Source organism: Pseudonocardia sp., assembly GCF_050246655.1.
Lineage (GTDB): Bacteria > Actinomycetota > Actinomycetes > Mycobacteriales > Pseudonocardiaceae > Pseudonocardia.
This window is the reverse complement of the sequence record NZ_JBFWVQ010000048.1, coordinates 1-43,304: the sequence shown is the minus strand read 5'-3', so window position 1 is coordinate 43,304 and position 43,304 is coordinate 1. Positions and strand designations below refer to the sequence as shown.

The 43,304-nt window shown below is 74.1% G+C and carries 42 protein-coding genes; 23 read left to right on the top strand and 19 right to left on the bottom strand.

From position 1 onward, the window contains the following. The 6 genes from AB7J25_RS16835 to AB7J25_RS16810 all read left to right on the top strand — a co-directional run. A partial coding sequence (locus AB7J25_RS16835) for an FAD-linked oxidase C-terminal domain-containing protein (protein ID WP_428510054.1) occupies positions 1 to 1,106 on the top strand: 1,106 nt, incomplete at its 5' end. Positions 1,107 to 1,272: 166 nt separating this feature from the next. Beyond that, positions 1,273 to 2,271: an ABC transporter permease gene (locus AB7J25_RS16830; protein ID WP_428510052.1), complete on the top strand. Its 999-nt coding sequence runs from the start codon at positions 1,273 to 1,275 to the stop codon at positions 2,269 to 2,271. Between the two features lie 13 nt (positions 2,272 to 2,284). Continuing rightward, entirely contained in the window at positions 2,285 to 4,039 is a 1,755-nt protein-coding gene (locus tag AB7J25_RS16825; RefSeq protein WP_428510050.1) for an ABC transporter substrate-binding protein, read from the top strand. Positions 4,040 to 4,043: 4 nt separating this feature from the next. Then, a complete protein-coding gene (locus tag AB7J25_RS16820; protein WP_428510048.1) occupies positions 4,044 to 5,057 on the top strand; it encodes an ABC transporter permease in 1,014 nt (337 codons plus the stop codon). A gap of 85 nt (positions 5,058 to 5,142) precedes the next feature. Further along, a complete protein-coding gene (locus AB7J25_RS16815; protein WP_428510046.1) occupies positions 5,143 to 6,177 on the top strand; it encodes an ABC transporter ATP-binding protein in 1,035 nt (344 codons plus the stop codon). Positions 6,178 to 6,245: 68 nt separating this feature from the next. Continuing rightward, on the top strand, positions 6,246 to 7,298 hold the full coding sequence (locus AB7J25_RS16810) for an ABC transporter ATP-binding protein (RefSeq protein ID WP_428510044.1): 1,053 nt from the start codon (positions 6,246 to 6,248) through the stop codon (positions 7,296 to 7,298). A gap of 40 nt (positions 7,299 to 7,338) precedes the next feature. Here the strand turns inward: AB7J25_RS16810 and AB7J25_RS16805 are convergent, their stop codons facing one another. Beyond that, positions 7,339 to 7,803, bottom strand: a complete 465-nt coding sequence (locus AB7J25_RS16805) for a cupin domain-containing protein (protein ID WP_428510042.1) — start codon at positions 7,801 to 7,803, stop codon at positions 7,339 to 7,341. A gap of 84 nt (positions 7,804 to 7,887) precedes the next feature. Between AB7J25_RS16805 and AB7J25_RS16800 the strand changes: the two genes are divergently transcribed. The 3 genes from AB7J25_RS16800 (at position 7,888) to AB7J25_RS16790 (ending at position 11,057) form a co-directional block, all read left to right on the top strand. Continuing rightward, positions 7,888 to 8,343 carry a MarR family winged helix-turn-helix transcriptional regulator gene (locus AB7J25_RS16800; RefSeq protein ID WP_428510040.1) on the top strand — a complete coding sequence of 152 codons (456 nt, stop codon included), beginning with the start codon at positions 7,888 to 7,890 and terminating at the stop codon, positions 8,341 to 8,343. Positions 8,344 to 8,442: 99 nt separating this feature from the next. Continuing rightward, a complete protein-coding gene (locus AB7J25_RS16795; protein ID WP_428510038.1) occupies positions 8,443 to 9,690 on the top strand; it encodes an FAD-binding oxidoreductase in 1,248 nt (415 codons plus the stop codon). A 17-nt stretch (positions 9,691 to 9,707) separates the two neighbouring features. After that, entirely contained in the window at positions 9,708 to 11,057 is a 1,350-nt protein-coding gene (locus AB7J25_RS16790; protein WP_428510036.1) for a (Fe-S)-binding protein, read from the top strand. A gap of 12 nt (positions 11,058 to 11,069) precedes the next feature. Here the strand turns inward: AB7J25_RS16790 and AB7J25_RS16785 are convergent, their stop codons facing one another. The 5 genes from AB7J25_RS16785 to AB7J25_RS16765 form a co-directional block, all read right to left on the bottom strand. Beyond that, positions 11,070 to 11,879 (bottom strand): carbohydrate ABC transporter permease, encoded by an 810-nt coding sequence (locus tag AB7J25_RS16785; protein ID WP_428510034.1) that lies wholly within the window; start codon positions 11,877 to 11,879, stop codon positions 11,070 to 11,072. 72 nt (positions 11,880 to 11,951) lie between these two features. Beyond that, on the bottom strand, positions 11,952 to 12,896 hold the full coding sequence (locus AB7J25_RS16780) for a carbohydrate ABC transporter permease (protein ID WP_428510032.1): 945 nt from the start codon (positions 12,894 to 12,896) through the stop codon (positions 11,952 to 11,954). Beyond that, positions 12,893 to 13,963, bottom strand: a complete 1,071-nt coding sequence (locus AB7J25_RS16775; RefSeq protein ID WP_428510030.1) for an ABC transporter ATP-binding protein — start codon at positions 13,961 to 13,963, stop codon at positions 12,893 to 12,895. The genes AB7J25_RS16780 and AB7J25_RS16775 overlap by 4 nt, the downstream gene beginning before the upstream one ends. Positions 13,964 to 14,060: 97 nt before the next feature. Continuing rightward, positions 14,061 to 15,476, bottom strand: a complete 1,416-nt coding sequence (locus AB7J25_RS16770) for an ABC transporter substrate-binding protein (RefSeq protein WP_428510028.1) — start codon at positions 15,474 to 15,476, stop codon at positions 14,061 to 14,063. Positions 15,477 to 15,566: 90 nt separating this feature from the next. Next, entirely contained in the window at positions 15,567 to 16,007 is a 441-nt protein-coding gene (locus AB7J25_RS16765) for a YybH family protein (protein ID WP_428510026.1), read from the bottom strand. A 53-nt stretch (positions 16,008 to 16,060) separates the two neighbouring features. Here AB7J25_RS16765 and AB7J25_RS16760 point away from each other — a divergent pair, with 53 nt between their 5' ends. Both AB7J25_RS16760 and AB7J25_RS16755 read left to right on the top strand, forming a co-directional pair. Then, positions 16,061 to 16,723: a TetR/AcrR family transcriptional regulator gene (locus AB7J25_RS16760; RefSeq protein WP_428510025.1), complete on the top strand. Its 663-nt coding sequence runs from the start codon at positions 16,061 to 16,063 to the stop codon at positions 16,721 to 16,723. A gap of 10 nt (positions 16,724 to 16,733) precedes the next feature. Then, complete coding sequence (locus AB7J25_RS16755) at positions 16,734 to 17,291, top strand: DinB family protein (protein ID WP_428510023.1); 558 nt, start codon at positions 16,734 to 16,736, stop codon at positions 17,289 to 17,291. Between the two features lie 224 nt (positions 17,292 to 17,515). Here AB7J25_RS16755 and AB7J25_RS16750 read toward each other — a convergent pair whose 3' ends face one another. Then, positions 17,516 to 18,460, bottom strand: coding sequence for a thiamine-phosphate kinase (locus tag AB7J25_RS16750; protein WP_428510058.1), 945 nt, complete (start codon positions 18,458 to 18,460; stop codon positions 17,516 to 17,518). Positions 18,461 to 18,536: 76 nt separating this feature from the next. On the opposite strand from AB7J25_RS16750, the gene AB7J25_RS16745 reads away from it, so the two are divergent. Then, complete coding sequence (locus AB7J25_RS16745) at positions 18,537 to 18,776, top strand: Lrp/AsnC ligand binding domain-containing protein (protein WP_428510022.1); 240 nt, start codon at positions 18,537 to 18,539, stop codon at positions 18,774 to 18,776. Between the two features lie 13 nt (positions 18,777 to 18,789). Beyond that, complete coding sequence (locus tag AB7J25_RS16740) at positions 18,790 to 19,344, top strand: DUF3515 domain-containing protein (protein ID WP_428510020.1); 555 nt, start codon at positions 18,790 to 18,792, stop codon at positions 19,342 to 19,344. Between the two features lie 6 nt (positions 19,345 to 19,350). Here AB7J25_RS16740 and AB7J25_RS16735 read toward each other — a convergent pair whose 3' ends face one another. Continuing rightward, complete coding sequence (locus AB7J25_RS16735; RefSeq protein WP_428510018.1) at positions 19,351 to 20,442, bottom strand: D-alanine--D-alanine ligase family protein; 1,092 nt, start codon at positions 20,440 to 20,442, stop codon at positions 19,351 to 19,353. 87 nt (positions 20,443 to 20,529) lie between these two features. Between AB7J25_RS16735 and AB7J25_RS16730 the strand changes: the two genes are divergently transcribed. Next, entirely contained in the window at positions 20,530 to 20,934 is a 405-nt protein-coding gene (locus AB7J25_RS16730) for a TIGR03618 family F420-dependent PPOX class oxidoreductase (protein ID WP_428510056.1), read from the top strand. A 10-nt stretch (positions 20,935 to 20,944) separates the two neighbouring features. On the opposite strand, the gene AB7J25_RS16725 is transcribed toward AB7J25_RS16730, so the two are convergent. Continuing rightward, complete coding sequence (locus AB7J25_RS16725) at positions 20,945 to 22,024, bottom strand: acyl-CoA dehydrogenase family protein (protein WP_428510016.1); 1,080 nt, start codon at positions 22,022 to 22,024, stop codon at positions 20,945 to 20,947. Between the two features lie 76 nt (positions 22,025 to 22,100). Next, on the bottom strand, positions 22,101 to 23,291 hold the full coding sequence (locus tag AB7J25_RS16720; RefSeq protein WP_428510014.1) for an acyl-CoA dehydrogenase family protein: 1,191 nt from the start codon (positions 23,289 to 23,291) through the stop codon (positions 22,101 to 22,103). A gap of 105 nt (positions 23,292 to 23,396) precedes the next feature. On the opposite strand from AB7J25_RS16720, the gene AB7J25_RS16715 reads away from it, so the two are divergent. Continuing rightward, on the top strand, positions 23,397 to 24,140 hold the full coding sequence (locus AB7J25_RS16715; protein WP_428510012.1) for a hypothetical protein: 744 nt from the start codon (positions 23,397 to 23,399) through the stop codon (positions 24,138 to 24,140). 11 nt (positions 24,141 to 24,151) lie between these two features. On the opposite strand, the gene AB7J25_RS16710 is transcribed toward AB7J25_RS16715, so the two are convergent. From AB7J25_RS16710 to larE, 4 genes are all read right to left on the bottom strand, one after another. Next, positions 24,152 to 25,054 carry an aldose 1-epimerase family protein gene (locus tag AB7J25_RS16710; protein ID WP_428510010.1) on the bottom strand — a complete coding sequence of 301 codons (903 nt, stop codon included), beginning with the start codon at positions 25,052 to 25,054 and terminating at the stop codon, positions 24,152 to 24,154. A gap of 62 nt (positions 25,055 to 25,116) precedes the next feature. Then, complete coding sequence (gene larC, locus AB7J25_RS16705) at positions 25,117 to 26,301, bottom strand: nickel pincer cofactor biosynthesis protein LarC (RefSeq protein ID WP_428510008.1); 1,185 nt, start codon at positions 26,299 to 26,301, stop codon at positions 25,117 to 25,119. Between the two features lie 109 nt (positions 26,302 to 26,410). Beyond that, positions 26,411 to 27,100, bottom strand: a complete 690-nt coding sequence (larB, locus tag AB7J25_RS16700; RefSeq protein WP_428510006.1) for a nickel pincer cofactor biosynthesis protein LarB — start codon at positions 27,098 to 27,100, stop codon at positions 26,411 to 26,413. After that, positions 27,097 to 27,915 (bottom strand): ATP-dependent sacrificial sulfur transferase LarE, encoded by an 819-nt coding sequence (larE, locus tag AB7J25_RS16695; RefSeq protein WP_428510004.1) that lies wholly within the window; start codon positions 27,913 to 27,915, stop codon positions 27,097 to 27,099. Before larE ends, larB begins: the two co-directional genes overlap by 4 nt. A gap of 182 nt (positions 27,916 to 28,097) precedes the next feature. On the opposite strand from larE, the gene AB7J25_RS16690 reads away from it, so the two are divergent. From AB7J25_RS16690 to AB7J25_RS16655, 8 genes are all read left to right on the top strand, one after another. Beyond that, complete coding sequence (locus AB7J25_RS16690) at positions 28,098 to 30,089, top strand: hypothetical protein (protein WP_428510002.1); 1,992 nt, start codon at positions 28,098 to 28,100, stop codon at positions 30,087 to 30,089. Between the two features lie 193 nt (positions 30,090 to 30,282). Further along, complete coding sequence (locus AB7J25_RS16685; protein WP_428510000.1) at positions 30,283 to 31,722, top strand: phytoene desaturase family protein; 1,440 nt, start codon at positions 30,283 to 30,285, stop codon at positions 31,720 to 31,722. A 54-nt stretch (positions 31,723 to 31,776) separates the two neighbouring features. Further along, positions 31,777 to 32,187, top strand: a complete 411-nt coding sequence (locus AB7J25_RS16680; protein WP_428509998.1) for a VOC family protein — start codon at positions 31,777 to 31,779, stop codon at positions 32,185 to 32,187. Further along, positions 32,184 to 33,092: an RNA polymerase subunit sigma-70 gene (locus AB7J25_RS16675; protein WP_428509996.1), complete on the top strand. Its 909-nt coding sequence runs from the start codon at positions 32,184 to 32,186 to the stop codon at positions 33,090 to 33,092. Before AB7J25_RS16680 ends, AB7J25_RS16675 begins: the two co-directional genes overlap by 4 nt. A 59-nt stretch (positions 33,093 to 33,151) precedes the next feature. Next, positions 33,152 to 34,417, top strand: a complete 1,266-nt coding sequence (locus AB7J25_RS16670; RefSeq protein ID WP_428509994.1) for a hypothetical protein — start codon at positions 33,152 to 33,154, stop codon at positions 34,415 to 34,417. 31 nt (positions 34,418 to 34,448) lie between these two features. After that, positions 34,449 to 35,933: a glutamate-cysteine ligase family protein gene (locus AB7J25_RS16665; protein ID WP_428509992.1), complete on the top strand. Its 1,485-nt coding sequence runs from the start codon at positions 34,449 to 34,451 to the stop codon at positions 35,931 to 35,933. 32 nt (positions 35,934 to 35,965) lie between these two features. Continuing rightward, the gene (locus AB7J25_RS16660) at positions 35,966 to 36,862 is read left to right on the top strand and encodes a dienelactone hydrolase family protein (protein ID WP_428509990.1); all 897 of its coding nucleotides are present in this window, start codon (positions 35,966 to 35,968) and stop codon (positions 36,860 to 36,862) included. A gap of 22 nt (positions 36,863 to 36,884) precedes the next feature. Next, positions 36,885 to 37,949: a methyltransferase gene (locus AB7J25_RS16655; protein WP_428509988.1), complete on the top strand. Its 1,065-nt coding sequence runs from the start codon at positions 36,885 to 36,887 to the stop codon at positions 37,947 to 37,949. Here the strand turns inward: AB7J25_RS16655 and AB7J25_RS16650 are convergent. Genes AB7J25_RS16650 through AB7J25_RS16630 form a run of 5 tightly spaced genes read right to left on the bottom strand, consistent with a single transcriptional unit; the run spans position 37,910 to position 43,284 of the window. Then, positions 37,910 to 38,842, bottom strand: coding sequence for a PLP-dependent cysteine synthase family protein (locus AB7J25_RS16650; protein ID WP_428509986.1), 933 nt, complete (start codon positions 38,840 to 38,842; stop codon positions 37,910 to 37,912). The two genes, AB7J25_RS16655 and AB7J25_RS16650, sit on opposite strands and share 40 nt — an antisense overlap. Further along, a complete protein-coding gene (locus AB7J25_RS16645) occupies positions 38,839 to 39,525 on the bottom strand; it encodes a serine O-acetyltransferase (protein ID WP_428509984.1) in 687 nt (228 codons plus the stop codon). The genes AB7J25_RS16650 and AB7J25_RS16645 overlap by 4 nt, the downstream gene beginning before the upstream one ends. A gap of 14 nt (positions 39,526 to 39,539) precedes the next feature. Next, positions 39,540 to 40,826: a peptide ligase PGM1-related protein gene (locus AB7J25_RS16640; RefSeq protein ID WP_428509982.1), complete on the bottom strand. Its 1,287-nt coding sequence runs from the start codon at positions 40,824 to 40,826 to the stop codon at positions 39,540 to 39,542. Next, a complete protein-coding gene (locus tag AB7J25_RS16635; RefSeq protein ID WP_428509980.1) occupies positions 40,823 to 42,112 on the bottom strand; it encodes an ATP-grasp domain-containing protein in 1,290 nt (429 codons plus the stop codon). The genes AB7J25_RS16640 and AB7J25_RS16635 overlap by 4 nt, the downstream gene beginning before the upstream one ends. A gap of 2 nt (positions 42,113 to 42,114) precedes the next feature. Further along, the gene (locus AB7J25_RS16630; RefSeq protein ID WP_428509978.1) at positions 42,115 to 43,284 is read right to left on the bottom strand and encodes a glycine amidinotransferase; all 1,170 of its coding nucleotides are present in this window, start codon (positions 43,282 to 43,284) and stop codon (positions 42,115 to 42,117) included. Positions 43,285 to 43,304: the final 20 nt, after the last annotated feature.

Here is a 43,304-nt window from a genome sequence, read left to right as displayed (position 1 = left end):
TGGAGATCACGGCGGCCGCGGCGCCGCACGGCCTCTACTACGCGCCGGACCCGTCGAGCCAGCAGGTCTGCACGATCGGCGGCAACGTCGCGGAGAACTCCGGCGGCGCCCACTGCCTCAAGTACGGTTTCACCACCAACCACGTGCTGAGCTGCGAGGTCGTGCTCCCCGACGGCTCGCTGGTCACGCTGGGCTCGGACACGGGTGAGCAGGCCGGGCCGGACCTGCGCGGGGTCTTCCTCGGCTCCGAGGGCACGCTCGGCATCGCCACGAAGGTGACGGTGCGGCTGCTGCGGACGCCGGAGTCGGTGCGCACGCTGCTCGCGGACTTCCCGTCCGTCGCCGCGGCGGGCGACGTCGTGAGCGACATCGTCGCGGCCGGGATCGTGCCCGCCGCCGTCGAGATGATGGACACCCTCGCCATCGAGGCCGCGGAGGAGGCGGTGCACGCGGGCTACACCGTGGGCGTCCCGGCCGCGCTGGTCGTGGAGCTCGACGGCCCGGTCGAGGAGTGCGACATCCAGTTCGAGCAGGTCACGAAGATCTGCGACGACCACGGCTGCACACGGCTGCACATCGCGGGCTCGCCGGAGGAACGCGCGGGGATCTGGCGTGGGCGCAAGGCCGCGTTCGCCGCGGTCGGGCGGATCTCGCCGGACTACTTCGTGCAGGACGGCGTCGTCCCGCGCACCCGGCTCGCCGAGGTGCTCGACCGGATCGCCGCGATGGGCCGCGACGCCGGTCTGCGCGTCGCGAACGTCTTCCACGCCGGGGACGGCAACCTGCACCCGCTCGTGCTCTACAGCGCCGCAGCAGGCGAGGAACACCGCGCCGAGAAGCTGACCAGCGAGATCGCCGAGCTGTGCGTGGAGCTGGGTGGGTCGCTGTCCGGCGAGCACGGCATCGGCACGGACAAGGCGTGCAGCATGCCGAAGATGTTCGGCGAGGAGGACCTCGCGACGTTCCAGCGGCTGCGTGACGCGTTCGACCCGGCCGGCATCTGCAACCCCGGCAAGGTGCTGCCGACGCCGCGGCTGTGCGGGGAGCGGCTCGGGAAGTTCCGGCCGCATCCGCTGGAGGAGGCCGGCGTCATCGAGCGGCTGTAGCGACACCCGATCGTCGCAGCACCCCCCCCCGGCAGCGGTACGGATCGTTACCAATTCGGAGGTCTCGTGGAGACGGCGGGATCGCGCGGCGCCGGTTAGTGTCCGGCAGTCTCTGCAGGCCGACGGTCGGGGTGGCACCGATGAACGACACGGGTACGGGGCCGCGATGACCGCCCCGCTCGACGTCACCGGTTCCGCCGCAGCCGCCGCTCCCGAGGCCGCCGCGCAGGGCATGGGCCGCGAGCAGATCCAGGGCCGCTCGCTGGGGCAGATCGCGTGGCTGCGGCTCAAGCGCGACAAGGTCGCCCTCGCGGGCGCCGCGGTGATCGTGCTCCTCGTCCTGGTGGCGATCTTCGCGCCGGTGATCGTGGCCCTGTTCGGGCACCCGCCGCTGGAGTTCCACTACGACCAGATCGACCCGGACCTGCAGATCGCCACCAGACCGTTCGGCGGCATCAGCGCCGAGTACCTGTTCGGGGTGGAGCCGATCAACGGCCGCGACGTGTTCAGCCGGGTCGTCTACGGGGCGCGGATCTCGCTGCTCATCGCCTTCCTAGCCACTCTGCTGTCGGTGCTGATCGGCACCGTGATGGGCGTCGTCGCGGGCTACTTCGGCGGCTGGATCGACGCCGTGATCAGCCGCACGATGGACGTGTTCCTCGCGTTCCCGCTGATCCTGTTCGCGATCGCGCTGGCGGGCGTCGTCCCGGACGAGGCGTTCGGGCTCTCGGGCGACACGCTGCGCATCGGGCTGCTCGTGGTGATCATCGGGTTCTTCTCGTGGCCCTACATCGGCCGGATCATCCGCGGGCAGACGCTGTCGCTGCGCGAGCGCGAGTTCGTCGACGCCGCCCGCAGCCTCGGCGCCGGCACCCCGCGGGTGCTGTTCACCGAGCTCATGCCCAACCTCGTGGCGCCGATCCTCGTCTACGCCACGCTGCTCATCCCCACCAACATCCTCTTCGAGGCGGCGCTCTCCTTCCTCGCCGTCGGCGTGCGTCCGCCGACGCCGACGTGGGGCGGGATGCTCTCGGAGGCGACGAAGTGGTACCAGGTCGCGCCGAACTTCATGCTCCTCCCGGGGCTCGCGATCTTCATCACGGTGCTGGCGTTCAACCTGTTCGGCGACGGTCTGCGGGACGCGCTCGACCCGCGGTCGCGATAGGAAGGAGTTCTCGATGAGGCGGACCAGGAAGGCGGCGCTCGTCGCGCTGGGCGCGGCGGCCGCCACGCTGCTCGCCGCGTGCGGCGGTGGAGGTGGCTCCGCGACCGGCGGCGGCGGCGGTGAGGCCACGCAGAACGCGGGGGTGGGCGCGATCGCCAACCCGTCGGACCAGAAGGGCGGCACCCTGCGGTTCGCCAACTCCGGCGACTGGGACTCCCTGGACCCTGCCGACACCTACTACGCCTACTCCTGGAACTTCGTGCGCTACTACGGGCGCTCGCTCGTGGTGTTCCAGTCCGCGCCCGGCGCGGACGGCGCGAAGCTCGTCCCCGATCTCGCCGAGTCCCTCGGGCAGGCGAGCCCGGACCAGAAGACCTGGACGTACACGCTGCGCCAGGGCGTCAAGTTCGAGGACGGGACGCCGATCACCAGCAAGGACGTGAAGTACGCCGTCGAGCGCTCGCTGGACAAGGAGACCTTCCCCAACGGCCCGACGTACTTCAACGACCTGCTGGACGTGCAGGGCTACACCAGCCCCTACCAGGACGCGAGCCCGGACAAGCTCGGGCTCGCGGCCGTCGAGACCCCCGACGACCGCACGATCGTCTTCAAGCTCGTGAAGCCCTTCGCCGGGTTCGACTACATCGCGCAGCTGCCCGCCACGATCCCCGTGCCGCAGGCCGCGGACACCGGCACGCGCTACAAGGAGAAGGTCGTCTCCAGCGGCCCGTACAAGTTCGAGACCAACGAGCTGGGCAAGAGCTTCACCCTCGTGCGCAACGAGAACTGGGACCCGGCGACGGACCCGAACCGCAAGGCGCTTCCCGACCGCATCGAGGTGGCGCTCAACGTCAATGCCGACGACATCGACAACCGGCTGCAGTCCGGCGACCTCGACGTCGCCGTGGAGGGCAGCGGCGTCGGAGCCGCGGCGCAGGGCAAGATCCTCGCCGACCAGGCGCTGCGGGCCAACACGGACTCCGCACTCACCAGCCGCACCTGGTTCTCGGTGCTGAGCGCGAGCGTCACGCCGCTGGACAACATCGAGTGCCGCAAGGCCGTCCTGTACGCGGTGGACAAGACCGGCTACCAGCGCGCGTACGGCGGCGCCACCGGCGGCGACATCGCGACCAGCCTGTTGCCGCCCGTCATCCCGGGAGCGGAGTCCTACGACCCGTACGCCACGGCGGGCAACGCGGGCGACCTGGACCGGGCCAAGCAGGCGCTCGCGGCCTGCGGGCAGCCGAACGGGTTCACCACCGGGATCTCCTACCGCGCCGAGCGGCCCCGCGAGAAGGCCGTGGCCGAGGCGCTGCAGCAGTCGCTCGCCCGCGTCGGCATCAACCTGGAGATCAAGCCCTACCCGGCCGGTGACTACTTCAAGCTCTACGCCGGCAAGCCGGACTTCGTGAAGTCCAACAACCTCGGCATCCTGGTCTACGGGTGGGCCGCGGACTGGCCGGACGGCTACGGCTTCCTCTCCCAGATCGTGGACAGCCGTGTCATCCGCGACGCCGGCAACACGAACCTCGGGATCGTCGACCCCAAGATCGACGCGATGGTCGACCAGGCGCTCGTCACCGGCGACGCCGCGGGCCGCGAGAAGATCTGGGCCGGCATCGACAAGCAGGTCATGGACGACGCGTTCGTCATCCCGGGCATCTGGGCGAAGGGCCTGCTGTACCGGCCGCCGACCCTGACGAACGTGTTCGTGACCGACGGCTTCTCGATGTACGACTACGCCGCCATGGGTACGACGCGGCAATAGCCGGATGATCGTCTACGCCGCTCGGCGGCTCGTCGCCGCGGTGCTGCTCCTGCTGGTCATCACCGCGGCGACGTTCGCCATCTTCTTCCTGGTGCCCCGGATCGCGGGCGCCACACCGGAGGACCTCGCGTCGCGCTACGTGGGCAAGGCGGCGGGCGCGGAGCAGATCGAGGCGGCGGCCGAGCGGCTGGGGTTCCACGACCCGATCTACGTCCAGTACGGGCGGTTCGTCAGGGGGATCGTCGTCGGCGCGGAGTACGACACCGGCGCGTCGGTCGAGCAGTGCCCGGCGCCGTGCTTCGGCTACTCGTTCATCACGCAGAACCCGGTGCTGCCGGAACTGCTGGACCGGCTGCCGGTGACGATGTCGCTGGCCGCCGGCGCTGCGGTGATCTGGGTGGTGGCGGGGGTGTCGACGGGCGTGCTGTCCGCGATCAAGCGCGGCAGCGTGTTCGACCGGGCCGCGATGGGCGTGGCGCTCGCCGGGGTGTCGCTGCCGATCTTCTTCACCGGCCTGCTGGCGCTCGCGGTGTTCAGCTACGGGCTGGGCATCACCGCGCCCGGCGGGAGCTACACGCCCATCGAGGAGAACCCGCTGCTCTGGGCCTACGACCTGCTGCTGCCGTGGATCACCCTGGCGTTCCTCTACGCTGCGGGCTACGCGCGGCTCACCCGCGCCGGGATGCTCGACACGATGGGCGAGGACTTCATCCGCACAGCGCGCGCGAAGGGGCTGCCCGAGCGCACCGTCGTCGTGCGGCACGGGCTGCGCTCGGCGCTCACCCCGGTGCTGACGATCTTCGGCCTGGACCTGGGGGTGCTGCTCGGCGGGGCGATCCTCACCGAGAGCACCTTCTCGCTGCCCGGGATCGGGAAGTACTCCGTGGACGCGGTGGTCAACAACGACCTGCCGAAGGTGCTCGGCGTCGTGCTGATCGGGAGCATCTTCATCATCATCGCGAACCTGGTGGTCGACCTGCTGTACGCCGTTCTGGACCCGCGGGTGAGGTACACGTGACCGGGTGGTGCCGTCGAGAACGACGTTGTGCTGATCAACTAGGCCTCCAGAGCTGCGCAACGTCGTTCTCGACGGGGGGCCGACGGTGACCGAGCGCCCGTACCTCGACGTGCGCGACCTGCGCGTCCACTTCCCGACCGACGACGGCGTCGTCAAGGCCGTGGACGGGCTGTCCTTCTCCTGCGCACGGGGGCGTCGGCTGGGCATCGTCGGGGAGTCCGGATCCGGCAAGAGCGTCACGAGCCTCGCGATCATGGGCCTGCACCGGGCGGGCTCGGCGCGGATCTCCGGCGAGATCCGGCTCGGCGCGGACCAGCTCGTCGGCGCGGACCCGGAGATGGTCCGCACGCTGCGCGGCAACGCGATGGCGATGATCTTCCAGGACCCGCTGTCGGCGATGCACCCCTTCTACACCGTCGGCCACCAGATCATGGAGGCCTACCGCACCCACCACGACGTCTCGAAGGCGAAGGCCCGTGAGCGCGCCATCGACCTGCTGGACCGCGTCGGCATCCCGCAGGCGAAGAGCCGCGTGGACGACTACCCGCATCACTTCTCCGGCGGCATGCGCCAGCGCGCGATGATCGCGATGGCACTGTCGTGCAACCCGGCGCTGCTCATCGCGGACGAGCCCACGACGGCACTCGACGTCACGGTGCAGGCCCAGATCCTCGATCTCATCCTGGACCTGCAGCAGGAGTTCGACTCCGCCGTCGTGATCATCACCCACGATCTCGGAGTGGTCGCCGAGGTCGCCGACGACATCCTCGTCATGTACGCAGGCCGCGCCGTCGAGACCGGCTCGGCGGAGGACGTCTTCGCCGCCCCGCAGCACCCGTACACGTGGGGCCTGCTCGGCTCGGTGCCGCGGTTCGACCGCGAGCGCACGGAGCGGCTGCTGCCGATCCCCGGCAGCCCGCCGAGCCTCATCACCGTGCCGTCCGGGTGCCCGTTCCACCCGCGCTGCGCCTGGGCCGCGCACACCGGCGGGCGGGCCAGCACGGAGCGTCCGGAGCTGCGTCCCGCCGGGACGGGCGTGGACGGCCACACGGTCGCCTGTCATCTCAGCGCCGAGCAGCGCCGGGAGATCTTCACGACCGAGATCGGCCCGAAGCTGTGAGCGAGGACCCGGTGAGCATCGCAGCGAGCTCCGGCGAGCGAGGAGCGGAGGCGGGTCCGGAGCGAACCGTGGGCGCTGTGAGCATCGCGGCGAGCCCTGGCGAGCGAGCAGCGGAGGCCGCCGCGCCCCTGCTCTCCGCCGCCGGGCTGCAGAAGCACTTCCCCGTCCGCCGGGGGCTCCTGCAACGCCAGGTCGGTGCGGTCCGCGCCGTGGACGGGCTGGACTTCACGGTCCACCGCGGCGAGACGCTCTCCCTGGTCGGCGAGTCCGGCTGCGGCAAGACCACCACCGGGCGCCTGCTCACGCGCCTGCTGGAGCCGTCCGCGGGCACGGTGACCTTCGACGGGCGCGACATCTCGCACGTGTCGCAGCGGCAGATGCGCCCGCTGCGCCGCGACATCCAGATGATCTTCCAGGACCCGTACTCGTCGCTGAACCCGCGCCACACCGTCGGCACGATCGTGGGAGCCCCGTTCAGGATCCAGCGGGTGGAGCCGACGGGCGGCGTGCGTGCCGCCGTCCAGGAGCTGCTGGAGCTCGTGGGCCTGTCCCCCGAGCACTACAACCGCTACCCGCACGAGTTCTCGGGTGGCCAGCGCCAGCGCATCGGGATCGCGCGCACCCTCGCGCTGCGCCCGAAGCTGATCGTCGCGGACGAGCCCGTCTCGGCCCTGGACGTGTCCATCCAGGCACAGGTCGTGAACCTGCTGGAGGACCTCCAGGCCGAGCTGGACCTCACGTACGTGATCATCGCCCACGACCTGTCGGTGGTCCGGCACGTCTCGGACCGGGTCGCCGTGATGTACCTGGGCAAGATCGTGGAGCTGGGAGACGCCGCGGCCGTCTACGGGCGGCCGATGCACCCCTACACGGTGGCGCTGCTCTCCGCGGTGCCCGTGCCCGATCCCCGCCGCCGCGGGCGGGGACGGCGAGTGCGGCTCGCGGGCGACGTCCCGAGCCCGCTGAACCCGCCGCCCGCCTGCCGCTTCCACACCCGCTGCTGGAAGGCCCAGGACCGGTGCCGCACCGAGGAACCGCCGGTGCGCGAGCTCGCGCCCGGTCACCGGGTCGCGTGCCACTTCCCGGAGAACGCGGGACCCGCGGACCCGCCCGACCGCTGAGACACGCTCGTCGCCAGGGCGATCCCCGCCCTGCCGGCGATCAGCCGACGTGCTCGACGCCGAGCAGGCGGTCCAGCGCCAGGATGTCGTCGATCGGCGGCTCCTCCGGCAGCGGCGGTAGACCCACGTGCTCCGCAGGGACGCTGAACGGGCGGAACATCCGCTCCAGATGGCCGCCGGGCGTGCAGAGGACCAGCGCCGTGGCCCGCTCGCCGAGCACCTCGAAGCCGTGCGGCACATCGCGGGGCATCCAGACGAACGTGCCGGGCCCCGCCTCGACGACCTCGTCGCCCACGGTGATCCGGATCGTCCCCTCGACGACGTGGAACGCCTCGTCCTCCAGCGTGTGCCGGTGCACGGGTACGGCCAGTCCGCCGGGGACGACCGCCTCGACGGCCGAGAGCCGCCCGCCCGTGTCCTCGGCGGTGACGAGCGGGGTGACGAGGCACCCGAGGTACCACCAGCTGTCGCCGGGCCTGGCGCTGCGGTGAAGCGGGGTGGACATGAGCCGACCTCCAACCGGTCAAGGTTCCTGACTGTCCTTGATACGGTAAGGTGGCCTGACAATATCGTCAAGGAGCCTTACGAGATGGTGCAGCCGGACGACCTCGCGGACTACCCCGTGCCGCTGCTCGTCGATCTCGCGAACCGCGTTCTGCCGGACGTGATCGACCGCGCGCTCGCCGAGGCGGGCTACGACGACGTCACCCGCGCCCACGGGCACGTCTTCGACGCACTCGACCCCGACGGGTCCCGCATCACCGACATGGCCGTGCGCGCGCGCATCACCAAGCAGGCCATGGGCGAGCTGTGCACCTCCCTGGAGCAGCGCGGCTATCTCGCACGCATCCCCGATCCGGCCGACGGGCGGGCCAAGCTCGTCGTGCTCACCGCCCGGGGTGCGGCGATGGTCGCCGTCGCGCGCACCGCGATGGCGGACCTGGACGCGGCCTGGACCGCCCACCTCGGCCGCGACGCCACGCGGGACCTGCGCGCAGCGCTCACGTCCCTGGTCGTCGCGTTCGCAGCCGATCACGTACGGTGACGCCCGCTGTCGAGATCGGGGGACGCGGCGGTCCCGGCCGGGCAGCGCGGGACGCCCCGCCCGCATAGGCTCCTCCCGGGAACGAGGGGAGGCACCGCTGTGACGACGAGTGGCGGGACGGTGCCCGTGCTGCGGCCCGCGGACCTGGCAGAGCTGCGCCGGGCCGTGCTCGACACGACGGGCCCGCTCGCCGTTGCGGGCGCCGGGACGGCGGCGGGATGGGCGGGTCGGCTCGGCCCTGTGGACGCGGTGCTGGACACCACGGCCCTGACCGGCGTGATCACGCACAACCCCGGCGACATGACCGTCGCCGTCCGGGCCGGGACCCCGCTGCGAGAGCTCGCCGCCGAGCTCGCCCCCCACGGCCAGCACGTCGCGCTAGACGCGGCCCGGATCGCGCGGGGCGCCACCGTCGGCGGCCTCGTGGCCACCGGGGACGCCGGGCCGGGGGCGCTCGTGCACGGCACGATGCGCGATCTCGTCATCGGCGTGACCGTCGTGCTCGCGGACGGCACCGTGGCGCGCAGCGGCGGGCACGTCATCAAGAACGTCGCGGGCTACGACCTCGCCAAGCTGCTGCACGGCTCCTACGGCACCCTCGCCGTCCTCGCCGAGGTGGTGCTGCGGCTGCACCCCGAGCCCCGGTGCAGCACGACCGTCGCACTGGCGTGCTCCCTGGCCGAGGCCGCCGACCACGCCGCGGAGGTGCTGGCGAGCCCGCTGGAGGCGACGGCGCTCGAGTGGTGCACCGGCCGCAGCGACACCGCCGGCGGGGAGCTGCTCGTCCGGGTCGAAGGGACGCCGGACGCCCTGCCGGGGCGGGTGGAGCGGCTCCGGACGCTGCTGGGGCCGGCCGCGGACGTCGCAGCGGACGCCTCCCCGAGCGAACGGCACGTACGGGAAGACCTAGTTCCCGAACGGGCCGTTCGCGGGGTGGGGGACGGGGATGGCGCGGGGCCGTGGGGGCGGCACGCGGCGCTGGTCGCGGGCTCGGCAGACGGGGATCCCGGCGGCGCCACCGACCCGAGCCACGCCGTCCTGCGCCTCGGCGTCCGGCCCGCGCGCCTGCCCGACCTGCTCTCCCGACTGCCGGCCGTCGCCGTCGCCGCGGGTCTCGGCACGGGCGTCGCCACCGTCACGCTGCCCGCGGACGCCGTCGCCGCCGCACACGACCTCGTGCACGCCGCGGGCGGCACGTCCGTCCTGCGCGACCGGCCGCCCGGCTCCGACGCGCCGGCGTGGGGCCCGCCGCCGTCCGCGGTCGGGATGCTGCGGGCGGTCAAGAAGGCGTTCGACCCCGAGGGCCGCCTCGGCCCCGGGCGGCTGTCCCCGTGGCTCGACTCGTGACGACCGCTGGAGGCCCCGTGAGCACCCCCGCCGGATCCGCCGGGACGAACCTGCCCGCAGCACGGCCGTCGTCCTTCGACGCCCGGCACCCGCCCGAGCGCGACCTGCTCGACGACTGCGTGCACTGCGGCTTCTGCCTGCCGACCTGCCCTACCTACCAGCTGTGGGGCGAGGAGATGGACTCCCCGCGCGGGCGCATCTACCTCATGGACCTCGCGAAGAACGGCGAGATCCCGCTGGCCGGGCCGTTCACCGAGCACATCGACGCCTGCCTGGGCTGTATGGCCTGCGTGACCGCGTGCCCGTCCGGGGTGCAGTACGACCGCCTGCTGGAGTCGGTGCGCCCGCAGATCGAGCGCAACGTGGCGCGCTCCCGTGGGGACCGGCTCTTCCGCGAGGCGATCTTCGCGCTGTTCCCGTACCGGCGGCGGCTGCGCGTGGCGGCCCTGCCCGGTGCGCTGTACCAGCGGCTGCGGACGATCCCCGCCGTCCGCAGGCTCACGGCGAAGCTGCCCGGGCGGCTGGCGGCGATGGAGTCGCTGCTGCCGCCGGTGACGGTTCGCGAGGCCTTCGCGCGACTGCCCGATCGCACCCCCGCGGTGGGCGAGCGCCGGGCGCGGGTGGCACTGCTGTCGGGCTGCGTGCAGGACGTGTTCTTCCACCGGGTCAACGAGGCCACCGTGCGCGTGCTCGCCGCCGAGGGATGCGAGGTCCTCGTCCCGCGCGACCAGCACTGCTGCGGCGCCCTGGAGGTGCACGCGGGTCGCGAGGACCCGGCCCTGCGCCACGCGAGGGACACGATCAAGCGCTTCTCGGCGCTGCACGTCGACCACGTGGTGACCAACGTCGCGGGCTGCGGCTCCTCGATGAAGGAGTACGGGCACCTGCTCGCCGACGAGCCCGCGTGGGCCGACCGCGCGGCGGCGTTCAGCGCGAAGGTGCGCGACGTCCACGAGGTGCTCGCGGACCTCCTCGCCGACGGTGGTCCGCGGGCGCCGCGCCACCCCGTCCGGGCCCGGGTGGCCTACCACGACGCCTGCCATCTCGGGCACGCCCAGCGGGTCCGCGAGCAGCCGCGGGCGGTGCTGCGCTCGATCCCGGACGTCGAGGTCCTCGACATCCCCGAGGCCGCGCTGTGCTGCGGCTCCGCGGGCATCTACAACCTGCTCAACCCGGAGGCCGCGGGCGAGCTGGGCGCCCGGAAGGCGGCGAACGTGCGCGCGGTCGCACCGGACGTCGTCGTCACCGCCAACCCGGGGTGCCTGCTGCAGCTCGGCAGGCACCTCGACGATCCGGCGCTGCACCTGCTGCACCCCGTGCAGTTGCTGGACGCGTCGATCCGCAACGTGCCGGTGCCGCGGCGGTGAGCGCCGGTCACCTCATCCCTTCACCGCGCCCTGCGTGAAGCCGGCGATGAACCGGTCGAGGAAGAGGTTGAAGACCAGCGCGATCGGCACGGCGACGAGGATCGTGGCGGCCTGCAGCGACTGCCAGAAGAAGACGTCGCCGCGGATCAGCTCGGTGGGCACCCCGGTGCTGATCACCTTCTCCGCGCTGGGGGAGATGAACGCGAGCGCGTAGATGAACTCGCTCGCGGTGAGCGTGAAGGCGAAGACGACGACCGCCACCAGGCCGGGGAACAGCAGCGGTGCGACGACCCGGACCAGCGCGCCCAGCCGGCTGTAGCCGTCGACCATCGCCTGCTCCTCGATGTCCTTCGGGATGGTCTTGAGGAAACCGATCAGCAGCCACACCGACACGGGGACGGTGATCGTCGGGTAGATCACCACCAGCGACCACGTGGAGTCCTGCAGCCCGAGCGCCACCACGACCCGCGACAGCGACAGGAACAACAGCGTCGGCGGGACGAGGTAGACGAAGAAGATCGCGATGCCCATCCGTCCGGCCCACGGCCGGTCCAGCCGCGCCAGGCAGTACGCGGCGGGCACGCTCAGCAGCAGCGTGAGGAGCACGACGAGCGTGCCGACCCACAGCGTGTTCCACGCGAAGGTGGGGAAGCCGGTGCGGTTCAGCAGCAGCTCCACGTGGTCGGTCGTCGGCGGCTCGTTGAAGACGAACGGGTTGTTCCGCCTGCGGTAGAGGTCGCTGTCCTGCTTGAACGTCGTGATCGCCGCCCAGACGAACGGTCCCGCGCAGATCAGGGCGGCGAGCACCGCCAGGACGTACACCCCGACGCGGCCGCCGCGATGGCGCCGCGCGTAGTGCCGCCGCTGCTGCTCGGTGACCTCGAACCCGGCCAGCTAGCTCACCTCCATCCGCCGAACCGCGCGCAGGATCGCGATGGCCGCGGCCAGGAGCAGCGGGAACAGGAAGAGCGCGATCGCGGCGCCCTGGGCGATGTCGCTGCCCTCGATCCCCCGGTAGAACGCCCAGCTCGCCAGGACCTGCGTCTCGTTGGTCGGCCCGCCTCGGGTGAGCACGTACACGACCGCCATGTCGGTGAACGTGAAGATCGCACCGAAGAGCGCGGCGATCGCGATGATCGGCGCCGTCAGCGGGATGGTGACCTCGAACATCCGCCGCCAGAAGCCCGCGCCGTCGACCGCGGCCTGCTCCTGCACGTCCCTCGGCACCGAGAGGAGCCCGGCCATCATGATCACTGCCGCGAGCGGGACCAACCGCCAGACGTGCACGGCGATCACCGACGCCATCGCGAGCCCCGGCCGTCCCAGCCAGTAGAGGTTGTTCTCGATCAGGCCGAGCTGCCGCAGCACCCAGTCGATCGGGGAGAACGCCGAGTCGAGCAGCCACAGCCACGTGACGGCCGAGAGCGCCACCGGCGTGGTCCACGGCAGCAGCACGAGGAAGCGGACGAACCATTTGCCGTGGAAGTCCGCGATCAGGACGTTGGCCAGTACCTTGCCGAAGACCACGATGAGCAGCATCGAGATCGCCGTGAACACCAGGGTGTTGCGCAGCGAGAGCCAGAAGACGTCGTCGGCGAAGATCCGCTCGAAGTTGAGCAGGCCGACGAAGTCGAAGCTGGGATCGCCGCCGGTGACGTCGGAGACGCTGAACGCGATCGCGAGCAGGAACGGCAGGCCGACGAGCGCCGCGATGTAGACCACCGTCGGCAGCAGGAACAGCCACGCCAGCACACCGTCGGAGTCCGCGAGCCGCCGCCGGGGCGGGGCGGACGACGGGCGGGCCGTCCGTTCCCTCGACACGGTGGGGGTCGCCGTCATCGGCCGGCGCCCCCCGAAGGGGCGGGCGTCAGGTCCCCGAGCGGGACCGCGCCGGTCCGCGCGCCGGAGGCGGCGTCGAAGAACCGCAGCCTCCCCGTCGGGATCGCGAAGTCGTGCCGCTCCCCGACCGCGATCGGGGTCTCGACGGTGGCCGGCAGCCGCGCGATCACGCGGGTGGGCTCGTCGCCGATCGCCACCGTGCCGTAGATGTGGCGGTCGCCGGACAGGTACTCCATGCGCTCCACCTCGAGCGTCACGGTCAGCCGCTCCCCCGCCACGTTCTCCACCGGCAGCAGGTGCTCGGGCCGGAACCCGAGCAGCACGTCACCGCGCGGCACGAGGTTCATCGGCGGCGAGCCGATGAACGTCGCCACGAACGTGTCCGCCGGATGATCGTAGATCTCGACCGGCGCACCGATCTGGCGCACCTGCCCGCCGGACATCACCGCGATCCGGTCGCCGAGGCCCATCGCCTCGCTCTGGTCGTGGGTGACGTAGACCGTCGTCACCCCGATCTCCTTCTGGAAGCGCTTCAGCTCGTCACGGGCGCTGGTGCGCAGCTTGGCGTCGAGGTTGGACAGCGGTTCGTCGAGAAGGAACACCGTCGGATCGCGGACGAGCGCCCTGGCCAGCGCGACCCGCTGGCGCTCCCCGCCCGACAGCTGGCGCGGCTTGCGGTCGAGCAGGTGCCCGATCCCCAGGAGCCCGGCCGCCCACTTCGCCCTCTCCTCGCGTGGCCCGCGATCGACTCTCGCCGCCCGCAGCGGGAACACGATGTTGGCCAGCACCGTCTTGTGCGGGTAGAGCGCGTAGCTCTGGAAGACCATCGCGATCTGGCGGGCGCGCGGGGGCAGCCCGGTGACCACGTGCCCGTCGATCAGCACGTCGCCTCCGGTCGGCTCCTCCAGCCCGGCGATCGTGCGCAGGAGCGTCGTCTTCCCACAACCCGACGGGCCCAGCAACACGACGTACTCGCCGTCGCCGGTGACGAGGTCGACGCCGTCGATCGCCCGCACCCGCCCGCCGTCGAAATGCTTGTGCAGGTCGCGGACCTCGACTGTGCTCATGCCGCCTCGCTCATGCCGCCGCCTCCGCGGGACCGAGTACGTCGGCGGTGCTCATGCCGCCTCCGCGGGAACGAGTACGTCGGCGGTGCTCATACCGTCAGGCCCCGCCGGTGCCGATCAGCCCCCGCTGCCGCCACCGGTCGAAGATCGGGCGGATCTGCGCCTCGGCGTCCGCGACCGCCTCCTGGGCCGTGGCCTCGCCCCGCGCCGCCCGGGCGAACATGTTGGGGATGACGAACGTCGCGAAGACCTCGCCCTCGGCGGTGTTGGCCGGGCCGGGATGGCCGACGTTCGTGCTCCAGTCAGTGGCGTTCTTCAGCAGCGCGAGCTTGTTCGCCGGACGTGCCCCGAAAGGGTCGGCGTCCAACCATCCGTCCAGGTCGGGTACGACGTCGGGGAAGGCCGGGAAGTCGTAGAGCTTGGAGTGCCAGGCGACGAGGGCGAGGTTGTCCGTGTAGTGCAGCAGGAACTCCTTGGCCGCCGCCGGGTTGGCCGCGAAGTTCGGGACGATCCAGTTGTACATGACGTGGCTGGCGACGCGGGCGTCCGCGGGGCCGCGCAGCGCCGGGGAGAAGAAGATGTCGTCGGCGACCTCCGGGTCGGTCTCCTGGGAGGTGCGCCACGCGGAGATCGAGTTGAGGATGTAGGAGAGCTGACCCGAGGCGAGGCCCTGGTTGTTGGACGCGGCGTTCCACGAGAACACCTCGGGCGTCATCGCCTCGCTGTAGAGCCTGGTCATGAACTCGACCGCCGCGACCGTCTGCGGCGAGTTGATCACGACTTGCTCGGACGCGTCCTGGATCGAGGCGCCGTAGGACCACAGCAGGGCCCGGCCTGCCATGTTGGAGTCGATCTCCTGGCTCATCCCGATGCCGAGCTGGACGTTCTGCGTCCTCTTGATCTCCGCGCCGCCGCGCAGCACGTCGTCCCAGGTCAACGGCCCGTCGGCGAGGCCTACCGGCGTCCAGAGGCTGCGCCGGTAGTCACCGGGGTCGGGTACCCAGGCCGGGGAGTAGGCGAAGTACCTCTTGGTGGTGGGGTTGAAGCTCGACCTGCGACACAGATCGAGCTGCTCCCCGTGCCGCGTGCCCGCCTCGGTCGCGACGTCGGCAAGGTCGAGGACGCTCTGCTCGTACTGGGGCACCGGGGCGATGTGCAGGATGAGGTCGTGGCCCTGGTTGGCCTGGATCTCGGCCTGCGTGCGCGCCGGTAGCTCGGCGTAGTTGATGTGATCGACGGTGACGTTCACGCCGACCCGCGATCCCCACTGCTTCACCCAGGGGTCGAACCAGAGGTCGTGCGCGGGCACGAAGTGGCTCCACATCAGGATCGAAAGCGCCCCGGACAGCGTCGAAGCCGGTTCGGTGAACACCTCCGCCGGTGCGGGTTGGGTCGGCTCGGGGGGCGCCGCCCCGCCGCCGTCGCCACCGCATCCGGCGAGCGCTCCGCCGAGTGTTGCCAGGCCTGCCGCCTGCAGGAACCGCCGCCTGCCGAGAGTGAGTCGATCGTCCATTGTGACCCCTGACACGTTCCGGTCGGCCAGGGTACCTCCGTCGGCGGACCGACGCAGGGCGAGACCGGCGTGGCCCCACCCGGGCCGCGGTCAGGCCGTACCGGGCACCTCGGGGACCGGGAAGTCCCCGCGGTCCGGCGGGCGGTCGGCGTGGCGGTGGACGACCCGCCACCGGCCGTCCTCGCGGCGGAAGACGTGGGTGGCCCGCAGCGTGTACGTCACCGGCTCGCCACGCGGCGTGTCGACGGTCTTGTGCTCGAACGCGACGGTGTAGGCGAGATCGCCGCACGCGCCCGCCGCCACGATCTCCCGCTCGTCGTCGACCAGGCCGGCGAAGTGGGCCGCCACCCACTTCTGGACGCGCCGCACGTCCTGCGCGCCGCTCGCCGATCCGGCGGCGCCGAACAGGCTGACCGGGTCGTGGGTGGACCAGATGGCTGACCACGGCTCGACGTCACCGCTGCAGAGCGCCCGGTGCGCCGCCTCCCAGCGTGGCTGCATCTCCGCGAGGAACTCGTCGACCTGTGCCATGATGCACACTCCAATACAGTTCGACTATTTCTAATACAGTGAGGATGTACTTAATGTCGGAGCGCGTCAAGAGGCGTTACGACTCGTCGCGGCGCCGGGAGCAGGCGCGGGAGAACCGCAGGCGCATCGTCGCCGCCGCGCACGAGTTGTTCGTCGAGCGCGGCTACGGCCGCACGACGATCGCCGACGTGGCCGCGGCCGCCGGTGTCGCGACCGAGACGGTGTACGGAGCGTTCCGGAACAAGCCGACGCTCCTGCACCGGGCGTGGGACGTCGCGGTCGGTGGCGACGAGCAGGACGTCCACCTCCTGGACCGCCCCGAGATGCGTGCCGTGCTCGCCGAGCCCGACCTCGTCGAGCGGCTGACCCGGTTCGCCGCCGTGAACACCGCGATCATGCGCCGCACCGCGCCGCTGCTGCGCGCGCTGCGCGGAGCAGCGGCGAGCGAGCCGGCCGCGGCCGCGCTCGTGGCGGAGGCCGACGGCGCACGCCTGGCGGCGATGGCCGAGCACGCGGCCTCGGCAGCCCGCACGGGGCAACTGCTCGTCACGGACGAGGAGTGCCGCGACGTGCTGTGGTCGACGACCGACGGGACGCTCTGGCACCGGCTGGTCGTCGAGCGCGGCTGGTCCGACGAGCGCTACGCGCGCTGGCTCGGGCGGCTGTGGGTGGCGGCCCTTGTCGAGGACCCCGGAAGTGTCGGGGGCACGCCGTAGCGTCCGGGACATGGACTGGACGACGTTGCTCGCCGACCAACTCGACGTGCACTGGCGCGGCCAGCTGCGGCCGCGGCTTCAGGGCATCACCGACGACGAGTACCTCTGGGAGCCCGTCGCCGGGGCGTGGAACGTCCGCCCGCGGGGGACGTCGAGCGCACCCGTGCAGGCCGGTTCGGGCGCCTTCACCATCGACTTCGCCTTCCCCCAGCCCGATCCCCCGCCCGTCACGACGATCGCGTGGCGGCTCGCGCACGTGATCGTCGGCGTGTTCGCGATGCGGGTCGCGGGGCATTTCGGCGGCCCGCCCGCGGACTACTCCACCTGGGAGTACGCCGGCAGCGCCCAGGAGGCGCTCGCGCAGCTGGACGCGGCGTACGAGGCCTGGATCGCGGGGGCGCGGACGCTGGACGAGGCGGCGCTCGCCGCCCCGTGCGGGCCGACGGAAGGCCCGTGGGCGGAGCACCCGATGGCGGAGCTCGTGCTGCACATCAACCGGGAGGTCATCCACCACGGGGCGGAGATCGCGCTGCTGCGGGACCTGTACCGCTCCGCGGTGCCGGTGTGACGGTCGGCGACGGCACCCGTGGCACAGGCGGTGGGTCCGGGCGTCTCGGACCGGGGGCGACCCGAGCCACCCGGACCCACCTGGCCGGCGGCGCCCCCTCGGGTCCGTCGCCGGCGTCCCCCTGGACTACCCGCTGCCGGTCGGCCCGACGCCGGCAGCGTCGAGCAGCCGTGTCAGATCCCCCGAACAGAGCACGATGCGCGCCGCGGCACGCTCTCCCCCGGTCATCGCGGCGCGAAGTGGTCCCAGCCGGGACTGCCCTCGTACGGGGCGCCGTCGACGGTCACCCGCGGATCCCCGGCCCGCGCGTCCCCGATCGCGGTCCAGCCGGCCGGCAGCTCGATGTGGGCGGGGAACGTGGCGGCGAGGGCGTGGTCCTCGCCCCCGGTGAGCAGCCAGGACAGCGGGTCGACGCCGAGCGCGGAGGCGGCCTCACCCATCCGCAGCGGCATGTCCAGCGCTCGGGTGCGCACGTCGATCGCCACCCCGGACGCGACGGCGACGTGGCCGAGATCGGCGAGCAGCCCGTCCGAGACGTCGATCATCGCGGTGGCGCCCGCCACGGCCGCCGCGGGCCCGGCGCGGTACGGGGGCTCGGGCACGCGGTGCGCCGCGACCAGCGACCCGGGGGACCGGAAGCCCCGCTGCAGCACCGCGAGCCCGGCGGCGGCCCACCCGACCCGGCCCGCGAGGGCGACGACGTCCCCCGGCCGCGCGCCGGCGCGGGTCACCGGAAGCCGCCCCTCGAGCGAGCCCAGCGCCGACACCGCGAGCGTCAGCGTGGGTGACGAGGCCACGTCGCCCCCGACCAGCCCCGCACCGGCCACCGAGGCCTCGGCCCACAGCCCGTCCGCGAGGGCGGTGAGCAGGGCGACCGGGGTGTCGGGCGGGCAGGTCAGCGCGACGAGCAGGGAGGTGGGCACCGCCCCCATCGCGGCGATGTCGGCCAGGTTCGCCGCGGCGGCCTTCCGGCCCACGTCCTCGGGGCCCGACCAGTCCAGCCGGAAGTGCACCCCCTCGACCAGTACGTCGGTGGTCGCGACGACGCGGCCGTCGGGTGCGGCGACCACCGCCGCGTCGTCGCCCGGGCCGAGCAGCGTCGATGCCGGCTGCCGGCGTCCGCTCGTGACCCGGTCGATCAGACCGAACTCGCCCACGTCGTGCAGCATGGGGTCGCGCTCCACGAAGCCTCCCTCCGGTAGGTTCGGCTGACCCCCGTTCCTACCCCAACCCCGGGAGCACACCGTGGTGCAGGCGTACATCCTGGTCCAGACCGAGGTCGGCAAGGCGGCCGCTGTGGCGGCGGCGATCAGTGGCATCGGCGGGGTGACGTCGGCCGAGGACGTCACCGGACCCTACGACGTCATCGTGCGTGCCCAGGCCGAGAGCGTCGACGAGCTCGGCCAGCTCGTCGTCGCGCAGGTGCAGGGCGTTCCGGGCATCACGCGCACGCTGACGTGCCCGGTCGTGCACCTGTCCGCCTGACCCTGCCCACGTCGTGCCCTCCGAGCTCGGCACCGCCGGGCGGGTCGCGATCGCGCTCCCGCTCCTGCTGGCGGTGGCGGTCGCGGCGCTCGGCATCGCCGGGCGGCTGGGCGGCGGGGACGCCCCGGGCCGGGGGGAGCCCGATACCCGTCCCCTCGCCGTCGCCCCGGTCGAGGCGCCGGACGCCGGGGGCCCCGAGTGCGCGGCCGTGCTCGCCGCGCTGCCCGCCGACCTACCGTCCGACTCCGGGGCGCTGCCGCCCCGGGCTCTGGCCGAACCGGCTCCCGCGGGCGTGCGGGCGTGGGCGGCGGCACCGCGCCCGGTCGTGCTGCGGTGCGGGCTCACCCGGCCCGCCGAGCTGAACCCCACGTCGTCGCTGCTGGAGATCGACGGCGTGAGCTGGCTGCAACTGCCCGCGGACGTTCCCGACGTCTCGCCCTCGTACGTGGCGGTGGACCGGCCGGTGTACCTGGCGCTCACCGTGGCGACCGACCTGGGCAGCGGGCCGCTGCAGGTGGTGTCCGAGGCACTGCGCATCCTGCCGGAGACGCCGGTCGCCGTGCGCTAGCAACAGCTAACGCAGCCCGGTGCCGCGGGCGAGGGCCGTCTCGACGAGCGTGGTGAGCAGCGCCGGGTAGTCCAGGCCCGTCACCGCCCACATGCGCGGGAACATCGAGATCGGCGTGAACCCCGGCATCGTGTTGATCTCGTTGACCGTGAGCTCGCCGCCCGGCCCGACGAAGAAGTCCACGCGCGCGAGCCCCTGGCCGTCCAGGGCGCGGAACGCGGCGACGCTCATCTCGCGCAGCCGCTCGGTGACGTCGTCGTCCAGCTTGGCGGGGATGTCGAACTCGCAGACGTCGTCGAGGTACTTGGCGTCGAAGTCGTAGAACGCCGCGCCACCGACGATGCGGATCTCCGCGGGGACGCTCGCGCGCACCGTCCCGTCCGGGAACTCCAGTACCCCGCACTCCACCTCGCGCCCGACGATCGCCGCCTCGACCAGCACCTTCGGGTCGTGGGCGCGCGCGGCGGCGATCGCGGCGTCCAGGTCGGCCCAGTCCGTCACCCGGCTGATGCCGACCGAGGACCCGGCGCGGGCGGGCTTGACGAACACCGGCAGGCCCAGCCGCTCGCGCTGCGTAGCCGTGAGGGTCGCCGTGCCGCGGCGCAGGACGACGAGGTCGCCCGCGGGCAGGCCCTCCGCGGCCAGCAGCTTCTTCGTGAACTCCTTGTCCATCCCGGCGGCGCTCGCGAGCACCCCCGCGCCGACGTACGGGACACCGGCGAGCTCCAGCAGGCCCTGGATGGTGCCGTCCTCGCCGTACGGGCCGTGGAGCACGGGGAACGCGACGTCCACGCCGCTCATCACCTCCCCCGCCCGGCCGGCGTCGAGGGCGATGAGGCCGCCGCGTGTGGGGTCCCCGGGCAGGACGAGGGCCGCGGCGCTCGCGTCCACGCCGGGGAGGGCGCGGTCGCGGATCGTCAGCTCGGCCGGGTCCTCGGTGCCGAGCACCCAGGCGCCGCCCGGCGTGATCCCGACCGGCACGACGTCGTAGCGCCCCCGGTCCAGGTGTGTGAGGACGCTTCCCGCGGACACGCACGAGATCGCGTGCTCGCTGGAACGTCCGCCGAACACCACCGCCACCCGCGTGCGTGCCGTCATGGCGCCCGAGAGTAGGGCCCCGGCCGCGAGCCCGTGGCCTCGGTCGGTGCCAGACTCGCCGACGTGGACCTCACGGACGTCCGCCGCATGGTGGGCAAGGAGCACGGCCTGGCCTCGGTGAGCGTGGTGCGCGCGGACGGCACGCCGCACTCGTCGCTGGTCAACGCGGGTGCGGTGACGCATCCGGTGACGGGGCGGGAGGTCGTCGGCTACGTGACGTACGGGCGCGTCAAGCTGCGTGCGCTGCGGGCCCGGCCGGCGACGTCGATCCTCTGGCGGGCCGGATGGCGCTGGCTCGGTGTGGACGGGAACTCGGAGCTGATCGGCCCCGACGACCCGGTCGACGGGGTGGACCTGCGGCTCTTGCTGCGTGCCGTGTTCACCGGCGCGGGCGGCACGCACGACGACTGGGACACCTACGACCGCGTCATGCGCGAGGAGGGGCGGGTGGCGGTGCTGGTGGAGCCGACGCGGATCTACGGCAACGCCTGATCATCGGGGTCTACGGCGCCCCCGTGACCAGCGGCCACAGCCCGTCCGGGCCCGCCGCGAGGACCCACGCGCCCAGCTCGGCGTGCCAGAAGGCGTCCGATCCGTCCTCCTCCCGCCACGCCCACAGACGGGTGGTGAGCAGGCGCAGGTCGTGCTCGCGGGTGAAGCCGATGGCGCCGTGCACCTGGTGCGCGATCCGCGCGACGGCGCCGGCGGCCTCGCTCGTGCGGGCCTTCGCCGCCGCCACCGCGAGCGCGGTGGCGGCCGTGCCGAAGCCGTCGCGGTCCGCCGTCGCCGCGGCCGCGTCCGCCGCCGCACCCGCGGCAGCGACCTCCCCGGCGGCCATCGCCAGCTGCTGCTGCACGGCCTGGAACCGGCCGATCGGGCGCCCGAACTGCACACGTTCGCCCGCGTAGCGCACGGACTGCGCGAGCGCACCCCGGGCCGCCCCGGCGAGCAGCAGCGAGCGCCCCAGCGCTGCGCGCTGCGCCAGCTCGTCGGCCGCTCCGGGCGGTGCCGGGGCCACCGCGGTGACGGCCGACGCGTCCCGGACGACGACCGAGTCCCGCGGCTCGTCGGCGAGGTTGCGGCCCCCGGTCAGCTCGGCGGCCGCCGGCTCGAGCAGGACGACCCGGTCGCCCGCCAGCACGGCGATCGCGGCCGCGGCCCGCGCCCACGGCACCCGGGCGAGGGCGCCGCCTGGGAGCGCACCGCCGGCGGCTCCCGGCCCCGCCGCGCGTCCGCCGTCCACACCCGCCGGACCTTCGGCACCGAGGGCCGAGGGGCCCGCCACCGCCGTGAGCACCCCGTCCGGGACCTCCAGGCCCCCGGCGTGCAGCAGCCACCCACCGAGCAGGTCCGTCTCCACCAGCGGGACGCGCGCGGCGTGCGCGCCCGCGGCCGCGAGGACGGCGGCGGCGTCGGTGAACGTCCCCCCGCTGCCCCCGGCGGCCTCGGGCAGGGTGAGCCGTGCGAGGCCGGTCTCGACGAGCGTCCCCCAGAGCGCGACGTCGAGCCCGTCACCGTCGGTCGCGCCGTCGGTCGCCTCGGAGAACACGGACTCCGCAAGGTCGACGAGTTCCGCGTTCATCCCGTCAGCTCCCTCATCGACTCGCCCATCAACGCACCCGTCAACTCCCCGGTCAACTCCCCGGTCAACTCCCCGGTCAACGCAGCCCCAGCCCCCGCGCGACGATGCCGCGCAGCACCTCGTTGGTCCCACCGCGCAGCGTGAAGCCGGGCGCGTGCAGCACGGCGTCGGCGAGCAGGCGCGCGAATCCGTCCTCGGCGTCCGGGTCGGGCGGGATCGCGACCAGGCGGCGCGCCACGTCGATCACCTCGTTCTCGAAGCGGGTGCCGACGTCCTTGACCAGGGCGGCGGCGAGTTCCGGGGCCTGCCCGGACGCGAGCGACCCCGCGACGGCGAGCGACATCCGCCGCAGCGTCCACAGGCGGGAGAACAGCGCACCGAGCTCCGACCGGAACAACATCTCGGCCTGATGAGATGCGGAACTCGCGGACAGGGCGGCGACCAGGGACACGAGCAGCGGGAAGGTCGACAGGAAGCGCTCCGGGCCGGACCGCTCGAACGCCAGCTCGCTCGTGACCTGGTGCCAGCCCTGCCCGATCTCGCCGAGCACGAGGGCGTCCGGCACGAACACGGCGTCGAACACCACCTCGTTGAAGTGGTGCGCCCCGGTGAGCAGCAGGATGGGCCGGATCGTCACCCCCGGCGAGTCCAGCTCGACGATGAACTGGGAGAGCCCCGCGTGGCGCGCCTTCTCGTCGCGCGGCGCGGTGCGGGCCAGCGCGAAGAACGCGTGCGCGTGATGGGCCCCGGACGTCCACACCTTGGTGCCGGTGAGCTCCCAGCCGCCGTCCACCCGGACCGCCCTCGTGCGCACCGACGCGAGGTCCGATCCCGAGTCCGGCTCCGACATCCCGATGCCGAAGTAGCACTCCCCCGCAGCGATCCGCGGCAGGTAGCGGGCGCGCTGCTCCTCGGTGCCGAACCGCAGGAGCGACGGCCCGATCTGGCGGTCCGCGATCCAGTGCGCCGCGACCGGTGCCCCGGCGGCGAGCAGCTCCTCGGTGACGACGTAGCGATCCAGCGGCGAGCCGCCCCGGCCGCCGTACCGCTGCGGGATGGTGATGCCCAGCCAGCCGCGGCGGCCCAGCTCGCGGGTGAAGCGCTCGTCCCAGCCGGAGAGCCACACGTCGGCGCGGGGGCGCCACAGCCCGGCGGCCCGCTCCTCGGCGAGGAAGGCCCGCACGTCCGCGCGCAGCGCGGCCGCCTCGGGTGGCAGCTCGGTCGGTGGCGGCACGAGGGCGGGCAGGCGGGCCGGACCGAGGCTCATTCGGGCCATCCTGCCTCAGTGGTCCGGGTGACGTAACGCCGCGGAGATCACGGGCGACCTGACAGAGCGTGACACGCGTGTCACCGGGACGGCGGAGGGGGAGACGTGGTTCTGGATCTCAGCAGGCCGTTGTCGTGGCGGTCCGCAATCGACACCGTGGAGATGCTCGACAACCTCCAGGCCGGCATCCTCGCGCCGCACGCGCGGTCGCACCTGCGGGTGCTGTTCGTGACGTTCGCGGACGCGCCGTCCGCGCGCACGTTCCTCGCGGCGCTGGCCGAGGAGGAGCTGGTCAAGTCCGAGCGCGTGCATCTCGCGGAGCGCGAGGCCTACGAGGCGGCGCAGGTGCCGGGCAGCCCGCAGGTGACCGTCGGGCTGACGCACGCCGGCTACCGCCTGCTGACGCCCTGGCCCGCGCCCGACGACCCGCTCTTCGCGATGGGCGTGCGCGAGGGGATCGACGCTCACGCGATGGTGGTCGTCGCCGACACGGTGGAGGCGCCGGTGCTGGCCCGGCTCGCCCGGGTGCGGGCGCTGCTGCCGGAGACGGCCACGGTGGGACCGCTGGAGTCCGCGGGCCCCCGCGACGTCCCGGACGGGCTGCGCACGCACCCGGACGGCGGCGGCGCGCTGGCCGAGCTGTTGGTACCGGAGCCGGGCGCGGCGGCGGACGACAACCGGTTCGGCAGCTACGTCGTCTACCGAAGGCTGGGCCGGCCGGGGGGATCGGACGTGCTGGCCCTCGCGGTGGGCGCGACGGTCGAGGACCCGCCGCTCCCGCCGGGCTGGACGGTCCGCGCGGGCGCGTACGTGTTCCTGCCGTCGCTGCCGTTCCTGCGCTCGTTGTAAGGGGTCCGGAGTCAGGCGGCGTGCACGCCCCACCCGGCGACGTGGGTGGCGCCGGGCTCGAGCGTGACGAGGCCGTCGCCGGAGTTGAACGCGTCCGGCGCGGCCGTCATCGGCTCCACCGCGATGCCGCGACGGCGCCGCGACGGCTCGGGGACGTGGTCGCCGGTGAAGACCTGCATGTGGGTGCAGGCGGCGTCCATCGAGATCGTCACGGTCCAGCCGCCGGGGGCGGCGAGACGGACGCGGGCGCGGCCGTCGGCATCGCGGGTGAGGTCGGTGTAGGCGTTGTCGATGCGGCGCTCGCCCAGGCGCTGGGGCGTGCGCAGGTCCAGCGGCGTGCCGTCGACCGGCTCGCGGCCGGTGGGGATGCTGCGCGCGTCGGTGGGGTACCAGGTCGCGGCGGGCACCTCGACGGTCAGGTCGTCGATCAGCTCGGTGCCCGCGGTGAAGTACGGGTGCGCGCCCGCCGCGTAGGGGGCGGGCTGGTCGCCGGTGTTGGTGGCGGCGAGCCGCGTCGCCAGGCCGTCCGGGCCGAGGGTGTAGCTGACCTCGGTGCGCAGAGCGAACGGGTAGCCCGGCCGCGGAGCGACGTCCACGCCGAGGCGGACGCTGTCCGGGCCCTCGTCGAGCACCTCCCAGACCACCTTGCGGACGAGCCCGTGGCTCGCCGACCCCGTGCTCGGCTCGGTGACGGGCAGGTGGTACTCCTGCTCGGCGAAGCGGTACGTGGCGTTCGCGATCCGGTTGGGCCACGGCACGAGCAGCTGGCCGCGGGCGGCGGTGATCTGCTCGCCGGGGGTGGTGCCGTCGAGCACCGCGCGGCCCGCGACGGTGTAGGAGCGCTGGGCGGCACCGAGGGTGGTGACCACGAGCTCCTGGTCGCCGTGCTTCAGGGTCAGATCGCGTGCGTTCACGCCGCGAACCCTGCCCGATCACGCCGCCTCGGGATAGCTCCCCGCGTGATCCACCGGCGACACTAGCCCGGCGGACCGAGCCCACCGTCGCGGTCGAGGGCGGCGACCGCGCGCGCGGCGACCTCCCGTAGCGGCAGGCCCAGCGCGGCGGCCGCGGCCGCGACGTCGTCGTGCTCCGGCTTGGCCCGCCACGGGCCGCGCGTCACCCGGACGGGGTGGCCCAGCACGTCGACGGTGCGTGTGTCGCGGGTCAGCGCGCGCCGCTGCACCGTCGAGCGGCGCACGCCGAGGCTGCCCGTCTCGGCGAGCAGGATCCGCTCGCACGCGCCCGCGAGCCGGGGTGGCGCGAGGACGTGCACGGTGTGGGCGGGCCGGGACTTCTTCATCACGATCGGCGAGATCCATGCGTCGGCCGCGCCCGCGTCGAGCAGCTGCCCGACGAGATGGCCGAGCACCTCGCCGGTGACGTCGTCGACGTTGGTCTCCAGGACCACCATCTCCCCGGTCCCCGCCTCTGGGGTGGCCGCGCCGCCGGCGGGGGCGCCGAGAAGCGCGGCGACGACGTTCGGGCGGTCCGCGACGTCCCGGGCACCCGCGCCGCGGCCCGCCGCCGTCACGGTCATCGCGGGGACCGGCCCGAACCGGGCGTGCGCGGCGAGCAGCAGGGCGATGCCTGTCGGTGTGACGGTCTCCCCCACCGGACCGGGTTCCACCGGCACCCCGCCCCGCGCGAGCAGCGCCGCCACCGCGGGCGCGGGCAGGGGCAGCTCGCCGTGCCGGGTGCGCACCGATCCCGACCCCATCGGGAGCGGCCCGCACGCCACCTCCGTCACGCCGAGCAGGTGCAGGCCCGCCGCGACCCCGACGACGTCCACGACAGTGTCGGCACCGCCCAGCTCGTGCAGGTGCACCTCCGACGCCGCGACCCCGTGCAGCGCCGCCTCGGTCTCGGCGAGCAGCGCCACCGCCCGGCCCGCGAGATCGGCCACCGGCGCCGGCCGGGCCCGCGCCACCAGCTCGGCGAGCACGGCGGCGGGGCGTTCGGCGGTGGTGTCGTCGGTGGTCACGACGGCGCGGGTCGCGGCGAGCCCGGCGCGCAGGACCGGCTCGGGCCGAAGCTCCCAGCCGTCCAGGCCCGTCGACGCGACGATCGCGCGGACGCCCGCGACCGGGGCGCCGAGATCCAGCAGCGCTCCCAGGAGCATGTCGCCGGAGACCCCGCCGAAGGGGTCCAGCCAGACGATCACCGGTATCCCCGTGACCAGTTGGCACACACCCCGGCACGCTCGCACACGCCGCCGGCGGTGTGTGCGACGACGTCACGGTGTGTGCGAGCCTCGGACCGGCCGGGGGCGGTCACTGCGCGGCCCCGTCGCCGGCCCGGCGGGCCCGCGCGATCCGGAACGCCGCCATCGCCGCGCTGAACCCCGAGTCGATGTTCACCACCGTCACCCCGGCCGCGCACGACGACAGCATCGCGAGCAGCGGCGTCACCCCAGCCAGGTGCGCGCCGTGCCCCACCGACGTCGGCACCGCGATCACCGGGCAACCCACCAGCCCGCCGACCACGCTCGGCAGCGCCCCCTCCATCCCCGCGACGCACACCACCGCGTCCGCCGCCGCGAGGGTCTCCCGCGCCGCGAGCAGGCGGTGCACCCCGGCGACGCCGACGTCGGTCACGCGCGTCACCGCCATCCCCACCGCCTCCGCGACCGCCGCGGCCTCGTCGGCCACCGGGCCGTCCGACGTCCCCGCCGCGACGACCGCCAGCGCGAAGCCCAGCGGCCGCGCCGCCCGCCAGACGAGCAGCGACGCCTCCGGGACGTGCCGGGCGCCGGGGACCGCGCGCCGAACCTGCGCCGCCACCTGCGGCTCCAACCGGGTCGCCAGCACCGGACCCGAGTTCGCCGCCAGCAGGCTCGTCACGATCCCCGCCACCTGCGCCGCCGACTTGCCCGGCCCGTACACCACCTCCGGCAGGCCCAGCCGCGCCTCCCGCCCGGTGTCCGGGCGGGCGTAGCCCAGATCCTCGAACCCGGACGTCACGGGGCGGGCATCCCGAGCAGCACGTTCATCCGGCCGCTCGCGAAGCCCTGCAGGTCCAGCGCGCAGAACGCGAAACCCGCGCCCCGCACGGCGGCATCCAGCTCGGCGCGGCGGCTCGACACGGCCTCGTCCAGGCGCTCCGCGGGCAGCTCCAGGCGGGCGAGCGTGCCCACCCCGTGGGCGCGCACCCGGCACACCGGGAAGCCCAGAGCGTGCACCGCGGCCTCCGCGGCCTCGATCCGCGCCAGCACCTCCGCCGTCACCGGGTCGCCGTAGGCCACCCGCGACGAGAGGCAGGCCGCCGCGGGCTTGCCCGCCGTGGCGAGCCCCAGCTCAGCGCTCACCGCGCGCACGTCCGCCTTCCCCAGCCGCGCCTGCACCAGCGGCGCGACCGCGCCGCGCGCCGCCGCCACCCGCTGGCCCGGGCGGTGGTCACCGAGGTCGTCCAGATTCGTGCCGAGCGCGATGCGGGCCCCCGCCAGCTCCGCGAGCGGCACCAGCGCATCCAGCAGCGCGTCCTTGCAGTGGGCGCACCGGTCGCCGCCGTTCGCGACGTAGCCGGGACGCTCCAGCTCGTCGGTGCACACCTCGACGTGGCGGATGGCGTGTGCGCGCGCGAACGCCCGTGCCGCCGTCCGCTCCGCCGCCGGTAAGCTCGCACTCACCGCTGTGACCGCGACCGCCGCCGCGCCCAGCTCCTGCGCCGCCACCGCCGCGACCAGCGCCGAGTCCACGCCGCCCGAGAACGCCACCAGCAGCGGACCGCCGCCCCGGACCGCGGCCCGAAGCGCCGTCAGCTGCGCGGACTCGCCCATGGCGCCACGATAGAGACGCCGGCATGCGTCCGGACAGAGCAGCTCGGTGGACGTGGCCGTCGCCCGTGCGGCACTCTCCTCGCGGAGCGAGGGGATACGGTCAGCAGTCGAGCGGTAACACCCTGACGACTCGCGCCGAGTTCCTCCACACGGGAAAGACGACCACGGCGAGGGAGGTGGACGTGCGGGACTCCGGGCGGCGCGACGGTCGCCAGGAACGGTCGGCGGGACATGACGCATGTCCGGCCGACCCCGGCGAGCAGGGAGTCGACGACACGGCCTCCGGATCCGGGCCGAGCGGCTCCGCTGACGTCCCCGACGTCGTCGACCTCCACTCCGTGCACGCCGACGACGCCTTCCTCGACGCGCTCGCCGCCGGGATGCGGCCGTCCGCAGCGGAGGACCTGCTCGCCGCCGGGCTCGCGGCCTGGGCGGACAACTCCGCCGTCGACCCGTCCGAGCTCCGGGACGGGATCGGCGTCGACGAGCGACGGCCCGCGAACGCCGGGGACGACGGCGCCCCGTGCCCCGTGGTGGACCTGCACGTCCCCGGCGCCGACCAGGGCACCGAGCACAGCGGTCTCGTCCGGCCGATCCGGGCGGCGGGCGGGCTCGGCACGACGGCACGCGGCGTGGCCGGGCAGGTCCGCACGCCCGACGCGGGAACCGCGATGCGTGCGGATACCCACGCTGTGCCGGACGCCACGACGGCTGCGAGCGACGTCACGGCCCTCTCCGGAGCGGACGACGCCGCCCCGTGCCCGGAAGCCCACCGGGTCCGGCCTGCGCCGCGGCTCACGGGCCGGCTCGCGGCCGCGGCGGCGGTCGCTGCCGTCCTGCTCTCGGCGAGTCTGCTCACCGGCGGAGCGGAGGCCGCGCGGCCCGGCGACGCGCTGTTCCCGGTCACGAAGGTGCTGTTCGCCGAGCGCGCTGAGGCGCTCGAGAAGGTCGAAGCGGTCCGCACGCACCTCGAGCAGGCACGGGTCGCCCTGCGGGAAGGCCGCCACGACGAGGCCGCGCGCGAGCTGACCGAGGCCTCGGTCAGGCTCGGCTCCGTCGGGATCGTCGAGGACTACGAGGCGCTCGCCGGGCAGAAGTGGGCGCTCGCCGGTGAGCTGGTCGCCGTCGCGCCCGAGGCGATCGCCTCGGCGGGTTCCCCGACGCCGGGCGGCGAGCAGACGTCCGAGCCCGAGACGAACCCCGGACAGACCCCGCCCGCGCAGGCTGCCCAGGCGCAGGAGGCCCGAGCAGGCGGCACCGCTTCGTCGTCGCCCGGCACGACGCCCGCTCCCGCCACCGCGGAGCCCGGCGGTGACACCGGGTCCGACACCGCCAGTAGCAGCGCCGCGGCCAGCAGCGGCAGCACCGGAACCGGCACGGACGCCGGAAGCACCGACAGCGCCGACAGCACGGACACCGGCAGCACGGCCCCCGCCAGCACCGACACCGGCAGCACGGCCCCCGCCAGCACCGACACCGGCAGCACCGGCACCGGCAGCAGTACCGACACCGGCGGCACCGGCACCGGCGGCACCGACACCGGCACCGGCGGCAGCACCGGCACCCCGCCGAACGAACCGACACCTCCGGCGGATCCGGGCCCGGCGCCTGCCCCAGACCCGGCACCCGCCCCGGACCCGGCACCTGCCCCGGACCCCGCACCCGCAGGAGACCCGGCACCCGCCCCAGACCCGGCACCTGCCCCGGACCCGGCACCCGCCTCAGACCCCGCACCCGCGGGGAACACGGGCTCCACACAGCTCCCGGGCGTGGCCGCCGACACCGGCTCCCCGCAGGGTTCCGCGACCGACCAGAGCAGCGCCGGGAACGGCACCCCGAAGAGCACGGACCACACGCCCGGCTCGGACCGCCACGAACCGGCGGACACGCCGACGTCGACGAGCGACGCGACGAGCTCCGGCACCCCGCAGAAGCCCGACTCCCAGACGCCCGACTCCCAGAACTCCGGCAGCCAGAGCTCCGACAGCCAGAGCTCCGACACCCACAAGTCCGACAGCCAGAGCTCCGACAGCCAGAGTTCCGACACCCACAAGTCCGACTCCCAGGGCTCCAGCAGCCAGAGCTCGGACTCCAAGAACTCCGACAGCCAAGGCTCCGACACCGAGAGCTCGGACTCCCCCACGTCCGACTCCCAGAGCTCCGACCAGAAGTAGAGCCGCCGGGGTCCTCCGGCGGTCCCAGAGCGCCTCGCTCCGGTCCCGGGCGCCGCGGTCCGGGACGCCGCTCCCGGGGGTCCATCGACGCTCCGGAACCGCGCCCCTGCGGACGGCACCGCCCCGCCGTCGGGGACAATCGCGACGTGAGGACGTGCCCCGAAACGACCGCGATCGGTGTGGGGGCCGGGCGGTGAGCACGGCCGTGGTGGTCGGCAGCGGTCCCAACGGGCTCGCGGCGGCCGTGTCCCTGGCCCGCACCGGGGTGCACGTCACCGTGCTGGAGGCGGCCGACGAGATCGGCGGCGGCACCCGCAGCGGCGAGATGATCCTGCCGGGGCTCCTGCACGACCACTGCTCGGCGGTGCACACGTTCGCGGTGGGCTCGCCCCTCTACGCCGAGCTGGAGCTGGAGCGCTACGGCCTCGAGTGGCGCTGGCCGGAGATCGACTGCGTACACCCGCTGGACGGCGACCGGGCCGCGGTGCTGCACCGCTCGGTGGACGACACGGCCGCCGGGCTCGGCGTGGACGGGGGCCGCTGGAGGGCGCTGTTCGGGAAGCCCGCGGAGTCGTTCGACACCCTCGCCCCCGCGGTCCTCGGGCCGCTGCTGCGGGTGCCCCGCCACCCGCTGCTCCTGGCGCGGTTCGGGATCCCGACGCTGCTCCCCGCCGCGACGCTCGCGAGGCTCTTCCGCACCGACGAGGCCCGGGCGCTCTGGGGCGGCATCGCCGCGCACGCCTTCCACCCGCTCACCCGGCCACTGACGTCCGCGATCGGGATGGGGCTCGTCGCGGGCGGGCACCGGTACGGCTGGGCGGTCGCGAAGGGCGGGTCGGGCTCGATCAGCAGGGCGATAGCCGCCCTGCTCGCCGACCTCGGCGGAAAGATCGAGACCGGCGTGCGGGTGACGTCGGCGTCCCAGCTCCCGCCCGCGGACGTCACGATCTTCGATCTCGCGCCCGGCGCCGTCGCGGACATCCTCGGCGAGCGGCTCCCGCCGCGGATCGCCCGCGCGTACCGCAGCTTCCGGCACGCCCCGGCCGCGTTCAAGGTGGACTTCGCGGTCGAGGGCGGTGTCCCCTGGACCTCGCCCGACGCCCGTCGCGCCGGCACCGTCCACGCCGCCGGGAGCCTCGCGGAGATCGTCGCCGCCGAGGCGGACGTGCACGCCGGCCGCCTGCCGCAGCGCCCGTTCGTGCTGGTGGGGCAGCAGTACCTGGCCGATCCGCAGCGCTCGGTGGGTGACGTCCACCCGGTGTGGACCTACGCGCACGTCCCCCGCGGGTACCCCGGTGACGTCACCGAGGCGATCGTCGGGCAGGTCGAACGGTTCGCACCCGGCTTCCGGGAGCGGATCGTCGGCACGATGACCCGTTCCCCCGCGGGGTTCGCCGCCTACAACGCGAACTACGTCGGCGGCGACATCATCACCGGCGCCACGGACGTCCGGCAGCTCGTCCTCGGCCCGCGCGCGACCCTCACGCCCTACGACGTCGGCGTGCCCGGGTACTTCCTGTGCTCCGCGGCGACGCCCCCGGGCCCCGGCGCGCACGGGATGTGCGGGGCCCACGCGGCGGCCGCCGCGATCCGCCACCTCGACGCGGCGGGGTGCTCACCGCGTCACCGATGAGTTTCCGTCCGGCCCGCCGTTGAACACGACGACAGCACCCCGAAGGAGGCCCGTGTGGACTGGAAGCTCGAACTGATCATCGTGGGCGTCGCGGACGTGGACCGCGCGAAGGACTTCTACGTCGGGAAGCTCGGCTTCCACCTCGACGTGGACCACGCCATGGGTGACGCGTTCCGCGTCGTGCAGGTCACCCCGCCGGGCTCGGCGTGCTCGATCACGTTCGGCGTGAACGTGGGCGCCGGCGAGCCGGGCGCGACCAAGGGCGTGCACTTCGTCGTGGCCGACATCGAGGCCGCTGCCGCGCAGCTCGACGGCGCGGGCGTGGAGCACGGCGGCATCCAGCACTTCGTGGACGGCGCCATGACCCCGGGCCCGGACCCCGAGCGGCGGGACTACAACTCGTTCGTCTTCTTCGCCGACCCCGACGGCAACTCGCTGGTGCTCCAGCACGTCAACCCGAAGTGACGGACCTCGAGGAAGCGTTCCGCGCCCACCGGCGCGAGCTGCACGTGCACTGCTACCGGATGCTCGCCTCCTACGACGAGGCCGAGGACGCGGTGCAGGAGGCCTACCTGAGGGCGTGGCGGGGGCGCGCGGGGTTCGACGGGACGAACCCGCGGGCGTGGCTCTACGCGATCGCGACGAACGTCTGCATCGACGCCGCCCGCCGCCGCGCGCGCGACCGCAAGGAGGTGAGCTGGCTCTCCCCGTATCCCGACGCCGTCCTCGACGGTGCCGGCCCGGACACGCTCGCCGAGGCCCGGGAGACGATCGAGCTGGCGTTCCTCGCCGCCCTGCAGGTGCTGCCGCCGCGGCAGCGGGCGGCGCTGCTGGCCCGCGAGGTGCTGGGGCTGCCCGCCGCCGAGACGGCCGCGCTGCTGGACACGTCCGTGGCCGCGGCGAACAGCGCACTGCAGCGGGCGCGGGCGACGATGCGCGACCACCTGCCGTCGCACCGCGAGGACTGGGCGGCCCGCGAGCCCAACCCGGCGGAGAAGGAGCTCCTGGAGCGGTTCATCGACGCGCACGAGCGCTGCGACGCCGTGGCGGCCCTGTCGGTGGCCGCGCAGGACATCCGCGTGACGATGCCGCCCGCGCCGATGTGCTTCGACGGCCACGACGCGCTGGTGCCGCTCCTGGAGCGGGCGTTCGGCCCGGACCGGCACGGGGACTGGCGGCTGCTGCCGACGGCGGTGAACCGGATGCCCGCGGCGGCGGCCTTCCTGCGCCGCCCGGGCGACAGCGTGTTCCGCGGCTTCAAGCTGGACGTGCTGCGGGTCGAGGGGGACCGCATCGCCGAGATCACGACGTTCGGCTGGTCGTGGTTCACCCGGTGCGGCCTGCCGGAGGTTCTCGACGTGCCGGGGTAACGATCACGGACGGACCGGCGAGTCCGAAGTCGCGGTCGGCTGCGGAGGGGGTGCGGGTCGTGGAGCCGGTGGCGACGCTGGTGGGCGTGCTGGCGTCCCTCGCGGTCAAGGGGGCGCTGGGGGCGTACGCCCAGGGCACGGGGTCCGTCCAGGGCGACGATGACTGGGAGGGCGCGTGGGGGTCGGCCGTCGGGTCCGTGCTGACGGCCCTGCTGGCCACCACCCGCCGGACCGACGGGATGCTCGGCTCCATCGACGCGAAGATCGACCAGCTCGCCGTCGACAGCTACCGGCATCCCCTCAACGCGGCGATCCGACACCTCACCGAGGCCGACCACGAGTGGCGTTCCGACGAGGATCGGCGGACCCATCTCGAACAGGCCCGGTTCCGCCTCATCGACGCCGCGGCCGCGGCTCCCGACGGCTCCATCCGCGCGACCGTCGAGTGGCACCTGGCCCTCGCGTGGCTGCTCTCGGGCTCCCGGCCGGACTGCGCGGCCGCCCTCACCCGAGCTCGCGACGAGTCCTTCGGCGCGCTCACCGAGGCCGTGACGTCGTGGGCACCCACCGGGCGGACGCCCGGGCGGATGTCGGACCTGGTCCGCCAGCTCGACCCGGACCAGTACGGCCCCCGGCTCGGGCCCGCCCTCAAGCGGATCGGCCTCCGTCGCCCGGCGGATCCGGCACCGGCCGCAGGCGCGCCGACCTCGATCGACCTCGCCCTGGAGGTCGCCGCGGTCGTCCAGGAGATCCGCCGCGCGCTCGGGTTCCCGCCATCGGCGTGCGCGACACCGCGGGTGCTCCCGCAGCCCCTGCCCGACCCCGCGGCGGCGGTCACCGTCGCGCCCGCCGTCGTGGTCGATCTCCTCCCGGGGCCGAACGACGTCTGGGGATCGGCGATCACCGTGGCCGAGGTGCGCCCGCCACGGCACGTGGCGACGCGGTGGTGGACCGTCGACGTGCGGCTGGCCGCGGCACCGGCCGTCGCCAACCCGACGGTGCAGGTCCTGTCCCTCGCGTCGGAGGAGGACCTCTACCGGGCGGGCGAGCACCTCAGCGAGGCCCCCATCGCGGGCTTCACCCCGCACCAGGCGCCACCGGCGGCGGACCCGCCCGGCGAGGACGGCTCCACCGGGCCCGTGCACGACGGCTGGGTCACCACGCTGTGTCGCGGGAAGCCGACGCTCGTCGCCGTCCGGAGCAGGCTCGAGCTGGACCACGACGGCGACGCCGACATCCCCCGCGGGGGCGTCTTCGCGGTCATGCCGTTGGTGGCCGGGATCGCCGCCGCCGAGACGATCGCGAAGCCTGCCCACCGGCCGTAGGCTGAGCCGGACCGGACGCGGGAGGCAGGCCATGGGTCAGGAGGTCGCCGCACGGACGTTCACCCGGGCCGACCGCACGCGCTACCGGCAGAAGGTCCGGCGCTGCCTGGACGTCCTGGAGCGGATGCTGCGGGAATCGCGGTTCGCCGGTGGGCGCCAGCTCATCGGCTGCGAGATCGAGCTGAACCTCGTCGACTCCCGCGGCGAGCCGGTGATGCGCAACGCGGAGGTGCTCGACGCGATCGCGAGCCCGGACTTCCAGACCGAGCTGGGCCAGTTCAACGTCGAGTTCAACCTGCCCCCGCGCGGCCTCGCCGGGGACTCCCTCGCGGTGCTCGAGAAGCGGCTGCGGGCCGACCTCAACTCCGCGGAGACCGCGGCCCAGGTCCTGGACGCGCACCTGCTGATGATCGGGATCCTGCCGACGCTCACGCCCGCCCATCTCGGCGCGGACGCCCTCACCGCGCACCCCCGCTACGCCCTGCTCAACGAGCAGATCTTCGCCGCGCGCGGCGAGGACATGCCCCTCACGATCGACGGCGCCGTCGAGCGGCTGCGGACGACCGCCGAGACGATCGCGCCGGAGGCCGCGTGCACGAGCGTGCAGTTCCACGTGCAGGTCGCGCCGGAGTCGTTCGGCGCGTACTGGAACGCCGCGCAGGCGATCGCGGGCGTGCAGCTCGCGGTGGGCGCGAACTCGCCGTACCTGTTCGGCAAGGAGCTGTGGCGCGAGACCCGCATCGCGCTCTTCGAGCAGGCCACCGACACCCGCTCGGACGAGCTGAAGGAGCAGGGCGTGCGGCCCAGGGTGTGGTTCGGCGAGCGGTGGGTGACGTCGATCTTCGACCTGTTCGAGGAGAACGTCCGCTACTTCCCCGCGCTGCTGCCGATCTGCGACGACGAGGACCCGGTCGAGGTCATGGACCGCGGCGACACCCCGGCGTTGGGCGAGCTGCGGCTGCACAACGGCACCGTCTACCGCTGGAACCGCCCGATCTACGACGTCGCGGAAGGTGTCCCGCACGTGCGTGTGGAGAACCGGGTGCTGCCCGCGGGCCCGACCGTCGTCGACACGCTCGCCAACGCCGCGTTCTGGTTCGGGCTGGTGCGCAGGCTCGCGGAGGACGAGCGACCGGTGTGGTCGCGGCTGTCGTTCGCCGCGGCGGAGGACAACTTCCACTCCGCCGCCCGCTACGGCACCGAGGCGCGCCTGTTCTGGCCGGGCGCGGGCGAGGTGCCGGCCAGCGAGCTGGTGCTGCGGCGGCTGCTCCCGCTGGCCTACGAGGGCCTCGACCGGTGGGGGGTGGCGGCCCCGGTGCGCGACCGGCTGCTGGGCATCGTCGAGCAGCGGTGCCTGCGCGCGACGTGCGGCGCGCAGTGGCAGGTGGACACCGTGCACGCGCTGCAGGAGCGCCACCACCTGAACCGCCCGGAGGCGCTGCGCCGGATGACGCTGCGCTACGCCGAGCACATGCACGCCAACGAGCCGGTGCACGCCTGGCCCGTTGAGTCCTGACCGGCGGCGCCAGCGCCGCGTACCGTCGGCACATGGCGATGCGCGACTACCTCATCTCCGAGGTGGCCCTCGACCACGCCGAGGGACACCTTTCGCGCCGGGAGGCGCTGCGCAGGCTCGGGCTGATGGGACTGTCCGCGGTGGCGGCCTCCGGGGTCCTCGCGGCGTGTGCGTCCGAGCCCGCCCCGGTGGCCCCCGCCCCGCCCGTCAGCACGCCCAAGGAACCGGGCTACGACGTCTCGGCCGCCACCGCGCGCAGCACCGCGATCACCTTCGAGGGCCCGGCGGGCACCTTGTCGGCCGCGTACGCCGCCCCGGACGGCACGCCGAAGGGGGCGGTGCTCGTCGTGCACGAGAACCGGGGCCTCACCGACCACTTCCGCGCCGTCACCGGCCGCCTCGCCGGGGACGGCTACGCCGTGCTCGCCCCGGACCTGCTCTCGCGCTCGGGCGGCACCGCCGCCGTGCCGGATGCCACCGCCGCGCTCGGCGCGCTCGCCGCGGCCGACCTCGTCGCGGACCTGCAGGCAGGACTGGCCGAGCTCGGCCGCCGCCACCCGGGCGTCGCGCAGGCCGCGATGGGCTTCTGCTTCGGCGGCGGCATGGTCTGGCGGCTGCTCGCCGCGCCGACGCCTGCGCTCGCCGCGGCCGTCCCGTTCTACGGGCCGCTGCCCGACGGCGCCTCGTTCGAGGGCGACACGGCCGCGGTCCTCGCCGTCTACGCCGAGCTCGACCAGCGCGTGAACGCGACGCGGGACGCCGCGCAGGCCGCGCTCACCAGCGCCGGGCTCGTCCACGAGATCGTCACGGTGCCGGGGGTGGACCACGCCTTCATGAACGACACCGGGCCCCGCTTCGACCCCGCCGCCGCGGCGAGCACGTACCAGCTGGTGCTGAGCTGGTTCGGTACCCACCTCGCCACCACCTAGCCGACGGGAACGCCGAGTACCGATGACCACCGACCAGGCGCAGATCGACACCACCCGCCAGGTCGCGCAGCTCCTGCGCGGCTACGTCGTCACCCAGCTCATCGCGACCGCGGTGCGCTGCGCCGTCCCGGACCACCTGGGCGAGCAGGCGGTCACCGCCGAGGAGCTGGCCCGGCGCACCGGGGTCGAGGCGGCGCAGCTGCGCCGCCTCCTGCTGGGCCTGGAGGGCTTGGGGCTGGTCGCGCAGGGCAGGGACGGGGACGGGGACGGGGACGGGCGCTACCGCGCCACGCCGCTCACCGCGCCGCTGCGGCGTGGCGGCCCGCTGCACGGGCTGGCCCTGCTCGCGGGCGGCGAGTACTACCAGGCCTGGGCGGGGCTGGAACAAGCGCTGCGCACCGGCGAGTCCGCGTTCGAGCAGGTCCACGGCCGCTCGCTGTGGACGCTGCTCGACGACCGCTCGGAGGCCGCGACCTCGTTCGCCCGCTCGATGCGCACGAACACCGAGCACTTCCTGCCCGACATCCTCGCGCTGCACGACTACCCCGCCACCGGCGTCGTCGCCGACATCGGGGCGGGTGCGGGCACGCTCGTCGCGGGGCTCCTGGAGCAGCACACGGGGCTGCGGGGGATCGCGTTCGAGCAGCCCGCCGTCGTCGAGCACACCCGCCGCGGCATCCGCGAGCGCGGGTTGGAGGGCCGCTGCGAGCTCGTCGCGGGCGACTTCCTGGTCGAGGTCCCGGCAGGCGCCGATCTCTACGTGCTGCAGTCCGTGGTGCACAACTGGGGCGACGACGACGCGCTGCGCATCCTGCGCAACTGCCGCCGCGCGATGGGCAGGCAGGCGCGGCTGCTGGTCGTCGAGCGGGCGCTGCAGCAGGTCGACGCGCTGAGCACCGCCGTGCACGACCTCACGATGCTGGTGCTGTTCGGGGGCCGGGACCGCACCGTGGACGGCTACCGCGCGCTGCTGGAGCGCGCGGGCTTCGACGTGGTCCGCACGGCGCGGGGCGCCTCGGGCATCTGCCTGCTCGAGGCGCGCCCGGCTCAGGAGTCGGTGCAGGAGTCGGCCAGCTCGCCGAGGTAGTCGGCGGCCGAGTCGTAGGCGAGGGTGAGGATCCGCGTGCCGGGCGGGCGCATGCGCGCGCAGCGCAGGGCGGCGACCAGGTTCGCGGCGCTGGACAGGCCCACCGCGAGCCCCTCGGTGCGCATCAGGGTGCGCATCATCGCGACGGCCTCCTGCTCGGTGACGGTGATCTCCTCGTCGATCAGCGACACGTCCAGGTTGGCGGGCACGAGCCCGACGGCGAGGCCCTGCAACCCGTGGACGGCGAAGCGGTCCTCCCGATGCGAGCACCCGGGCGGGACGACCGCGGCGATGTGCAGGTCCGGGCGGTGGCGGCGCAGCGTCCGCCCGATGCCGGTGAGGTGCCCGCCGGTACCCACGCCCGCGACCAGCACGTCCGGCACGTCACCCGCGAACGCCTCCAGCAGCTCGACGGCGGTGGTGCGGTCGTGCATCGCGGGGTTCGCGGGATTGGCCTGCTGGTTGAGCAGCACCCAGTCCGGGTGCTCGAACTGCAGCTCGATCGCCTTCTCGCCGTGCGAGTTGCCGCCGCGGCGGTGGTCGGACAGGACGATCTCGGCGCCGTACGCGCGCAGGAGCCGCTGCTTGGCCGGGCTGTAGTTGTCGGGGATGACGAGGACGAGCCGGTAGCCGAGCAGCGCCGCGACCATCGCCAGGCCGGTGCCGGTGTTGCCGCCGGTCGGTTCGAGGATCGTCTGCCCGCTGCCGCGCACGAGCAGGCCCTCCTCCTCGGCGGCGAGCACCATGCCCAGGGCGATGCGGACCTTGTGGCTGCCGCCCGGGTTGAGCAGCTCCAGCTTGACGAACAGGCGCCGGTCCAGCCCCGCGGTGAGCCGGCGCAGCTCCAGCACCGGCGTGGCCCCGATCAGGTCCAGGAGCGAGCCGGCGATCACGAGGCACGCATCCGGACGGACTGGTTGCGCGTCACCACGCTGATCCGCGACCCGGCCGCCACGTCGTGGCGCACCAGCGCGTGGCAGCCGATCACCACGTCGTCGCCGACGGTGACCGGCCCGAGGACGCGGGCGAACGCGCCGATCTCGACCCGGTCCCCCAACCGGGGATGGCGGCGGGTCCGCGGGAGGTCGGCGATACCGGTCGCGCCGAGGACGACGCCGTGCAGCAGGTAGCAGTCGTCGCCGACGACGGCGGTCTCGCCGATCACGGTCCCGGTGCCGTGGTCGACGACGAACCGCGCCCCGATGCTCGCCCCCGGGTGGATCTCCACGCCGGTGTCGACCTTTGCGTGCTCGGATACCGCCCGGGCGATCGTGCGCCGCCGCACGCGCCCCGCGGGGGTACGGAGCCCGGGGCGCAGCGGGGCCTGCAGCACGGCGTGCGCCACCCGGTGGGCCGCCACCGCGCGGTAGCAGCGGTAGGACCCGAGGACCTCCCACCAGCTCCCGTGCGCCGCCGGGTCCCGGTGGGCGAAGGCCAGCAGGTCGGCCTCCGCCGCGTCGACGGTCGCGGGCGCGTCGGCCGTCCAGCCGTCCAGCACGGCGCGGATCTCCCCGGCCTGCGGCCGGGCGAGCTCCCTCAGCAGGGCGGCCACCGCCGCCCGTCTCGCGTGCACCATCCCCGTCCCCCCGATCAGGCCGCGAAAAGGTCGTCGAGCACGCGCTGGAAGCGCGCCTCGTCGCCGGGGCGGGTCCCGGCGACGACATAGAGGAACCCGCCCTGCGGGACGTGGGCGGCGGGCATCGTCATGAGCACGCCGCGGCCCGTGGCGGGATCGAACGCGATGCCCGCGTCGGCCACCGCCTGCAGGAACGCCGCCGCCCGGACCGGGGCCCAGGTCTGCGGGGTGAACCGCTGCCACAGCGTCGCCTCCGGCACCCGCGCCCGCAGCTCGAACAGGTGCGTTGACGTCGTGGTCCGGGCGTTGACCTCGGTGTAGGCGATCGTGCCCGCCCGGGTGAGGACGGCGTCCGCGGCCAGGTGGCCCCGGTAGCCGAGCGCGCGGTAGGCCTGCGCGAGCGCCCGCCCGCCGTCGGCGAGGGCGCGCCGCTGCCGCGCCGGGAGCGTCGACGCGGGCGTCACGTCCGCGACGAGCCGCCGGTCGGCGAACGCGAGCGTGCCGTCGCCGGAGAACGCGACTCCGTCGTCGGTCACGACGAACTCGGCGTACACGCTCGCGTCGACGTCGAGCAGTGCCTCCACGACCACCGGGTAGCGCCCGTCGGCGGAGGCCCACTTCCAGCGCTCCTCGACGTAGGCGGTCTCCTCGCCCGGCTCCAGGACGCACACGTGGTGGCCGCCGACGTGCGCGGGCGCGTCGGCGCCCGCGCGCAGCACCATCTCGTTGCCCGCACCCGCCCCGCGGTGCGCCATCTTGACCATGACGTCGTGGCCCGCGGCGCGCAGCGCCCGCAGCGCGCGGATGCCCTCGCCGGGACTGCGGCAGACCGCGCCGGGCGCGATCGGCACCCCCGCAGCGGTGGCGACGGCGCGGAAGGTGGCCTTGCTGTTCGCGAGCTCGCTACCGCCCTGGGCGAGGAACTCCACGCCCGCGACCCGGTCGCGCACTCCGAGCAACGTGACGAACCCGTCGATCTCGGCGGACGGGAAGAGCGTCACGACCTCGTCCACGTCCGCCAGGTCGGCGGCGACCGCGGCGACGAACTCGGGGGTGACCAGCGCGTCCGGGTCGATACGGCGGGTGCCGTGCACCCCCGGCGGGCAGACGTGCACCCGCACGCGGTCGGTGTCGACGCCCGTCACGGCGCCGACGTGGCGCACGAACGCCGGGTCCGGCTCGTCGGACACGACGACGACGTCGCCCTCGCGTGCGAACCAGAACACCCGCTCCGCCCAGGCCCGCGGATCGGGCCGCAGGAACAGCGTCTCGTCGATGTCATTGGCGATCAGCAGTCTCATCGCATCTCCATTCGGGAGCGGTGCCCGTTGTGCATCCGGGCACCGGCGGCGAAGGGCTCCGGCGTGCGCAGGGCGTGCAGCTCCCACACCCGCGCGACCAGCGCGTCCATCGCGGCGTGGCAGGCGGCGCGGTCCGGCGCGGACACCACGGCGTAGCCGATGCCGGTCGACGTCGTCTCGGCCATGTCCTCCATCGGCGCCCCGACCGGCAGCAGGACGGTGCGGTCCACCCCGGGCACGGCGGCGCGGACGTCGTCCTCCCGCACGCGGTTGACCTGCCCCGGCACGGACGGCAGGTGGGTCCAGCCGTGAACGCCGTCCGCTCCCGCGAGGGTCTCGACCGGGTCGCCGGTGTAGAGCTGGGTGGCGGCGGCCCACAGGTCGACGCCGATCGTCTTCTCCGCGACCCGGCCGAGCATGCTCCCGCCGGGCCGGCAGGCCAGCTCGTTCGCGACGAACGCGCCGGGGCCGCCGAACAGCTCGAAGTGGAAGACGCTGGTGGCGACGCCGAGCGCGGCGAGCGCCCGCCCGGTGATCTCCGCGGCCTCCGCGTACAGCTCGGGGTGGCCCGCCGGCGGGTAGGAGATCGAGCGCATGGGCCTGCCCGCCTTGGTGCACAGCAGCGGCTCGCCGTACTGCGACACCATCATCGCCTCGATCGCCCCGTCCCGGACGACGCCGTCGACGTGCCACTCGGGCGCGTCCACGAACTCCTCGACGAGGATGCGCCGCAGGTCGTCGTCCGCACCCGCGGCGGCGACGACCTCGTCGGCGGTGCGTGCCACCGACACCGAGATCCCGCCACCCGCCGCCACCGGCTTGACGATCACCGGGAACTCCAGACCGGCGCCGGCGAGCAGCTCGGCCACGCGCGTGGCGTCGGTCAGGGCGTCGGTGAGGACCAGGTGCCGCGCGGTGCGGATGCCCGCCGCCTGCCAGCGTCGCTTCTGGACGGCCTTGTCGCGGCAGGCCAGCGCCATCTCCGGGTCGGCGGCGATCGCGCCCAGCTGCGCACCCAGCACGGCCGCAGGGACCACCGCGTACTCGTGGGTGGTCAGCACCGCGTCCACCTTCGGCAGCGGTGCGAGGTGATGGACCGCCGACCACAGCGACTCGACGACCCGGTAGGAGTCCACCGCGCACGCCCGCGTGGCGAGCGCGCGCAGCCCGGGCGTGCGGTCCATGCGCCGCCCGTCGCCCGCCTCGTAGAGCACGGTGATCTCGTGGCCCCCGCGGTGCAGGGCGCGCAGTGCCTCGGGGCGCGCCCCGATGTGCAGGACGTGCATCGCTACCCCTCCTCCGGCGCGAAGAACTCCCCGCACCCGCCGCGGCGGCGCACGTCCCAGGTGGCGCAGTGCAGCGAGCCGCCGAACTCGTAGACGTGGCGGAACGGCACCGTCACCACCTCGAAGCCGAGCCCGCGCAGCAGCGCGTGCAGCCGGGTCTCCCGCTCCTCGCAGACCACCAGCTCCGGGGTGACGCTCAGCAGGTTCATCGACAGCCAGCGCGAGGACTGGCAGTGGCGCGGCATCTCGTCGTCGGTGTAGGCAGGCTCGGGTGCGTCGACGAAGCGCCAGCCGTTGCGCGCGAAGAACGCCCGCTCCGCGACGCGGATCGGCCGGTCCGGGTTGGTGAGCACCAGGCCCGGCCGCAGCGGGACGAACGTGCAGTCGATGTGGGAGGGGAAGAAGTCCAGCGGGAAGTGCACGGCGTGCACGCGCAGGCCACGCGGCGTGAGCTCGCGGCGCAGCCACTCGATGCCGGCGCGGTTGGTCGTCATCGACTCCTGGACGAAGACGTCGCGGCCCATCCGCGTGATGTCGGCGGCGTCGAAGACCACCTCGTCCTGGGTCACGCAGAACTCGAAGTCGTGCATGCGGGCGTGGCGCTCGTCGAGGCTCAGCTCGAAGAACTCGCTGCGGTACATGCCCGCGTCCATCGACGGCTTGGGTGCGGCCGTCCACGAGACGCGGGGATCGGCGTTCCAGTAGCCGCGGACCAGGTCGCGGTAGGGCAGGTACTCGAAGAACCGGGAGCGTCGCGACATCGTCGCCTCGACGATCTGGTTGCCCAGGGTGATGAGCACGTCGCGCGGGCAGACCGCGCAGTACTGGTTCTCGACGGTGAACGCCGGGGTGGCGACCGGGGCACCGAACCCGTCGACCGTGGGGCGGCGGACGGTCACGCCGAGGGACTCCAGGAGCGCGACGAGGCCGTCCAGCTCCTCGTTCGCGCGGGCGATCGTCGAGGCCGCCTTGGGCCCGGTGGGGAAGGGCTGGCCGCGGTCGGGCCCGCGCAGCGCGGGGCGATGGCCGGGCTCGGTGGGCTCGAACCAGGCGCCGTCCGCCCGTCCGACGACGACCTCCTCCAGCGGGTCCCACTCGTTCCACGAGTTGACGACCGGGAGGTCGGTGGCGGTGTGCGGCGCCGGAACCGGGGCCGCGTCGATCAGGGTCATCGGACTGCTCCTTCAGGGGA

Bases quoted from the DNA above. Each gene is read 5' to 3' on its own strand.
- AB7J25_RS16725 (WP_428510016.1), bottom strand. From the start codon at position 22,024: ATGAACGCGGAACTCGTCGACCTTGCGGAGTCCGTGTTCTCCGAGGCG.
- AB7J25_RS16640 (WP_428509982.1), bottom strand. From the start codon at position 40,826: ATGAGACTGCTGATCGCCAATGACATCGACGAGACGCTGTTCCTGCGG.
- AB7J25_RS16660 (WP_428509990.1), top strand. From the start codon at position 35,966: ATGGCGATGCGCGACTACCTCATCTCCGAGGTGGCCCTCGACCACGCC.
- AB7J25_RS16750 (WP_428510058.1), bottom strand. From the start codon at position 18,460: ATGCTGCACGACGTGGGCGAGTTCGGTCTGATCGACCGGGTCACGAGC.
- AB7J25_RS16825 (WP_428510050.1), top strand. From the start codon at position 2,285: ATGAGGCGGACCAGGAAGGCGGCGCTCGTCGCGCTGGGCGCGGCGGCC.
- AB7J25_RS16735 (WP_428510018.1), bottom strand. From the start codon at position 20,442: ATGACGGCACGCACGCGGGTGGCGGTGGTGTTCGGCGGACGTTCCAGC.
- AB7J25_RS16630 (WP_428509978.1), bottom strand. From the start codon at position 43,284: ATGACCCTGATCGACGCGGCCCCGGTTCCGGCGCCGCACACCGCCACC.
- AB7J25_RS16730 (WP_428510056.1), top strand. From the start codon at position 20,530: ATGGTGGGCAAGGAGCACGGCCTGGCCTCGGTGAGCGTGGTGCGCGCG.
- AB7J25_RS16770 (WP_428510028.1), bottom strand. From the start codon at position 15,476: ATGGACGATCGACTCACTCTCGGCAGGCGGCGGTTCCTGCAGGCGGCA.
- AB7J25_RS16805 (WP_428510042.1), bottom strand. From the start codon at position 7,803: ATGTCCACCCCGCTTCACCGCAGCGCCAGGCCCGGCGACAGCTGGTGG.
- AB7J25_RS16820 (WP_428510048.1), top strand. From the start codon at position 4,044: ATGATCGTCTACGCCGCTCGGCGGCTCGTCGCCGCGGTGCTGCTCCTG.
- AB7J25_RS16665 (WP_428509992.1), top strand. From the start codon at position 34,449: ATGGGTCAGGAGGTCGCCGCACGGACGTTCACCCGGGCCGACCGCACG.
- AB7J25_RS16755 (WP_428510023.1), top strand. From the start codon at position 16,734: ATGGACTGGACGACGTTGCTCGCCGACCAACTCGACGTGCACTGGCGC.
- AB7J25_RS16830 (WP_428510052.1), top strand. From the start codon at position 1,273: ATGACCGCCCCGCTCGACGTCACCGGTTCCGCCGCAGCCGCCGCTCCC.
- AB7J25_RS16720 (WP_428510014.1), bottom strand. From the start codon at position 23,291: ATGAGCCTCGGTCCGGCCCGCCTGCCCGCCCTCGTGCCGCCACCGACC.
- AB7J25_RS16655 (WP_428509988.1), top strand. From the start codon at position 36,885: ATGACCACCGACCAGGCGCAGATCGACACCACCCGCCAGGTCGCGCAG.
- AB7J25_RS16645 (WP_428509984.1), bottom strand. From the start codon at position 39,525: ATGGTGCACGCGAGACGGGCGGCGGTGGCCGCCCTGCTGAGGGAGCTC.
- AB7J25_RS16635 (WP_428509980.1), bottom strand. From the start codon at position 42,112: ATGCACGTCCTGCACATCGGGGCGCGCCCCGAGGCACTGCGCGCCCTG.
- AB7J25_RS16760 (WP_428510025.1), top strand. From the start codon at position 16,061: ATGTCGGAGCGCGTCAAGAGGCGTTACGACTCGTCGCGGCGCCGGGAG.
- AB7J25_RS16765 (WP_428510026.1), bottom strand. From the start codon at position 16,007: ATGGCACAGGTCGACGAGTTCCTCGCGGAGATGCAGCCACGCTGGGAG.
- AB7J25_RS16775 (WP_428510030.1), bottom strand. From the start codon at position 13,963: ATGAGCACAGTCGAGGTCCGCGACCTGCACAAGCATTTCGACGGCGGG.
- larE (WP_428510004.1), bottom strand. From the start codon at position 27,915: ATGGGCGAGTCCGCGCAGCTGACGGCGCTTCGGGCCGCGGTCCGGGGC.
- AB7J25_RS16780 (WP_428510032.1), bottom strand. From the start codon at position 12,896: ATGACGGCGACCCCCACCGTGTCGAGGGAACGGACGGCCCGCCCGTCG.
- AB7J25_RS16800 (WP_428510040.1), top strand. From the start codon at position 7,888: ATGGTGCAGCCGGACGACCTCGCGGACTACCCCGTGCCGCTGCTCGTC.